We start from the raw sequence: 43,471 nt of genomic DNA on the forward strand, positions 1-43,471 counted from the left end.
TATCACTGCGATGACGATTGGTTACGAGTAGGTTCGCGTCGAATGAGATGGGCATTTTTTGATTTTGATGCATCACGCGTAGTACCTACCGCTCACGAAAATAGACCTGTTAATATTGGTATGACACCAGTTATTTATCTTGGAGTTTAATATGATTAATTATTATTTCGATAACAAAAATGAACTAAGACCATTCACACATGAGCTAGAAGCTAATGATGATACATTATCGCCAGATAATGCGTTACGCATAGCGCCTGAATTCAAAACGGCTATTGTCCATGTGAACAAAACGGAAAATGGGTTTTAGTTGAGGACCACAGAGAGAAAACCGTATATAACATTGAAACGAAAAGTGCGGAAAAAATCGATTACCTCGGTAAAATCAAAAATGGTTATACAGAGCTTGAACCGTTCGAATTTTGTAAGTGGGACGGCAAAAAATGGGTATTAGATGAAGATGCAAAAAATGAACATATCATCAAAAATAATCAAAATTTAAAAAACTCATTAATCAATGAAGCTAACGAAAAAATATCGTTACTTCAAGATATTATTGATTTAGATATGCAAGAAGCTGATGAAGAAGCGCAGTTAAAACAATGGAAAAAGTACCGCATTTTATTAACTCGTGTTGATGCGTCTGATATCAATGCTGTATTTCCCGCAAAACCTGAATAATCAAAACACACTATCAATCTTCAACTTACAATATTCAACAGCGTCATGTAGTGTAACAAAATCGTCGATATCGTATAGTGTTTTCTGCGTTTGATAGAATACATAATTGTGCTCGTCGTCGCTGTTGATAATGTAGCATTCGCCCGATAACTCTATTTCGTAATCTTCTGGCGTCATGCGTATGTAAATTGGTAGTGTGTAGTTTATTGTTATCATGATAAGCGAAAGAGTGAACTTTTGAGTATTTTATATTGATTGTATCTTGATGTGAATTTGTGATGTGGAATCACGATGAAATTTATGTATTATTTTTACTAGAACAATTAAAAATGTGACAAAATATTACAACTGTATATTACAAGCTTATTACAAGAGGGTATTTTATGATAGTATTGAGATTGGCTTGAAGCCTTGTGAAAGATGGCGGAAGCGCAGAGATTCGAACTCTGGGAGGGTCGCCCCTCGCCGGTTTTCAAGACCGGTGCTTTCAACCGCTCAGCCACACTTCCGCAATGGCTGTGAATATTAAAGTAGACTTGCTTATTTGTAAATAGCTATTTTAATTTTTTTTATCGTTTGTTTTAAATTTCATCAAATTTCGAAGAAATTAAACAAACAATAACGTATTCGCCTGCAAAATTAGTGTTGGATTTTGATTAATTGAGTATAATACAACGCAAATAAAATAACGTACTTTGAAAAAATGTTAGAGCAGATAGAAACTGATGAGAAAGGCTATTTAAAAAATTGGCAGGATTGGACTGTTGATTTAGTTCCAGAATTGGCAGCCAAAGAGTCCATTGAATTAACCGATGCCCATTGGGAGGTTATTTTATTTGTTCGTGATTTTTACTTAGAATATAAAACCTCACCAGCTATTCGAGCTTTAGTCAAAGCAATGGAAAAAAAGTTTGGTGCAGAAAAGGGTAATAGTCGTTATTTGTATAAATTATTTCCAGACGGTCCTGCTAAACAAGCAACTAAACTTGCAGGCTTACCAAAACCAGTTAAATGCATATAGATAAAGGATAATACTAAATTCATGAGAAGATGGAAGCTACCTTTATTGTTATTAGCTGTACTGGGTTATCTGCAATATTCTTTATGGTATGGCAAAAATAATGTGTACGATTATCAAGATAATGTAGAAATGTTAGTCAATTTGCGTGCCGATAATGAGAAGTTAAAGACTCGTAACGAACAGATGTTTGCTGAAATTAACGATTTGCAACGTGGCTATGAAGCAATAGAAGAGCGTGCTCGTAGTCATTTGGGTATGGTTAAACCTGATGAATATTTTTATCGAATTATAATTGATTCGGATACTAAAAAACGATAATGCATAACTTGAATAATCTTAATGATATCATTGCTATTGTACCGGCAGCAGGAGTTGGTTGCCGTATGAATAGTCAAATCCCTAAACAATATCTAAAAGTTGGTTCGAAGACCGTTTTAGAACATACTCTAAATAAATTATTAACGCATCCTCAAATCGCTCAAGTTATTGTTGTGATTAGCTCAGAAGATAATATATTTAATACCCTTTCAATTGCTCAGCACGATAAGATTAAAGTTGCTTTAGGTGGCAAAACTCGAGCTGATTCTGTTTTAGCCGGATTAAAATTGCTAAATGATGAACAGTGGGCTTTAGTTCATGATGCGGCAAGACCTTGTGTGACTCATTGTGATATTACTCGGCTGATTGAAACAGTAACAACTAAAAAACAAGGCGGTATATTAGCCACTCGTGTTAGTGATACGATTAAGCGAGCTTGTCAAAATAATGATACCATTATTGATTATTCTGAAGATCGGACTTATTTATGGGGCGCTGCTACTCCTCAACTGTTTAATGCTGGCGAACTAAAATCATGTTTGCAACAAGCATTAAATGATCATGTTGCTATCACTGACGAAGCTTCAGCCATTGAGTATTGTGGTGGGCATCCTTTATTAATTGAGTGTCGTGGGGATAATATAAAAATAACCCGTCCTGAAGATTTAGCATTGGCTACTTTTTATTTAACTAAGCAGATTCCAAATAGGTAAAAGTATGAGAATAGGTCATGGATTTGATGTTCATAAGTTTGGTGGAGAGGGTCCTATAACTCTTGCTGGGGTAAAAATTCCTTATCAATATGGCCTTGTTGCTCACTCTGATGGTGATGTTGTGTTACATGCAATAACCGATGCTTTAATTGGCGCATTGGCATTAGGTGACATCGGTAAGCTATTTCCTGATACAGATCCTAAATATAAAGGTATAGATAGTCGAATATTATTGAAAGAGGTGTATACCCTTGTTCAAGCTAAAGGTTATGAATTAGTTAATTTAGATACTACTATTATTGCCCAAGAACCTAAAATGCGACCGCATGTTGATCAAATGCGAGTTAATATAGCAGAAGATCTGAAAGTTCATTTTGAACAAATTAGTGTAAAAGCAACAACAACTGAACAATTAGGCTTTACTGGGCGTAAAGAAGGCATTGCTTGCCAAGCGGTAGTGTTATTAAGTAAAAAATCCGAAACAGTTTAAATTATACAATAGGCAATAATAGTGTTAGCACAACTTAATTATTTATATGGCAAACCGACCACTAAAGGACAATACAAGCAACAATACGAAGATTTTAATGTGACAGAAGATCTTGGCTTTGAGTTGACTGGTGAAGGCGAACATGTTTTAGTTTTTTTGCAAAAACGTGATTGTAATACCATTTTCGTGGCTGAGCAGTTGGCTAAATATGTGGGAATTTCAACCAAGCTAGTAAGTTATGCTGGTTTGAAAGATCGCCGAGCGGTGACTGAGCAGTGGTTCAGTTTACATATGCCAGGTCAACAAACACCAGACTTTTCTGCATTTAATTTGGCGGGTTGTAAAATATTAAAAGTCACACGGCATAATAAAAAATTAAAAATTGGCGCATTAAAAGGTAATTATTTTAAAATAATTTTAAAATCGTTAAATAGTCAATCTGAAATTGAATCTAAATTAGCATTAATCAAACAGCATGGCGTGCCTAATTATTTTGGTGAGCAGCGTTTTGGTCGTGATGAAAATAATATTACTCAGGCTATAAAATGGGTCAATGGCGAAATTTCGGTTAAGGATCGAAAAAAACGTAGCTTTTATCTTTCTGCGGCGCGAAGTGCGATTTTTAATAATATTGTCAGTCAACGCATTACCCAAAGTTTGCATCAAACCGTGCTCAATGGCGATATATTACAATTAGCGCATCGTGGTAGCTGGTTTATTGCTCAAGCAGGCGAATTAGTTCAGTTACAAATGCGTTTAGAACAAGGCGAGATCAATATTACTGCACCAATGGTGGGGGATTCACCACTAGGTACATTATTTGATGCGCTGGAGTTTGAGCAAAAATGTTTAGAAAGTTGGTCTGAACTTAATGATCTATTTAAAAAAGAGCGAGTAGAAACAGCAAGACGGTCAATATTGTTACGAGCAGAGCAGCTTAATTGGCAATGGTTAGATGAGCATAGTCTCGAACTCAATTTTTATTTGCCATCAGGTTGTTATGCAACAAGTGTGATACGTGAACTAATAATAGAAAATGAGTAGCCCAAATGCAAAATCTAAAAATGCAATCCCTAATTGAATTCTTACGGCAACAAGGAATAAAAGACGAGCGCGTTTTAGATGCTATTGCGTCAATTCCTCGTGAACATTTTGTTGATGAGGCGCTTTCGCATCAAGCTTACGATAATCGTCCATTGCCAATAGGAAGCGGTCAAACTATTTCTCAGCCTTATATCGTAGCAAAGATGACTGAACTATTAAAATTAGAGCCTAATTCAAAAGTACTTGAAATTGGAACAGGGTCGGGATATCAAACGGCTGTTTTAGCAAAGTTAGTCGAAAATGTCTGCTCGGTAGAACGAATAAAAAGTCTACAATGGAATACCAAACGCCGTTTAAAGCAACTTGATATTCATAACATTGCAACACGCCATGGTGATGGTTGGTTAGGTTGGCCTGAACGTGGACCATTTGATGGCATCATTGTTACAGCCGCCGCATCTGAAGTGCCACAAAGCTTACTAGAACAGTTAGCCGATAAAGGACGTTTAGTTATTCCTGTTGGCGAAAATAAACAGGTTTTACAATTAATTGAGCGTGATGGCGATAATTTTGTAGCTAAAAATATGGGCGAGGTTATATTCGTGCCTTTGGTTAAAGGGGATGTTGAATAATTAGACTGCATCTCAAATAAAAAATAGAAAATAAAGCACTTATTTTCTATTTTTATACTTAAACACAGTCTTTCCTGAAACTTTTTAACAAAATTGGAATATTTACTCTGGCTGCTCAGAGCGTTTCCATTCACAAATTCCATAAATGGCATTAAACAGATAGATTAAATATTGTGTTGCGATAATGATATTGTCGGTATAGATATTTAAACCAATTACCAGTACATTTAATATAACCCATAAATACCAGTTAAACGCATATCGCATCATCAATAATAATTGAGCAACAATACCTAGACCAAATATAAAACAGTTAGTTATGAGCTGGTAGGTTGTATTGGTTGCACCAATTTTATCCGTTAAATAAATATTAATAAAAGCGGCAATAATAAGAAATATGATTGTATATAAAAATGTGGTTTCATTGAGTGAGCGAACTTTAACGTTTTTATTATTATCAAGGTTTTTTTTCCAAGTGAATAAACCATAGATGTGTGAACAAAAATAGTAGACAGGCGGTAGTCCTGCACCAATATTGCCGCCAAGAACATTTGCACAACATTCTGCAACTACGGCAAACATACCTAATACATTTCCCATGTTTTTACGTTTTGCTAATAAGATAACGCATAGCAGACCGCAAAAAGCGCCTATGTAAGAAGTAGCGTAGCGTAAATCAAATTCAGTAAATGGGTCAGTGTATAAAAATGCTAGTGTTACACATAATATACAAAAAAATGGATAGAATTTATTACGTCCAATTAAAATGGCAAGATTGCTTAATTTATTCATAATTTATTACTCTTCATCATTAATAAGTTGATTAACTAGTTCAATGCAGCGTAAATAACGTTCTTCGTAATCGGGCGATTCTATTTCTATATATTTGATATTATTTTTTTCTAATAACGTTATTAATAGTTTTTGAAAATCTTTACGTTGTTTTGGACTGCCTAAATGACGTAAACCATCAGCGACCCATGGCGTGTTATTGCCGAGTAAAATTACTAAATCAAAACGATAGTTATTGATCATAGCTTGTAAAAATGGATGTTCTTTACCTTCATATTTTTTACAAAAGGCTTGAGTTGTCACAAAATCGGTATCAATAAACGAAACTTTATTGGCATGTTTTATGGCAAAATCGATATATTGTGCATGCCCTAATGCGATTTTATCGTAGTCAGCATACTGTAATGCGCGTTCGTCCCCGCCAAGTTGAGAAAATACATAATCCCGACCATATTCCCATGCACTGGTTGTGTTAAATACGTTTGCTAGTTTATTAACTAAAGTTGATTTACCACTAGATTCTCCCCCTAAGATGGCAACGGTTCTAACAAAAAAAGGTCTAACTTCGGTTGGAATGTATTGCCAGTTTTTCAGCGGTGCTTGACGGATTTGAGTACCACTTATTTGCATAAATTGTCGTTTTGGATCAATTAAGACAGTTTCTAGATCAAACAAATCTTTATACATAGCGACATCTTGCGGTTCACTTGAATAAACATAATCTGGTTTTATGCCTTTTTCTTGAAATAGTTTCTTTACTCGTTCACTCCATTCATGCCAGCCATTTGGGTAAGCTGGAATACCGTCTTCTTCTAATAATTCAATGTGGATATTTTTTTGATATTTAAAAGTTTGCAGTAGCCAACGAATTCTATCATTAATAGTTGGTTGGCGAGACATAGCACTTTGTTTAAAAAGCGCTTCGTCGCGTTGAGTATCAGAGCAAAGAATAACATATAACTCATCAACCTGACTAATTGCTCGCTGAATAAGATAAATATGCCCAGTATGTAAAGGATAAAATTTACCAAAAATCACACCCACTTTTTTATTTTTGGTTGGTTCTTCAATTTGTAAATATTGATGAAGTGATTGTAATTTTTGTGCGCTCGGATTTTTAATTTTATCATTAATGAGTTGACTAAGATAACCTTTAGTCATTTGGCAAGCATCGGCGACAGTTTGTAAAGATATATTCTTACGTTTGATTGCTTTTTTTAGATAACTGAAGTTACTCATAGAGTCTCCTTATTTTGTTTTTTATTTTAAACAAAATATAAATCATTTTTATTTTTTGTTCAATATATTAAACGAAAAATAATTTATTTTTTTTACAACTATGCTAAAATTAATAGCAATTAAACAGATAGAATAATTACTTTATTACCATTGTTAGAGAGAATCATGTGCCATTTAACTTATAACATAATTATTTTTAAATAGTTATGAATTAGTTTTTATTTCAAAGGAACTATATGAAAATTCAGGAATTAGCTTTTTTAATTGCATTTGCTTCTAGCAGTGTTTTTGCAAACAATAATGTAACACTTAATAAAGTCACGCTTTTTTTGCAAGGTGCAGAATTACAAGGGCAATCAACAGTGTCGTTGACCAAAGGGGAAAATGAAATTTTATTGACTGGAATTGCTGATGGTGTCAAGGCTAATTCAATTAATGTGGGATTTGGTAATGATGCTAATGTGAAAGTATTGTCAACGTCATTAGATGATAGTTATGAAGGTGATAATAAAGAAAGTGAAGATATTAAGCCTTTACTTAATGAGTTAAAACAGTTACAAGAAAAACTTGATACCACTGGAGTGCAATTAAAAGCCGTATCTGAACAAGTTAACCTTTTGCAAGGCAATCGTTTGGATCAATTGGTTAAAAATGCAAATGATAATTTTAGTGAAATGAAAAATACTTTGGATTTTGTTAAGAGCAATTTAGTTTCGACATTAAACGAACAAAACAGACTCCAAAAAGAAGTCAATCAAATAGAAGAGCAAATAGCACAATGCCAAGATAAGATCGATAAACAGAAAGCTTTGATAAAAAACACAACCAATGCAATTATCGTGAAAATTTATTCTGATAAAGATGTTACACTGCCAGTTACCTTGTCCTATGTTACGAATAAAGCTGGTTGGGCGCCGATTTATGATGTACGTGTTACTGATGTCAGTGCTCCGTTACAACTAACATATAAAGCCGATATTTATCAAAATAGTGGTTTAGATTGGCAAAATATTGATTTCAGTTTATCAACTTCTAAGCCAAGTGAAGGCATAACTGCTCCAAATTTAAATCCTTGGTATATTGACATGTATATTGAAAAAGGTGGGTTTTTCTTCTCTAAGAGTGAGAAAGATTATGATGAAATCAGTGCAAGAAAGTCAAGATCAGTTTACGCTAATGATGATAATGCATTAACCAATACATTGGGTATTAATACCCGTTTTGAGGTTAAATTACCTTATACCATTAAATCCAATAGTAAGAATAATATCCTTACATTACAAAATAAAGAAGTTCAAGCAGAATATCATTATATTGCTATTCCTAAATTAGATAACAGTGTGTACTTACAAGCACAAATTATTGATTGGGATAAGCTTAATCTTTTACCAGGAAGGTCGACAGTCTTTTTTAATGGTAATTATGTTGGCGAAAGCTTTATTACCACTAAAGATCTAAAAGAGACACTCGATATATCTTTAGGAAAAGATAAAAATATTTTTATTTCACGTGACCGTAATGTTAATGAAACATCAAAACCTTCGTTATTTGGTAATGATATTTCACAAAAATATGCTTATACCATTGATGTAAAAAATGCCAAAACACTGCCTATTGATATTGTTGTTTATGATCAACTACCAACGATAGTCAATAAATCAGTTTCACTTGATGATGCAAAATATGACGGTGCAAGCTACAATAAAGAAACAGGCGAATTAGCATGGAAATTTAAGTTAAACCCAAGTGAAAATAAAAATCTTAACTTAAGTTTTAAACTGACTTATCCAAAAGATAAAGTTAACGATATAATTGGTTTATAAGTTAATAACAGAAATAGAATATGTTAAACGAGTGGTTAAACCAATTTAAACAAGATAGCCAAAGTAGTTTGCTTGATATTCATTTGGCAACGTTTTTAACACATAAAGCAAAGTTAAATGATGATATTACTATTAAACGATTTAGCTTTTTAGTTATGTCGCTTAGTAAAGAGGTAAGATCTGGTCATGTTTGCCTTGATCTTGCTTATTTAGATGAATCAACGATTGAATCACAGCTTTGGTTACAATTAGATTCGCCAAATGCGCAAGATTGGAAAATTGCTCTTGAACAAGCTTATGATAGTCAGGTTGTGAGTGATGGAACAAATTTGTCTCCGCTTATTTTTATTGAAAATAAACTTTATTTTCAAAGAATGTGGTTAGATGAACAAAATGTAGCTCAATATTTCAATCATACAGCTTTAGATAAAGAACTTAGCTACAATACTGATTTAACCACTGTACTTAATCAACTTTTTATTCAGAATCAAACCGAAATCGATTGGCAAAAAGTAGCAGTTGCTGCTGCGTTAACTCGCAAAGTTGCTATTATTTCTGGTGGACCAGGTACAGGTAAAACAACCACTGTTGCCAAAATTTTAGCCGGAATTTTGTTAACCAATCCGCATGCTCGAATTATTACATCGGCACCTACAGGAAAAGCGGCATCAAGGTTAACCGAATCACTGAGTCGCACAATCGAGCAACTCGATTTTGCATCACTAAATATAAAAGCAGAAGCAATCACTTTACATCGTTTATTAGGTGCAAAAGCAGATAATCGTTCATTTAAGCATGATAAGAATAATCCATTGCATGTCGATGTGTTAGTCATTGATGAAGCATCTATGGTTGATTTAAATATGATGGCAAGAGTAATTGAAGCATTACCTAATTCTGCTCGTTTAATTTTGTTAGGTGATAAAGATCAACTCTCATCAGTTGAAGCCGGAGCCGTGTTTGGTGACCTTTGTACCTTTATTTCGCATGGTTATAGTGAAGCACGGGCAAAAGAGCTAAGTCAATTGACTGGTTATGATGTACCAGCTTGCCAGCAAACAGCAAAAATTACTGATAGCATTTGTTTATTACAAAAAAGTTATCGTTTTAACGAATCATCTGGTATTGGATTGTTGGCTAATGCAGTCAAAGCTGGGTGCTCAACTTCTGTTAAAAAATTATTATTAGATGAATCATTAAGTGATATTCAGTATCATGCTCTTTCTTCACAACAGGCTTATGAAGATGTTTTACACGATAGTATTAATCATTATAAACATTATTTAAATGTGATTAAGCAGAATGGCACTGATGATATAGCGTTGGTTTTATCTAAATTTGCTGAATATCGCTTACTTTGTGCTGTCAGAGAAGGACATTTTGGTGTCGAAGGTTTAAATAAACAAATTGAATTACTTTTAGCCAAAAACAAATTAATTTATTTGAAAAATAAAGAAGCATGGTATGTTGGTCGACCCATCATGATATTACGTAATAGTGCTTCATTAGGGCTATATAATGGTGATATTGGCATTACATTAAAAGCCGAGCATGATAGTTCAAAATTGCGTGTTTATTTCCCTTTTGCTGATGGATCTATTAAAGGATTTTCTCCATTTCGATTACCCGAACATGAAACGGCTTATGCCATGACAATTCATAAATCACAAGGTTCAGAATTCGATGATGTAAATATTATCTTACCAACTGATAATTCGCCGTTACTTAATCGTTCTTTACTTTATACTGCTATTACCCGTGCTAAAAAAACGGTTTCAATTTATGCGACTGAAGCTATCTTGTTACAAGCAATTAAATCACAAACGCAAAGACATAGTGGTTTAGTCAGTTTATTGCAAAATAATAGCTGATTCTGTTTTGATAAGAATATTTGAGTTTATTTTTTGAAAGATGATGTGTAATTCGAGGAAGAAATAATAAAACAGGGCTAAAAGCCCTGTAATAATTAAATTAATGGATAATTTTAGCTAAGAAGTCTTTAGCACGATCTGATTGTGGATTAGTAAAGAACTGCTCTTTTGAGGTATCTTCAATAATTTCACCAGCATCCATAAAGATAACTCGGTGGGCTACCTTACGCGCAAAGCCCATTTCATGAGTAACCACCATCATAGTCATACCTTCATAAGCCAGTTCAACCATAACATCTAGCACCTCGTTTACCATTTCAGGATCTAGTGCTGAGGTTGGTTCATCAAACAACATAACAATAGGATCCATACATAACGCACGAGCGATCGCTACACGTTGTTGTTGACCACCAGAGAGCTGAGCAGGGTATTTATCTGCATGGGCAAGTAAACCAACACGCTCTAAAAGATTAAGCGCTTTTTCTCGAGCTTCTTCGTCTGTTCGACCTAACACTTTAATTTGTGCAAGTGTTAGATTTTTTAAAATAGTTAAATGTGGAAACAGTTCAAAGTGTTGAAATACCATACCTACTTTGGAGCGTAATTTAGCTAAGTTAGTCGCTTTATTTGTAACTTCTGTTCCATCAATAATAATTTTGCCTTTTTGTACAGGCTCTAAACAATTTACAGTTTTTATCAGGGTTGATTTTCCTGAACCTGAAGGACCACAAACAACAACAACTTCGCCTTTACCAACTCGAGTAGTGCAGTTTTTTAATACCTGAAATTGTCCATACCATTTTGAAATATTTTCTAAGGAGATCATCGAGTAATCCTTTTCTTAAAATAATTAACTAGACGTGAAACGGTGAAGCAAATAACAAAATAAACTGCTCCTGTAAATAATACCATTTCAACGATTAAACCATCTCTATTGCCTACAATATTAACCGCACGATAGAAGAAATCCGCTAAATTTAATGTATAAATAAGCGTTGTATCTTGGAATAATATAATCCCCTGCGTTAATAATAATGGAGCCATAATACGAAATGCTTGCGGTAAAATCACCATTCTTAATGCCTGACCTTTAGTCATGCCTAGTGCTAATGATGCACTGATTTGTCCTTTAGATACACTTTGAATACCAGCCCGAATAATTTCTGAATAGTAAGCTGCTTCAAATAATGCAAAAGCGATCAATGCTGACACAAAACGTATATCTGTTGTAGGCGGAAGATTTAAAATTTTTTCTAATAGTTGAGGCACAAGCAAATAAAACCAGAGCAAAACCATCATTAATGGAATTGAACGGAATATATTTACATAGCATAAAGCAAACCAATGTAGCACTTTAATCGAAGAAAGTCGCATAATGGCAAGTAGCGTTCCCCAAATAATACCAAAAATTACAGCGGTAAGTGTTATCTCTAAAGTTAATAACATACCTCTCATGATATAAGGTAAATTAGGTAGGATTTGTCCCCATTCTAAATCCATCATGATTTACCTCCTAATACGCCAGGAAGTCGTACTTTTTTCTCAATATATTGCATAGTAAACATTATAACGACATTGATAAGTACATACCCAAATGTTATAGCTATGAATGATTCATAAGGTTGGCCTGCATGTTCAAGCAGTTGGTTTGCTTGTTTGGTTAATTCGACGTAACCAACAGTTGAAGCAACAGCCGAGTTTTTAACCATATTTAATATTTCAGATGTTAACGGTGGTAGAACACGTCGATAAGCGTTTGGTAATAAAATATATAAATAGGTTTGTTTTAGGGTTAATCCTAATGCAATTCCTGCACTTTTCTGACCTGTAGGGATTGACTGAATAGCAGCTCTCACTTGTTCACAAATACGTGCACCTGTGAATAATCCTAATCCTATGGTGGACATTAATAAAGTAAATATCATAGGGTCAAGACTATATAACCAGTCACGGATAGATTCTGGTACCAACGCTGGTACAACTTCAATCCAAAAGAATAAGTGAATGATTAACGGGATATTCCTAAAAACTTCAACATAACATGTACCTAAGCCAGATAAAAAGCGGTTAGGTAATGTTCTCAGCACACCAAATAGCGAACCAACCAAAAAGGCAACAGTTCCTGATGTAATAACTAGCAATATGGTCATTTGGAAACCTAACCACAACCAGCCTAGATACGTTGTATCCCCAAATGGTGCTGGTTGAAGAAAAATCCCCCAATTCCAACTTGTTGTCATAAATACTCCAACATGTAAAAAAAAATGTAAATAGTACTAAATAAGATGATGGACGCAGTTACCTACGTCCTTATGGGAAAATATCTGCGTATTAATCTAATGCTTTATCATTAGGATGAGCGAAAAGTTCTTTCATCTCAGAAGACATATCAAAGTTCATATTTAACCCTTTTGGTGGAATAGGTTGTTTAAACCAACGGTTATATGACTTTTCGGCGACACCGGATGTTTGTGCTTCTGAAATAGTTTTATCGACTAAAGCTTTAAATTGTGGGTCTTGTTTACGCAACATACAACCATAGGCTTCATAAGATAATGGTGTACCTACAATTTCCCATTGTTCAGGTTTTTTTGCTTTGGAGCGCTCACCTGCTAATAATGCATCATCGATAAGAAATGCTGCTGCTCGTCCACTTTCAAGTGTGCGAAATGCATCACCATGATCTTTGGTTGCAATAATACGAATATTTAACCCTTTTTCAGTATTGATTTTGTTGAGCATAACTTCGGATGTTGTACCAGAAGTTACGACCACATTTTTACCTTTCAGATCGTCAATATCTTTAATATTGCTACTAGTTTTAACTAAAAAACGAGTGCCAACAATAAAGATCGTATTTGAAAAATCAACTTGTTGTTGACGAGAAAGATTATTGGTTGTTGAACCACATTCAAAATCGTAAGAACCATTTTGTAACAGTGGAATACGGTTTTGAGAAGTCAGCGGTAAGTATTTAACTTGCAAGTTAGGCATGTTTAACTCTTTTTTTACCGCATTAATAATAAGATCTGAGTAATCTTGAGAATAACCAACAACTGTTTGGTTATCACCATAATATGAGAATGGGACTGATGATTCTCTATGTCCTACGACAATCACACCATTTTCTTTTACTTTAGCTAGTGTACCAGTTAATTCATCGGCAAATGCGGTACTACTTACTAGACCTAACATTGCAAATGATAACACTAGTTTGGTTAATTTTGTCTTTTTGTTCATACTCATCTCCTACTGTTTATTTTGTATCATATTAAATAATTTTAACATTTTTACAAAGGGCATATATTATAACTTATTTTTTAGCATAAAAGTACTTTTTACTGTTTATTTATCTATTATTGGAGCTAGATGTAACCAGCAATTAACGCAATATTAGATTACTGATTACATCAAGACTTATTAAAACCCAATTATATTTAAGCAATAATTATGCCAGTATAGTGAACTATAAACGTTTTTTTATAAAAAGTGAGATAAACATTAATGACATCAAAACTAAATAAGGCCAATTCCCCCATATAGCATAAGGCGTTAGGCCAGTTGTTGGTGATACAGATGCAGATAATGCGCCTGTTTCAAATTGCGGTAATTTTTTAACAATATTACCATGTGGATCAATAATGGCTGTAATCCCTGTATTAGTACTACGAATTAAAGGTCTACCAAATTCAAGCGCTCTAGCTTGCGCCATTTGTAAATGTTGTTTAGGTCCAATACTATCACCAAACCAAGCATCGTTTGAAACAGTAAGTAAGAAATCTGTATCTGGAGAAAAATTTTGCCATATTAAATTAGATAAAATCACTTCATAACAAATGGCTGGGGTAAATTTAAAGCCTTTTATTTGTAATTGAGGTTGTTTTGTTTCGCCAGATTTCATTGAGGACATAGGAATGTTGAGCAATTCAGCAATTGGTTCAAGTACTGATTCTAACGGTGTAAACTCCCCAAAGGGCACTAGATGGTGTTTTTTATAACGGTTGATAGTTGGATATTGATAATGCTCCTTTTCTCCTAATACTAATAAAGTATTGTAGATATATCCATTAGATTGATACCCATCTTCGCCAAAACGATAATCAATAATACCAACAGCTATTTCAGAATCATGGGCTCGGGCTTCGTTATCTAGATATTGTAAAAAAGATTGTTGATTTATTTCGTAATCGGTGATGCTAGCCTCTGACCAAATGATAATTTTATCTTTACCAAAGTTTTGTTTAGTCAGTTTTGTATAGGTTTGTAGTGTGTTGTTAAGTTGTTCTCTTGTCCAACGAATTGACTGCGAAATATTTCCTTGAATTAAAACAAAATTAGCTGAACGAGTGTCATTAACTTTAGTCCAATTAATATTATTGAATAAAATTGGTGCAAATAAGATCGCAAGTAGTGCAATAAATGCACCAAGCGTGTGCCTTTTTGGCGTTTTGCTATTTATTGTCTTTATGCAATAAACAAATAATCCGCATAAAATTGTTAGCAGTAAATTAACACCATCAATCCCCAATATAGGAAAATAGCCTTTTAACGGACTATCTAGTTGGCTATAACCGAGTTGCAACCAAGCAAATCCGGTTAAAATATACCCTCGTAAGAATTCGGTTAATTGCCAAAGCACAGGAGCAAGAAGTACAAGTTGTTTAAATGAGAATTGTCCAGCAAAACGATTTGCCATCCTTAATAGAAAAGCAAATAGCATAGGATAGAGTGACAAGTATAGGATTAAAAAACCTAAAATGATAATAGCAATGAGAGCGGGTAACTCTCCATATTGCTTAATACTGATATAAACCCAATGGATCCCAGCGGCAAAATAGCCAATGCCCCAACTTAATCCCAGTAACATAGCTTGTTTTTTAGATCTATCAGCAATAAGCCATAAAAGACCGGCAAACGATACAAAAGCTAGAGGCCAAATATGAAATGGAGCATAACTAAAAACTGCTATACCACCAAAAATTAGGCTTAATAATATTTTTTTAAGCATTTTCAGATAACTCTAAATTAGGCACGGTAGCCCCATCAGGAATAGTCACATGCAATTGAATGATTCGTCTTCGATCTGCAATGGTAACTTTAAATTGATAGCCGTCAATGGTAATGGTTTCACCGCGTAAGGGTAAGCGTCCAAAATGTTGCATTACCAGTCCTCCAATGGTATCCATCTCATCATCACTAAAATCAGTTGAAAATATTTCATTAAAATCTTCCACTAGAGTGAGGGCTCGCACAGTATAAACCGATTGCGTTAAGCGACGAATATCGCGATCTTCAACTTCATCATACTCATCTTCAATATCGCCCACGATGAGTTCTAAAATATCTTCAATAGTCACAAGCCCCGAAACACCACCAAATTCATCAATAGCCATTGCCATATGATAGCGCTGCATACGAAACTCTTTTAGCATATGATCAACACGTTTACTTTCAGGTACAACAACGGTTGGTCTAAGGATTTTTTTCAAATCAAAATTATCGACGCCTTGGCGAATAAAAATCAACAGATCTTTTGCCAATAAAATCCCTTCAATGTGATCGCGATCTTCACTAATAACAGGATAACGGGAATGCCCATGTTCAGAAATAATATCTAAACACTCATCAAGTGAATAATTGTCTTTTATGGTAACAATTTGAGAGCGGGGGATCATAATATCGCGAATGCGTTGTTCGGCAATATCCATAACGCCTTCGATCATATCAAGCGTATCGGGATCGATAAGCTCGTTTTCTTCGGCTTCGCGGATCACTTCGATCAGTTCTTCTTTATCTTTGGGTTCTGAATGAAATAACTGACTTAACCATAATGCAAACCCTTTTTTAGGTCTCCGGTGATTATCATCACTCATTTGTGCTTTTCCTTTCTTACTTTATTATTAATTTACTATTTTTGGTTTAGTTTACTTAATTTACTTACTAAAAAAGTTTGCAAAATAGCATATAACTAAACGACCTATCGTACATTTCTATTCATCAATGGGTTGATAAGGATCTTCAAACCCCAACTGTAGCATAATATCAATTTCGATATTTTCCATTTCTTCAGCTTCATCGTCAAGAATATGATCATAACCGAGTAAATGTAAACAACCATGCACAATCATATGTGCCCAGTGCGAAGTTAATGATTTATGTTGTTGCTCAGCTTCAGCTTCAACCACTTGCTTACAAATAATTAGATCACCCAATAAAGGAACATCGATCTCGATTGGAGATTCAAACGGAAAAGATAAAACGTTAGTTGGTTTATCTTTATGACGATAGGTACAATTTAATTGCTGACTTTCTTGTTTATCGACAATACGGATAGTGAGCTCGGCGTTATCCATAAACTGAGGTAAAATAACCTCTAACCATTGCATAATTTGCGCTTCGGTAGGCAAATTTTGGTTATCTTCTGTAGCAATTTGCAAATCTAAAATAATTGCGCTCATCATATTTACCTTACTTTATTATTCACGATGATAAGGATGATTAGTGGTTAAACTCCATGCACGGTAAAGGCTTTCAGCTACAATAACCCGCACTAAAGGATGAGGTAGGGTAAGTGGCGACAGTGACCAACTCTGTTCCGCCGCCGCTTTGCAAGAAGGAGATAATCCCTCAGGTCCACCAATTAATAAACTCACATCACGGCCATCTACTTTCCAACGTTCTAATTGTTCAGCTAAATTATGCGTTGTGTAAGGTTTACCTGGAATATCAAGAGTCACAATGCGATTGCCTTTACTACAGGCACTTAACATTGCTTCGCCTTCTTTATCTAAGATCCGTACAATATCTGCATTTTTGGTACGTTTTCCAGCGGGGATTTCAATAAGCTCTAAAGGCATATCTTTAGGAAATCGTGATTGATAATCATTAAAAGCAGTGGTAACCCAGTTTGCCATTTTATTGCCAACAGCAATAAGCTGTATCTTCACGTGATTAACTCCAAAGCTTCTCAAGTTCGTAAAGCTGACGGCTTTCTTCTTGCATTATATGTACAATGACCGCATCCATATCAACTACGACCCAATCGGCATCACTTTTACCTTCGCTACCTAACACCAAATGGCCTTGTTTTTTTGCTTCATCAAGTAAATGGTTAGCAATAGAGGAAACATGACGGTTTGAAGTGCCAGTACAAATAATCATATAATCGGTAATACTTGATTTGCCACGAACATCAAGGGTAACAATGTCTTTTCCTTTTAGAACATCAATCTTATCAATAATAAAATCTTGTAACGACTGTTGCAAAATAATCTCTCTTTTTATTAAAAATAAAGCGCCATTATAGCATATATTTTAAAAATAACGGTGATGATAACTTACACATATTTTTATTGATTATTGGGATTGCTTTTTTCTTTTCTTTTTTGCTAGTTTATCTTCATGCAATTTTTTTATTTGTTCTTTTCTGTTTTTCTTTATTTGGTCTCTTTTCAATTTTTTTTGATTATTTATAGCTAAACGTTCCTCTTTATTTAGAGTATCTTTTATTGTATCTTTTGCTTTTCGCTTTTTTTCTCTATTTATGTTAAATTCCTCTAGCACCTCTGTTAACGACGATATACCCAACAAGAATAAAAGTCCTAAAAATAAACCTAATAAAGATGGATATATTGGGTTGTAATCGTGACCCACGTGCGGAAGGATTCTAACCGTTGCTGCTTCTACAAAATTGGTACTAAATAAAAAAAGTAAGAAAAATATCGCTTTCATAATATATGCAATTTAATGGAATAATTTTCACGTATTTCATCTTATACAAATATATATAGAAGTTAAAGGAAATTTGAACAATAAAAAAGCAAAGTTTTATATTTGAATGGCACACATTTTCAAACAAAAAATTAGTGTTGCTGATCCAATTTTTGTAAAAAATATTCAGGATTCTATACCGTCTGGAGATTAAAAAACGAAAATAATAATACGAAGATACACCTTATTTGATTATGAAAAGTAAATTAAAAATATCAAAAGACGATCCATTTTCAAGGAGAGAAGAACAGCATCTCATTAAAATTTATGATACCCAAGCAAATCAGTTTGTTGGTCAATTTGAATTTCCTATTGATGAAAAAAGTCATTTTTCAGAATCTATTCCCTATGAATTAAGAAAATGGGACAACGATGATTTTTTATTGCTGATTGATAAACAAAAATTATATCGATTAAATAAGCATAATAAAACTTTTGAATATGTTAATGATCCCATGTTTGCAAAACAACCCGAGTTTTCACAAGGATTGGCAGAAATTAAGTTTGTAAGCAAAGAATGGGGTGATAGTTTGTATGTGTATACCAATAAAGGGAAGCATTTTTATTTTTACTCTAATATGGGATATAAATGTATTTCAATATGTTGATATAACTAAAATTCTTTTAACTATTTTAACTATTGTTGTTAGTAGCATTATATTATGCCTTATTTGGGTATTACTTTTTAATAATGGCGAATACCGCTATGATAAAAAAGAGGGTAATGTAGCCCAATTTTAAAAAAATAATAGGTTGTTGATAAATAACTATTATTCTTGAAAAGATATCAACCAAAGTTTGTAAATATATCAAGCCAAATTATAAACTAATAAAGTTGTCAGTTGTTTGACAATATAGTAAATAAATACTCGGGTCAAATTTAATTAAAACGAAATCATACGATCAAACAGCGGATTATCAGTCAAACGATGCGTAACCATGATTAGTGTTTTGCCTTTACATGTTTGCTTTATCAATTGGATAATTTGTTGTTCTGTTCGTTGATCAAGGCTTTCTGTTGGTTCATCCATTAAAATTAAAGGGGAATTATGCAGTAATGCTCTTGCAATGCCTATACGACGAATTTCACCGCCAGATAAAGTACGCCCACCTTGTCCAATTAGCATATTTAAACCTTGTTCTGTAGTTAGTAATTTGTCCAATTCAACTTGATGTAGAACCTCAATAAGCTGTTGATCAGTTGCATTAGGATTACCAATGAGTAAATTTTGCCGTAAAGTCTCACTAAAAATAGTAATAACTTGCGGAACCATTGCAATGGCTTGTCGCAAAGTTTTTTCATCCAGTTGATTTATTGGGGTATCATTAAAATAAATATTGCCGGAGCTTGCCTCCCAAGTCCGATTTACTAGGCTTAATAAAGTTGATTTACCACAACCTGTTTTACCAATTATTCCAATATGTTCACCTTGTTCAACCGTTAAGGAAAAATCAGTTAATATCGCAAAAGGTTGATTTGGGTAGCTGAAATTAATTTGTTCAAATTTTAATTTTGCTGTAGTTAAATCTATCGCTTTACCTTTAGAAACAAATTGAATGTCGGGCGTTTGATTAAAAATAGCCGTTGTGCGTGTGGCAGAAGTAAGTACTTGCCCTAAAAAAATAAATGCGCCAGGAATTGGCATAAGTATTTCAGCACTTGCAAGACTAACAAATACAAATAGTGCCACTAAAGGGGATAGGGTGTATTGGGTAATTAGCCACAGAACAAGCAACGTTAAAAAACCAGCAATCAGCACAATCAATGCGCTTGATAGTGCCATTAATGTTGATTGACGTTGCTGGTTATAAAGCCAGTTTGATTCAAGCTCATCAAGTTTAGCACGATAGCGTGGTTGTGCATTAAATAGGATAAGTTCAGCTTGTCCTTGTAGATAATTAATTAATAATAAACGATATTCACTTTGTTGTTTAGCTAGTGTTTTGCCGAGTTGTTTTCCTGCTTGATAAAAAATGACCGGAACCACAAGTAAGGTGGCTGTAAGGATAATAGTAATAATTAACGCAATAGGTAAGTTTATATTTGCTAACCCAACAAACAAAACAACAATGGTAACAAGTGCGGTTACAATAGGTGAAAAAAGTTTTAGGTATAAGTGATCAAGTGCGTCAATATCGACAATAAAGCGATTAAGCAAGTCAGCCCGTTGGTAGTGGGCTAATTGATTGGCACTTAAGGGCAAAATCTTACGAAAAGCTAACGTTCTTAAATAAGCTAAGATTTTAAATGTAGTATTATGATCAACTAAACGCTCCATATAGCGAGCGGCGGTTCGAATAATTGCCGCAGCACGAACACCAGCAGCAGGCAACATATAATTGAAAGTATACAAACCTGCAACGCCAACAAAAGCGGTAGAAGCCAAAAACCACCCTGATAATGACAGCAAAAATACGCTGGCAAATAGGGTAAGAATTGACAAAAATAATCCCAATAAAATTTGCCCAAAATAGTGTTTATATAGTGCGATATAAGGGCGTAATATAGCTAGCATAAATACCCCTTGATATCACAGTGTAGCTTACCATTAGCCAATTGCCAGATTTGTTTAAAATCTTCCATGTCATCTGTTTGATGAGTAATTGTAATGCTATTCGGGGCAATGTGCTGCTGATCCAAATTTTGGATGGTTTGTTTATCTAAACTAGCAGTTGGTTCATCAAGAATCAATAATTGACAGGGTTTTAGCATTGCTCTGGCTAAGGCGATCCGCTGTGCTTGTCCAACTGATAAACGTACCGCATCTTCGCCAACTTGGGTTTTAATGCCTTGTGGTAATTTAGCAATAACTTCGGTCAATTGGGTTTTGGCTATCACGTTATCCAGTTCATGGTTGGTTGCATTTTGTTTACCCAATAAAATATTTTCACGGATAGTACCATTAATCAAGTAAGGATTTTGACCAATCCAGCTTACTTGCAGTTGCCAATCATTAATATCTAATTGATTAAATTCAATACCATTAATCTTTAGTGAGCCTTGATAAGGTAAAAAACCGAGTAGTACTTGCATTAACGAAGTTTTACCCTCGCCACTAGTTCCTATTAGAGCTAATTTAAATGGTGCTTGCAAACTAAACGATAATGGACCAACGATAGGTTGTTGTTCGTTAGATAATACAATTAAATTATCTGCTTCAATTGTTTTTAATGGTTCAGTCAATTTTATGTTTGTTATATTATCATTGGCTTGTTTTGGTGCGATTTTTTTACTTAAAAAAGTTTCGATATTATCTGCTGCTGCGATTGCTTCAGCTTTGGCATGATAGTAAGTGCCCAAATCACGTAAAGGTTGAAAGTATTCAGGGGCTAACATTAGCGCAAAAAAACCAGCAAATAAAGTAACAGTTCCATTATATGCACCAAAATCGAATTCGCCTAAATACGAAAATCCAAAATAAACCGCCACAATGGCGATTGAAATAGAAGTAAAAAACTCCAATACGGCTGAAGATAAAAAGGCTATTTTGAGCACTTGCATAGTTTTAATACGAAAATCTTCAGAGGCAATGGCTATTTCGTTAGTTTGTTTTTCGCCTTGGTGGAATAATCGAATGGTATTGAGTCCTTTTAAACGATCTAAAAAATGACCGCTTAAATATGCGAGCGCTTTAAAATGACGACGATTAATATCAGCGGCTCCCATTCCCACTAAAATCATAAAAATAGGAATCAGGGGGGCGGTGCAAAGCAAAATTGTAGCAGCAGCCCAGTTAAATGGGAAGATAGCAATACAGATTAAAATCGGTGCCATGCCTGCCAATCGCATTTGAGGAAGATAACGGGCAAAAAAGTCATGCAATTTATCAACTTGTTCAATAAGCAATGTACTCCATGCGCCGCTCGTGCTTTGATTTAAATAAGCAGGTCCATGCAACTCAAGTTGATCAATTAATTGCTGTCGAATTTGCTGACGAACTTTTTTGCCTATGGCAAAGTTGATCTTTTCGCGTAGATAAATTAAGCCTGCTCGACCAAGTAACACTGCAATTAGTGCGCCAAAAAAAGGCAGAATATCCACAAAATAGTGTTGTTCAATAATAATTTTTTGCAAAATTACAGCGAGTAATGCAGATTGAATAATAACTAATATAGTTAAAACCAATCCGGTTAAAATTGAAGCACGCAAATTAGTTTTATGCATTTTTGCTTGCTGTTTTAACCAGCCAAGTAGATAGGTCTGGCGTTTTTTATCTAATGACATAAAGATCTTTACTGCTTATTTTAAATTATCCAAATAATGTTCTGCATCTAAAGCAGCCATACAGCCTGTACCTGCTGAAGTGATTGCTTGACGATAGACATGATCCATTACATCACCAGCAGCAAAAATACCTTCGACACTGGTTTGAGTAGCGTTGCCTTGCGTGCCTGATTGTACTTTGATATAACCGCCATTTAGTTCAAGTTGACCTTCAAATATAGCGGTGTTTGGTTTGTGGCCAATAGCGATAAACACGCCTAAAACCGATAATTCTTCGGTAATATTAGGATCTTGTGAGCTACGGATTCTAACTCCAGTTACTCCCATGTTATCCCCTAAAATTTCATCAACTACACGATGAGTATGTAAGATAACTTTGCCTTCTTTAATTTTTTGATCTAAACGATCCATTAAGATTTTTTCTGCTCTAAAGGTATCTCTGCGGTGAATTAAATGCACTTCACTCGCGATATTGGCTAAATAAAGCGTTTCTTCAACTGCGGTATTGCCACCACCCACTACGGCAACTTTTTGGTTGCGATAGAAAAATCCATCACAGGTAGCACAAGCCGACACACCTTTACTTTTGAATGCTTCTTCTGACGGTAAACCAAGGTATTGCGCTGATGCGCCAGTTGCAATAATAAGCGCATCACAACTGTATTGCGTTTCGCTACCATAAAGCTTAAATGGCTTTGTGCTAAAATCAACGCGATCAATTTGATCTAAAATAATTTCAGTATTAAATCTTTCTGCATGTTCTTTCATCTTAAGCATTAATTCTGGTCCTGTTAAATCAGGAGCACCGGCTGGCCAGTTTTCAAGATCGGTTGTGGTAGTTAGTTGCCCACCTTCTTGCATTCCTGTAATTAACACGGGGGAAAGGTTAGCTCGTGCGGCATAAACAGCAGCAGTGTAACCGGCAGGACCAGAGCCAAGTATTAATAAACGAGCATGTTTGGTTTTCATTTTAAATCCTTACTTAATTTTAAAATTTTGGGCAAAATTAACGCAATTTATTGCTAATAAGTCTAACATTATCAATCGTTATAATGTAAAAGAATTGTTTATTATAGCAATAGGTAATCATAATAGGCTTTTTTGTATTGCGCCAATTTTTATTAAACTAAAAGTTTATCTTTTTATTTTCAATTATTTTAAATACATTTATTCTTTATTTAAACTACATTAATTTTTGTTTTTGTTTTTACTGTTTAGAATATGCGATTTTCTTATTCTTATATCCGTTATCTCAAATTTTTTATTATTTAATAAGATATTTTTGATTATTGGTTTAGTTAACATCCTAACAGTAGGAGAGAAGATGAGTAATCCTTCAAAAGAAAGTGTCGAAGCTGTACTTACAAAAATTAATTGGGCTCAAGAGATTTTAAATTCAGTACAACAAAATATTACCGATCCTCAGATTGGTAATATTTTATCTGGAATTGCCTTTATTATGGATTCAGCTTCATCTGAAGCCGAAGCGCTTTATCAATCAATTGAATAATTAAGTTATCTATTTTTATCAACACCTTCAATTTCCATTTTGTGATTGAAGGTGCCTATTGTTTAATTCGTTTCGCTGTTATCAGATAGATACGTTGTTAAGTCTGAAAGTGGCCAACGAATATGCGCTGTTGGTTCATTAATTCGATAACCAAAAGCTAAGCAAAGTCCTATCCCGAATGAGTCGCCACCAAATTGTGGAATATATTTTTCTAGAATCTTGATGACTTTATCATGATCGAATCCTCCAATAGCACATGAATCAATATCACGAAATGCTGCTGCAGTCATCATATTGGCACTAGCGATATAGTCTTGCATTTCTGACCAGTGGTTGATGGTTAAACCGTCGGCTAAGCCTTGTTCGCAAAAATTGATAAATCCTTGACAGGCAATATCAATATCGGTTTGATTATTGGGATCAGGTAAGGTGCGTGCAATTGTTTGTCGTAAATAATCGCTCTGTAACGTAAAATTATTGGCTTTGCGGTAAAGTACAATTACAAAATGTGAACAGCTGGTAACTTGTTCTTGGTTATAGCAAACATTACGTAATTCAACTTTTATCTTGTGACTATCTACAACCACAAAATGCCATGGCTCCATGCCAAATGATGAAGGAGATTGACGACCCGCTTCTAAAATGTATTTAATATCATCATCACTGATTTTTTTGGTATTATCAAATTTTTTACATGCATGTCTAAAGTCGAATGCTTGGGTTAGTTTGTCCATATTTTCTCCTAAGATTGGCTATTCCACGGGGCAACTTTTAACAATAATAACATACCAGGAAAAGCAAGAATAAAACATAACCAAAAAAAGTTTGTCCATCCTAAGTGTTCAACCATAAAACCGGTAGATGCATTAATTAGAGTTCTTGGCACTGAAGCAATGCTGGTAAATAAAGCAAATTGTGTAGCGGTATAAAGTGGATTGGTTGTTTTAGCAATAAACGCTACAAAAGCAGCCGAACCAAGGCCGACACCAAGTGATTCAATCCCTATCACTATGGCTAATAACGTTTTTTGAAATATTCCTATTGTAGTAAAAGGTCCTTCTATCGAAAGCCAAATAAATCCTAAAATTGATATAACTTGGACAACACCAAAAGACCATAATGCTCGGTTTATGCCTATTTTGATCATCAAAATGCCACCCATTAATGCTCCAAACACACTTGGCCATAAAGAAGCATTTTTGGCAATCCAACCAATGTCGGGGCGACTATAGCCTATTTGTAAGTAGAAAGGCGTGGCTAAGGATGTAGCCATGCTATCGCCTAATTTATATAAAAAGATAAATGTTAAAATCCATATGGCTGTTTTAAGTCCATTTCGATTAATAAATTCACTAAATGGCTTAATGATGATATCTTCAAAAGTATGATTTTGGGGCGATTGGTTAATTGGTTCTTTTACTAGTAACGTCATAATGATAGCAGGCAGCATAAATAATGCAGTGATGATAAAAACACTATTCCAAGGCAAGGTATTTGATAATATTAGTGATAATGAACCTGGCACTAAACCTGCAATGCGATAAGCATTGGTATGAATACTATTACCAAGTCCTAATTCTTTATCAAGCAATAACTCTCGTCTAAAGGCATCAAGAGCAATATCTTGTGTAGCTGAAAATAGTGCAATAATAAAGCAAATGGTTGCTATTAACCAAATATTCAATGAAGGTGAAAAAAATCCTAATATTGCGATAGAAAATATAAGTATTATTTGGGACCCAAGCATCCAACCACGTCGTCTCCCTAAATTAAAGAGCGAAATGTTATCCATCAATGGTGACCAGATAAATTTAAAAATATAGGGAATTTGCGTTAATGAAAAGGCTCCAATTGTTTTGATATTAATACCATCACTTTCTAACCATGCAGGTAACAGTTGTAATAATAAATAAAAAGGAAGACCAGAAGCAAAACCTGTAAAAATGCAGATTAGCATCTTGGTCGTAAAAATGGTTTTTAAAAGTGAATTCTGCGAGCTATTCATTATTTAACTTTATTGTTAGTTTTTGGCAAAGTGTTATCATAGCACACAACATATAAAAAATAATTCAGCAAGCCAAGATTGACCGTTTTATCCAAAGTCATGTTTTCAATATAAGAAAGTTATGCGCAATGACTTTTTGAAAGTTAGAGATTCATTATTTTAGCTATTTTTTGTTAAAAAGTTTCAGGTAACTATGTGTTTCAGTATAAAATTAATGTCAATAATTAATTAAGAGATTAACAAACTACCATTTAAAAGGGGTGTAGTAATATGAAAAGTTCAATTAAAGTGGCTGTCTTTAGTAGTAAACATTATGATAAAGAACATTTAGAAATCGCTAATAAAAAATATGGCTTTGATATCGAATATTATGAACATAAACTTAGCTGTAAAACAGTGGTTACCGCCCAAGGTTATGACGCAGTTTGTGCATTTGTTAATGACGAAGTAGATAGAAAAGTACTAAAAAAATTAGCAAGTTATGGCATTAAGATTTTAGCGCTTCGTTGCGCTGGGTTTGATAATGTTGATTTAACTGAAGCTGAAAAGTTAGGTATCACGGTAGTTCGTGTGCCAGCTTATTCACCAGAAGCAGTTGCAGAACATGCAGTGGCTTTAATGATGACGTTAAATAGAAGAACGCATAAAGCCTATCAGCGTACTCGTGATGCTAACTTTTCGTTAGATGGATTAACTGGATTTAATATGCACAATCGTACTGCTGGTGTTATTGGTACGGGCAAAATTGGTCAAGCGATTATCCGCATTTTGAAAGGTTTTGGTATGCATATTCTTGCCTATGATCCTTATCCTAATGATGTTGCAGTTGAATTAGGAGCGCAATATGTTGAGTTAGATGAGTTATATGCAAAATCTGATGTGATTACGTTACATTGCCCTATGACACCTGAAAATTATCATTTATTGAATAAAGATTCTTTCCAAAAAATGAAAGACGGCGTGATGATTATCAATACAAGTCGTGGCGCATTACTTGATGCAACCGCAGCTATTGATGCATTAAAGAAAACAAAAATTGGTGCTTTAGGCATGGATGTTTATGAAAACGAACGTGATCTCTTTTTTGAAGACAAATCTAATGATGTTATTTTAGATGATGTGTTCCGTCGTTTATCTTCCTGCCATAATGTTATTTTTACGGGGCACCAAGCATTTTTAACACAAGAAGCATTGTTAAATATTTCTGATACGACGTTAAACAATATTAAACAAGTTTCGGCAGGAGAATCATGCCCAAATATTGTTAAATAACAATAAATATTTTATGATGTTGTCGATTTTTAATTACTTAAAATATGGATTTTTTATGCAGCGTATTGCCATTTTTATTAGTACAATTTTATTGCTTGTAGCTTGTAGTAGTAATAAATCTTCAACATCTCCCATGAAAGAACACCGTGGACATGCAAATGTTAAAGGCGGTGTCTATCTCGAAAAAGAGCACAATCAATCTAAAACCGCTAGTGCGTCACTAGACATAGATAAAGAAAAATTTATTGATAGAATGGTTAGTAAGCATGGTTTTAATCGTCAACAACTCCGTAATGTGCTTGCTCAAGCTAATAAGCTCGATTGGGTAATTAATTTAATGGATAAACAAGCACCAAAAGCAACCTCGCCAACGGCACCAAATGGTGCTTGGATTCGATATAAAAATAAATTTATTACACCAAGTAACCTTCCTCGTGGTGTTGAATTTTGGAATCAATACCAAAAAGAATTACAGCGTGCTTATAATGAATATGGTGTGCCACCCGAAATTATTGTTGGCATTATTGGCGTCGAAACAGGTTGGGGGAGAGTGATGGGTAAAACTAAAATCATTGATGCCTTGTCAACTCTTGCCTTTTACTATCCAAGACGTGCGAAATATTTTTCTGACGAATTAGAAGATTTTTTAGTTATGTGCCGAGATGAGGGGGTTGATCCCTTTGATTTAAGTGGATCATTTGCTGGTGCTATGGGATATGGTCAATTTATGCCATCAGCATTTAGACGTCACGCTGTTGATTTTAATCATGATGGGCATATTGATTTATGGGATCCTGTTGATGCTATTGGTAGTGTGGCAAGCTATTTTAAATCATACGGTTGGCAACGTGGTAAAAAAGTGGCTGTAATGGCTGATGGCCAAGCACTATCACTTGATACTGGTTTTAGTACTAAATACTCCATTGAAACATTAGCAAAAGCAGGGTTAAAACCACAAAGCTCATTAGAAGGACATACGCAGGTAAGTTTATTGCGTCTTGATATGGGCGATCGTTACCAATACTGGTATGGATTACCAAACTTTTATACTATCACCCGTTATAACCACAGCACTCATTATGCAATGGCCGTTTGGCAATTAGGACTTGCAGTTAAAGAAGCAAGATAGTCATTTAATGGTATTGCATCAAAACTGATAAGGTCGCTTTTGCGGCCTTTTTATTTATTAATGATGTTTAAAAAATGATTAATTTCGTTGCAAGCAATAATAAAATATACCAAAGAATTTAATTAATTTTTTAATCGATAATTTTTGTGCAAGTTGTGCACCTACTTTAGCCATCGAGATGCTTGCTAGCATAATAACTAATACGTCACCACCAAAATACTAGCTAATAATCTAGCCAAGGATCCTATCAAAAGGAAGATAATAAACTTAAAAATCATATTCAATCCTTAGAGTAGGGTAACCCAATCTATATAATTATTTGTTAAGCAAAAATTAAAATGAAAACATTGATTTTAATTACATATTGCTAATATTTTATTGCAAATAATACAGTGATTTTACCTGAATAATTTAAAAGATCTTAATGATTCTCTTAGTAAAAAGTTTACTAACATTGTCATATTTGATCAATAAAGTAATAATCAAAATGATGACAGCGTGGTTAAAAACGATTATGTTATTTAATAAATTTGTAACTAATAAGAAGGTTAAAGATAAATTTAAAGGAGATAATTATGAAAGATCGTTTAAAGTGGATTGATGAATTTGGTTTTTTAGGTGAAACTGCAAGTGGGCATTCGCTAGTGATGGATGGCGGTATTGAACATGGCGGGCGTAATCGTGGAGCTCGTCCTATGGAGCTTTTGTTGCATGGTGCAGCTGGTTGTATGGCTTATGATATTATTGCAATTTTAAAAAATAAAAAAAAAGATGTTCGTGATCTTTGGATAGATATTGATAAAACTCAAGCAGAATCCTCCCCTAAAGTGTATACGTCAATTAATTTTCATATTGTCATTACGGGTATTAATATTGATAACGAAGCAGTCGAAACGGCAGTAAAACTTGCATCAGAAAAATATTGCAGTGCCTCTATCATGCTTGGTAAAACAGCGAAAATGTCTTATACCTATGAGGTTAAAGAATATCACTAAAGTATGTTCTTATAACAAATAATTATAACCTAATAACAAGCTGATCTTAGCATGCTGCGCATTAATCATTTAATATTTCATCATTACTGATAATTGCGCTAGAGAATGATTATGCAACAGTTAAATAAAAATATGCGATTCCGGGATTTGGTTATTCTGGGATTGCTTTTTATTGGTCCAGCAGCACCTGTAGGATTATTTGGTGTTTTAGATGCGATAAGTGATGGTGCAGTTGCTTTGGTTTATATCATAGCAACTTTTGTAATGGCATTTACCGCGCTTTCTTATGCCAGAATGGCAAACGCTTTACCGCATGCGGGAGCTGTTTATGCTTATTGTTCTATTGGCATTCATCCTAGTGCTGGGTTTTTAGTAGGCTGGTTGCTGTTACTTGATTATATGTTTATCCCTGCGGTTGCGTACTTATTTAGCGGTATATCGTTCAATGCATTGATTCCCGAAGTACCAATATGGGTATGGACATGTTTAGCTGTTATGTTAACTACTACGCTGAATTTAGTTGGGGTTAGAAAATCGACTAAAATTACGTTAATCATCTTGATATTTGAAATTATTATATTACTTGCTGTGTTATCTGTTGGTATTTGGATAATAGCCACTAATGGTAGTAACAGAGATTGGTTACAACCTTTTATTGGTGGTGATTTATTCAGTTGGAGTAATCTATTTAATGCAGTGTCTATTGCTGTACTATCTTATTTGGGATTTGACGCTATTGCTACTTTTTCAGAAGAAAATGGCGGACCTCATAATTTAGTTAGTAAAGCGATTATATGTTGTTTAATTTTAGCTGGGTGTTTATTTGTGCTACAAATTTATGTCGGTAGCTTACTTAACCCTTATAACCCTGAATATTTGCGTAGTCATCCAGAACTACAAGGTAAAGTTTACTATCATATTGTTAATCAAGAAATTAATCTGTGGTTAGGGTGGGCACTAGGTTTAATGAAAGCTATTGGTGCATCATTTGCAGCAATGGTTGGACAAGCCGCAGCAAGTCGTCTTTTATTCAGTATGGGGCGTGACAAACGTTTACCTTCATTTTTTGCAAAAGTAGGAAAAAAAAGTGGTGTACCGACAATGGCTATTATATTTGCAGCGCTATTTAATTTATGTTTAGTTGTTATTGCTGCTAATAATGCTAAAGGGTTGCCAACTTTAGTTTCATTTGTTGATATTGGAGCATTAACTGCATTTATCATGTTACATTTATCTGTAATTGGCTATTTTAAGTTTAAAAAAGGCTCAAAAGGATGGTTTTCGTGGTTTCTAGACGTCTTTATGCCTATTATAGGTATTGTAGTGCTATTACCTGTATTATTACATATTGATAACGATGCAAAAATGGTCGGTATTATTTGGTTAGCTATTGGAATGATCATTCTCTATTTAAACAAAAATAAAACCAAACTATTGTGGTTAGAGAAAAATAACAAATAACAAATTCAATACGTTTGTTATAAACTTATAGCATTTAGATTATATAATAAATTTTCTTATCTTTATTCTGGTGTTATAACTAAATGCTATTGGAAATATTACGTGGTGCTTTCATTTCGGCTAGTTTAATTATTGCTATTGGTGCTCAAAATTTATTTGTACTCAAGCAAGGATTATTAAAAAATCATATCTTTTATGTGTCGGCAATTTGTTTTATTTGTGATTTTGCTTTAATGTCAATAGGGATTTTTGGGGTAGGTACTTTTATTCGTAGCAATTCTTTAATTACTAATATTTTAGCAATATCTGGGGCGATTTTTTTAATTTGGTATGGTTTTTGTGCGTTTAAAAGTGCAATTAAAGGCACAAGTAGCATACAAATAGAATCTCAATCTCTTAACAATAACAACTCATTAAAAGTTGTATTGGCAACTTTGGCTGTTACTTTACTTAATCCTCATGTCTATTTGGATACTGTTGTTATTGTGGGTGGAATTGCTGGCACGTTAACTAATGAACAAAAATTTGCATTTTTGGTTGGTGCCGTCAGTGTTTCATTCATATGGTTTTTTAGTCTTGGTTACGGAGCAAAATTACTCATACCGCTATTTAGAAAGAAAAGAATGTGGGTAATATTGGACTGTATAGTTGGTGCTGTAATGTTCTATATTGCCTATTGTTTAGTTATGTATGTATTTGATATGCATTAAGCACATACATAACCAAAACGTTGAACTAATAATTATTATTTGGGAATTGTGTTAGGTTATTCTTGACAAGCTTGATATATATTATTTTTACAATATTGTTTAAAAGTAATGCTTAGCAGTTTGAATACCTTTTATAGTGCCATTTAGTTATTTCCCATTGCCAATATTATATTTTTATTAAAGAAGTTTCTTGACATGTTTACATGCTTCTTGATGGTTGTTTTGGCAAGCTTGTTGAAAGTAATATTTTGCAGTATAGGTATTTATTGCCACTCCCAATCCTTGTTGATAGATAATACCTAAATTGTATTGTGCATCGGCATGATTTTGTTCAGCGGCAAACTGAAACCATCTTCTAGCTTCTGTATAATTTTTTTCAAACCATGAGCCATTATAATATAACCAACCTAAGCTATATTGTGCTTCAGGATTTCCTCTTTGTGCAGATTGAGTGTCTAATTCTACACCTTTGGCAAAATCTTTTTTTAATCCACCTAATCCATTGTAATACATATTTGCTAAATTATGCAGAGCATATATATTGCCTTGCTTAGCTGCTTGTTCATATAGTTCTCTAGCTTTGGTATAGTTTTTTTTGACAACAATTCCAATATAATAAAATCTACCCAGATTGTTTTGAGCCTCTTTGTTGCCTAGTTGTACAGCTTTTTCGTAAAAATATTTTGCCTTAACATAGTCTTGGCTAATAGTATTATTATCTGAATTTTGTTCAATTCCTTTTAGATAATGTTTTTTTTCTGCAAATTCGTAAAGTGCCCCTAGATTAAATAGACCTAAAGCATAACCGCTTGAGGCTGCTTTTGCATAAAACTGCTTTGCTTTAAGCAAATTTTTCTTCACGCCGAGACCATAATTGTACATGTAGCCTAAACTTACTTGTGCATCGGCGTAATTTTGATTAGCCGATTTTTGGTACCATTCAATAGCTTTAGCATAATCTTGTTTAACGTTAAGACCGTACTGGTACATATAACCTAACCGGTTTTGTGCTTCGGCACTATTTTGTTCTGTTGCTTTTTTATATTCAACATCAAAGTTATATTCTATATTTTGTGTTGCAAAAATAGGCGTATTTACAAATAAGTATATTATTAATAGTATTTTTTTCATTTAACTGCCTCTTTATTTTGGGCCCAAATTTCTTATTAAAGAATGTTTTTAACTTGTTTGCAAAACTATTTGTGCTTATTTTGATAAGTCTATTGAAAGCAATGATTTAATGTATAGATATCTTTTGATATTTTTCCATTTTGGTGTAACAGATTAATTATTAACAACCGCAATCGTTATTACTAGCTTGCTTTTTCTTGGCCTGTTGTTTGGCTACAATGGCATTAACCTTTTTTGTTACAACATTTAAGTGATCTTTAGCATCGGAATAGTTTTGTTCAGCGGCCTTAGCAAACCAGTGTTTAGCTTTAAAATAGTTCTTTTTAACCCCTGTACCATTGTAATAGAGTGTTGCTAATGTATATTGAGCAACGGCATCTCCTTTTTTAGCTGCTTTTGTATCCCACTCAATTCCCTTAGAATAGTTTTGTTTTGTTCCTTGTCCATTATAATACAATAAGGCTAAACTGTGTTGAGCTGCGATATGACCTTGATTGGCAGCCTTTTCAAACCACTCTTTTGCTTTAATATAATCAGGTTGTGCTTTTAATTGCTCATCAAAACCATATTCGAAACCTTTAAATTGCCGTTTTTTAGTATATGAGCCATCAGCGTACATAAGACCTACATGGTATTGCGCCTCTGCATCTTTTTGTTCTGTTGCTTTTTGATATTCTTCATTAAAATCAAATAATGTTTGTTGATCAGCATTAACAGCAATACTAAAACATAAAACTAATGATAGTTTTGCAAAAAACTTTAGCATACAACTTCCTTATAAATTAAATAACTTAATTATTCTATCGTATTTATCTGTTTAGTATAGCGTAATTAAATAAGTTGTTTATTAATTAAATATTGATGTCATGAAATGGTGGGTCGTGAGCGATTATTCGGCACATCGTGTGCCTCACCCCTTCGGGGCCAACACTGCGTGTTGTTCAAATTTGTTCTAGACAAATTTGTCGAACGCTATCGTTCTCATCGCTTTTTTTTACTTGATTAGATTGATTGGATTTAGGAATTATTCAATAAAATGGTGGGTCGTGAGCGATTCGAACGCTCGACCAACGGATTAAAAGTCCGCTGCTCTACCGACTGAGCTAACGACCCATCTTAAAGATGGTGGGTGATACCGGGTTCGAACCAGTGACCCCCTCCTTGTAAGGGAGGTGCTCTCCCAACTGAGCTAATCACCCCAAGTGTTTCATTACTGAAACATCACGGTAAAGATTGGTGGGTGATACCGGGTTCGAACCAGTGACCCCCTCCTTGTAAGGGAGGTGCTCTCCCAACTGAGCTAATCACCCTTACCGTGTGGATGTGCATTATAAGGCACGACTTATTTCAGTCAACCTTTTTTTTTTAAATTCTCTAAAATCTACTCCGTTCGATTTAATTTTAAACATTTTTTGGGTGATAGTTCGCAAAAATCGCTTTTGTCAGTTTTTATTTAGGAAAAGATGATTATGATTAAGTGATGCTATTATCAGAAACAAGAAGATAATCCATCATGATTTTTAATAAAAGTAGCGTCATTATTTATGTCGAACCTACAATTTTGCGCTATAGGATTGAAAATTCAGTTAAGCGAAATGCTACAACAGCCACTAGCGAAGATCTGATTGTATTTAATTATCAAAATGAAAATGATATAGATATTTTTATTGATGAGTTACGAAAAAAAATTTCTGAGCGTGCGGTATTTGAACTTAATTTGGATATCAATTTAATTCAAATACAACAATTAACCTTACCTGATGTAAAGCTAAATTTAAATGAATTGAGTTTATACGTTGAAGCTAACATCTATAAATTATTCCAAGTGTCGGCTAAAAGTGTATTTTTTGATTTTGTTTATTCAACTGAACATACAAAACAAATTACAGTGATGATAGTTGAACGTCATTATATTGAAAATTGGATCAATCTTTTTAAAAAGCATCAACGACTATTAACTTTTGTAGGTTGTCGATTTGAAAATAATAAAGTTAATTTTTTACCTTGGCGGCAAGAGAAACAAACAAAACATCAACGACAATTGACAGGCGTGGTTGTTGGATTTATGGGCATAATAAGTTGTTTGCTCTGTTATTTGTGGGTACACGCTAAAAATGATTTACAAACTTATGATGAAAAATTACTACACCAGCAAAAGATAGTACAAAAATTAACTGAAGAATTAGTTAATTATTTGCCTAATCCATCATTAAGCCAAAAACAAATTCAGCAATCCTTATTATTGCTTTCAGCGCAGTTACCTTCAGTAATTTGGCTTGATTCTTTCTATTATGAACCTAAAAAAGTAGCAATAGAAGGGCAAAGCTTTAGTTATGTCGAACTTACTCATTTTAACCAAAATTTGTTAATGCTAAAAAATATCGCTAAAAGTCAAATAAAGACCGTATCGACCAATAAGAATAATTTATTTTTTGAAATGGAAATGGAACTTAATGAACAGTGATTTTTTCTATCGCCCAGTTTGGCAACAGTACGCATTGTGTATTTTATGTTGTTTAGCATTTTTTGTTATTGTTTATCAACTTTTTATTAAAGAAGGCCAGCAACAAGCTGAGCTAAAGGCCGAGTTATATCAGCAAAAGATTACTGAAATTGAATTGTTACAGGCAAAAGTAAGGCGTTATCAGGCAAGTAAAAATAGTTTATATAGTTTGATATCTGAAAAAGAATTAGCGTTGGCTATTGAACAAAATCATCTAACACTAAGTTCCTTTAAACATTATCAAACTGACAATACGGTTAATTGGGATATTGAATTAGAAGGGCAATTTTTTGATTTTATGGCTTTAATTTCATCATTAACGGATGATTTTTATTATCTTGATTTTCAGAATCTAAAAATCAGCAAGCAAGAACAGCAGTTACAGATCATGTTTACGCTCTTATTTAAAAAGTCATAAAGTGAAACGTTATATCTATCAATTTATTAGTTTATTAATTGTTATCTGTTTTGAACTAAAGGCCGATGTGTCTTTAGAACGAGATCCTTTTCAACAAAATTACTCAGTTTCTTGTAGTGAGCAAACGACGTTACTGCTTGAACAAATTCAAGTTTGGCATTTTAGGGGAAGCATGAATCAAATTGCTCAGAATTATCAGCAAATTTGGTTAACATCTGAAAATCAATGGTTAGCAATAACTGATGATGTGGTGCCTAACGTTTTGTTTCCTTGGCGTTTGCAATCTTTATTAAACGATAAAATAACGTGGCAGGCCGATTTGCCTGATTATTGCCATAGTACTGTATCATGGACAATGTCGCTAAATGAATAATAACAATAGTAAGAATCAAAAGCATCAATGGCTAGAACAATGTATTTGCAGATTGATTAAAGCAATAATAAGTTTGTTAGCTGTAATAATTTTTATATTTGTAACAATGATCATAAATACAACTTACGCAAATATGAAGCAATCAGTAAATGTCGATTCGCAACAAAATATCTCAATGACATTCTACCAAACCGACATTGCAATTATCTTACAAGCTTTAGCCGATAATCAGCAGATGAATTTAGTCATGACCGAAGATATACCAATTAAGCAAACCATTAAACTCAACAACGTTGATTGGCACAAAGCGCTAAAGATCATATTAGATTCGGCAAATTTACAAGCCGAAATTGACGATAATATTTTGTTCGTATCTAAAGCGATAGAACCAGAAGTTTTATTGAAAAAACAGCAATCTGAACAAAGAGAAAAAGAATTAAACCAACCACTTAATTCTTTGCCTATAGCTGTTAATCATGCAGACCCAGCCACCTTAATTGAAACAATTCAACAACAAGGATTATTATCAGAACGGGGCAAGATTACGCTCGATAAGCGGACAAATTCGCTTATCATTACCGATTTAGCTAAACAATTTGCTAATATCCAAAAATTAGTTAAAACACTGGATAAACCAATGCCTCAAGTTCATATTTCAGCGCATATTGTTACTATGAATGAGGAGAGCATGTCAGAGCTGGGTATAAAATGGGGATATTCAGGAAAATCATCGCAATTATTAGATAAGTTCGATGTGGGGCTTGGAGCTAGTTATCCCACCACAACTGTAGGTTTTAATTTGGCTAAAATATCTGGTCATTTACTTAATTTAGAGTTATCAGCGCTCGAATCTGAAAATCAACTTGAAATTATAGCCAGCCCAAATTTGTTAACAGCCAATCAAAATATGGCGTCGATAAAACAAGGTACTGAAATTCCTTACGAGGTTTCTAGTGGTAGTAATGGTGCAACATCTATTGAATTTAAGCCTGCGGTGTTAGGGCTAGAGGTCACACCGAAAGTACTAACAGATGATAGGATGATTTTAGACTTATACATTACGCAAAATACGGCTGGTCGCTCAATAAAACGTAGTGATGGTGGTGAGGCGATAGCTATTGATACACAAGAGATCAAAACACAAGTTCAAATAAAGAATGGCGAAACAGTAGTTTTAGGTGGTATTTTTCAACAGCTTAACACCAATGGGCAACAAAAAGTACCTGGTGCGGGCGATGTGCCCATTATTGGAAATATATTTAAATATAATAGAAAAAAACAGCAAAAACGAGAGTTGGTTATTTTTATTACACCGCAATTGGTTGAGTAAATGTTAACGGAGTTGTATCATACTTTAACTTGTTTTAGCAGTTGCTTTGATAAGTAAATATTGTTTTAAAGTATATTATTATTACCATTAATTATAAAAGTAGAGAATATTATGCATGTTGTTGCTTCTGATTTAGACGGTACTTTATTAACTCCTGAACATAGCTTATCACCTTATACCAAGCAAGTCCTTCAAGCGTTACGTAAAAAAGGCATTCACTTTGTTTTTGCAACTGGCAGACACCACATTGATGTCGCTCAAATGCGTGAAAACATGGAAATTGACGCCTTTATGATAACAGCAAATGGTGCTAGGGTGCATGATAGCGAAGGTAATCTAGTTTTTAGCCAAAGTATTTCCCCATCGCTTGCTAGTGAAATAGCTAAAATGAGTATGGATGATCCTTTAATTTATACTCATGTATATCGTGGTGATCATTGGTTAATTAATAAGGAAGATACATATTCATTAGAATTCTTTCGAGACACAGATTTTACTTATCAATTATTTAATCCACTTAATTTTGACACTAGCGATATTGCTAAAATTTATTTTACGACAACGGATAATGCACTTTACCCGCATTTAGTCCAATTAAAGAATCGACTTGATGCAAAATTTGGTGACAAACTTAGCATTGCTTTTTCAACCTTAAATTGCCTTGAAGTGATGGCCGAAAATGTGTCTAAGGGTAGTGCACTAAAAAAAGTGGTAGAAAAATTAGGTTACAGTTTAAAAGATAGTATCGCTTTTGGTGATGGCATGAATGACTACGAAATGTTAAAAGCCGCAGGTAAAGGTTGTATAATGCAAAACGGAAGCTCGGAATTAAAATCATTATTGCCTGAGTTAGAGGTTATTGGCTCTAACGCTCAAGATGCTGTACCACATTATCTAAGTAAACTGTTTTTATAATTATTAAATATGAATATAACTATTGACAAAGAACTCAACACGCTTGGATTGCGTTGTCCTGAACCTATTATGTTAATTAGAAAAGCGATCCGAGAACTATCTATAGGACAAGTTCTTTATGTGATCGCTGATGATTTTGCAACTACTCGTGATGTACCTAGCTTTTGCCGCCATATGGATCATCAATTACTGTCATTGCAAATAGAATCTCAACCTTATCAGTATTGGATCAAAAAATCCCATTAGTGTAACGATTTTTATGGCAAAAAGTTTCAGGAAAGTAGGTGTTTGTGTCAATTTAATTCGATTTGCTTTAAGTAAAAACGTAATGTACGCCAATCATTAGGTTGAAGATTATCAACCATTAATAATAGCGTACAGCGTTTGCCATTATGTCGTGATTTTAAGTTTAAAATAATGATATAACGAAATATCAACGGTCTATGCATTAAGTACCAACGTTGTTTGTGCCAGTATATTTGATTGATACAGTGAAATAGCGCAAATTCGTCTTTAATAGTTTTGAAATAACGTAGACTGTGCCACCATTCTATTATTAATAATAGAATAATAACAAAGGTATAACAATTTAAGTATGTGTTAGCAAACATAACTAAACAAAGTGCGATTAACACTGAGTAAAAAAGAGTTGAAATCAGTAATTGTATCTTTGATATGCTAAGTTTTATGCTCCACATAATTCATTCTTTACTTTAGTTAAATTAGGATTATTTCATTCTTTTGCAAAAAATTACTTAAAATAAAGACAAATATGGGAGATAATGCGCATAATTTTTGTGTGTTTTAATAAACGAGCGATCAACCATAGACTTTTTCTTTTAATGTCAATGTGAAGATCCAGAACTGAAGATAGTGTTACTAAATTTGGCGCAGAGAGAACTCTCGTGCCATTATTTTTGCCTTAAAATTTAGAATAGGAAAGATTTGTGATATTAATTAGAGTGTTAAAAATTATTCTAAAATTATTCATTGGCTTATTTCTTTGTGGCTTAATTATTGGTATTGCAGGTTATGCTCATTATTCAAAGGATCTTCCTGATGTCACTACATTAAAAGATGTTCGACTTCAAACACCAATGCAAGTATTAAGCAAAGATGGTGAATTAATTGCCATTTTTGGTGAACGGCGTAGAACCCCTCTGAAATATGATGAAATTCCTCCAATAGTTATTAATGCGGTCATTGCAACTGAAGATGCTCGTTTTTATGAACATTTTGGCATCGATCCAGTTGGTATTGCTCGAGCGATGTATATTGGTTTAAAGCAGAAAGGATTTTCTCAAGGTGGCAGTACAATTACGCAACAAGTCGCTAAGAACTTTTTCTTAACACCTGAAAAAAGTATAGCGCGTAAAGTCAAAGAAATGATTTTGGCTATCCGTATGGAAAAAGAGTTATCAAAAGAAGAAATCATGGCACTATACCTTAACATGATTAACTTCGGATCGAGGGCATATGGTGTTGCTGCTGCATCTTATACTTTTTTTGGTAAAACACCTGAACAGTTAACTGTTGATGAAGCGGCTTTATTAGCTGGTTTACCAAATGCACCATCAGCTTACAACCCAATTTCACATCCAGAACGAGCATTGACTAGACGCAATTGGGTACTAGGACGAATGCTAGATCAATCCTATATTACTCAAGCAGAATATGACGAAGCGATTAAAAAACCGTTAGGCGCTAGCTACCACTCACCACAAATTGAGTTTTCGGCGCCTTATGTTGCCGAAATGGCACGTCAATTTATGTACGACAAATTTGGCGAAAATGCCTACACAGATGGCTATAAAGTCTATACAACTATCTCAAAAACCGATCAAATAGCTGCAACAGAAACAGTGCAAAAGCATATTATTGAGTATGATACCAGACATGGTTATCGTGGTGCTGAAAAAGTATTATGGCAACCAGACGAAGCACCATGGAATTCTGAACAAATCCAGCAAACTCTTAATAAATACATGTGCTATGGCGGAATATGTCCAGCGGTGGTCATGACATCTTCAGATAAAGAAGCAACAGCGGTATTATCTGATAAAAGTAATATTACTATTGCATATCAAAACATGAAATGGGCGCGTCCATTTATTAGCGATACAAGACAAGGCGCTTACCCAAGAAAAGTCTCTGACACCATCAAGGCAGGACAGTTAATTTGGGTCAAAAAAACTGATGATAATTGGGAATTATCACAAATTCCTGCTGTTAACGCTGCGCTAGTATCACTTGATTCAGACAATGGTGCAATCAAAGCGATTGTTGGTGGTTATGATTTTAATTTGAGTAAATTTAATCGAGCAACACAAGCACTAAGGCAATTAGGATCGAATATTAAACCATTTATTTATACCTCAACATTAGAGCAAGGTTTAACAATGGCTACGCTTCTTAATGATGCACCAATTGTTCGTTCTGCGGGTAGTGCTACATGGCGTCCTAAAAACTCACCACCTACCTATGCAGGACCTTTACGTTTAAGAATTGGCCTAGGAATGTCTAAAAATGTAATGATGGTAAGAGCATTGCGTGCAGTTGGTATAGATTATGCTGCGACTTATTTAGAGCGTTTTGGATTTCCTAAAGAAAATATTTCTTATAATGAATCGTTAGCTTTAGGTTCGGCATCATTTACGCCATTGCAAGTGGCAAGAGCTTATTCGGTGATCACTAATGGCGGTTATTTAATATCACCATATTTAATTGAAAAAATTGAGGAAAATGATGGTAAAGGTCTAATTTATCAGCATCAACCTTTAATTGCTTGTCACAATTGTACTGACGATGACGTCATTGTAGGGGCCACACCAGTATCACTTGATAATGTTGAAAATGAATCAACCGAATTAGGTAATGAAGAGCCAGAGCAAGAAAATCTAAAAGCAGATGATAATATAATTTTACCTGATATTGATACTGAAAATAAAGTCACTGATGTAACACCAAAATACGCACCGCATACGGTAAATAGTGGTATTGCATTTATTATGAAAGATGGTCTTCGATCCATCGTATTTGGTGGTTCAGATTGGCAAGGTACTGCATGGCGTGTGAAAGCATTGGGTAGAAAAGATGTCGGTGGTAAAACTGGGACAACTAACTCATCTAAAGACGTTTGGTTTTCTGGATTTGGTGGCAATATTGTAACTACTGTTTGGATGGGATTTGATGATCATCGCCGTGACTTGGGGCGAACAGTCCGGGCTGAAGCAGGGGCAGTAACCGCAAATCCAATATGGGTTGATTATATGAAAGTTGCCCTAAAAGATGTACCAGTAATAGAAGATGTAAAACCTGCAAATGTTATTTCTGTTACTATTGATCAAAAAACAGGTCTATTACCTCAATCTGGATCTAAAACAATGTCAGAGTACTTTATAAAAGGTACCGAACCAACGACTTATGCGACCCAAGAGGTGGGCACGAAAGTAACAGATTCAGAAGGTAATACTTCAGAACTATTCTAATAAAGGATTTAGCATGAATGGTTCAATAAGAATTATTGGCGGAAAATGGCGTGGGCGTAAATTGTCGGTACTAGACAAACAAGGATTACGCCCAACCACCGATCGAATCAAAGAAACTCTATATAACTGGTTAATGCCAGTTATACATGATAGTGATTGTTTGGACTGCTTTTCGGGTAGTGGCTCATTAGGTTTTGAAGCGGTATCAAGAGGAGCCCAAAGTGTTACTTTGCTCGAAAAAGATAAACAAGTAGCACAGCTACTTAGCAAAAATAAACAGATTATTGCTAGCAACGCAATCGACATTTATCATACTGATACTTTACAATGGCTAAACAGGCCAGCAGTAAAACAGTTTGATATTGTATTTATCGATCCGCCATTTCATCAATCATTAGTCGCAAAAACGGTTAACGAACTTGAAAATAACAACTGGCTAAAACCGTTGGCTTATATTTATATTGAAACAGAAATACAGCATGATCTAACAACTTATATTCCAACTAATTGGCGCTTACATCGTGAAAAAATTGCAGGGCAAGTTCACAGCTATCTATTTATACGAGAAGATAATTAATGTTCATCTTTATTGGTAAAACTTTATACTCATTAATGTGGTTATTTTTATTATTTAACTTAATCCATCCATATCCAAAACCGGCAAATGTTGTGGCCAATATTGGCTTAATCGCCTTTACTGTTACTCATGGTTTACAAGCATGGATGTTAAACTCAACCATGACCAAACAAGAAAAACAACAAGACAAATTTAAAGTGTTACGGCTATTTTTATTTGGTGTTTTTGAATCACTTAGTTGGAAAGATAGTTTGAAAGACAAAAAATAATAATAAAAAGAGGTTGCGAGATACAAAAATTTTTGTATAATGCTCACCACTTCTTACGAAGCACCTCAATAAGCGGGAATAGCTCAGTTGGTAGAGCACGACCTTGCCAAGGTCGGGGTCGCGAGTTCGAACCTCGTTTCCCGCTCCAATAAAACATCTATTTAGTATAAAAGTAAATTTATATCCCATACGGTGTTAACTAACGAAAGTGATTAGTTGTGTGCAAGGCACAAAAAACACAGCAAAAACATTGTAATAAAAACAGAAATTAGCTAATAATTACTTAAATTAAGTAAAATAAAAAACTTTAATAAAATCAATAGTCCACCTGAGCTATTTTAGAGAAAACACACAACACGGCAAGGTTAATCTACCTATCTTTTAACTGTGTCGGAGTGCTTTGCTGATAGACTGAGGGCAGCACGCCAAATAGGACTGTTTGGTGAGTTTGTGCTTTGTTAGGGATGCCAATTTATCAGGAACAACTTGGCACTTTTTAGCAAAGCAAATAGGCTTAAAAAAGGCGAATATCATAATGATTCGAGTAAATCATACCGATGGTTAAGAGCGAGAGCGTTGGGTACCGTAGTTCATATTTTGTATCTCATGTGAGTTGTAAGATGTTACGCTCAAAATTCTTAAATTAAACGTTACCACCAATATCAGTTATTCCGACAAAATTCAAAAGCTATAAAGCTAACACCCTATTTTAATTATAAAATTAACCTATCTATAAAGTCGAATTGTTTTCATCTTTACATTTCTT

General features: G+C 34.1%; 47 protein-coding genes and 5 tRNA genes. 27 read left to right on the forward strand and 25 right to left on the reverse strand.

Features of this window, described 5'->3' with window-relative positions; genetic code table 11:
* Positions 1-151: 151 nt before the first annotated feature.
* Complete coding sequence (locus B9N71_RS12985; protein ID WP_167370061.1) at positions 152-310, forward strand: hypothetical protein; 159 nt, start codon at positions 152-154, stop codon at positions 308-310.
* Positions 262-681 (forward strand): tail fiber assembly protein, encoded by a 420-nt coding sequence (locus tag B9N71_RS05325; protein ID WP_085164639.1) that lies wholly within the window; start codon positions 262-264, stop codon positions 679-681. The genes B9N71_RS12985 and B9N71_RS05325 overlap by 49 nt, the downstream gene beginning before the upstream one ends.
* Here the strand turns inward: B9N71_RS05325 and B9N71_RS12775 are convergent, their stop codons facing one another.
* On the reverse strand, positions 682-897 hold the full coding sequence (locus B9N71_RS12775; protein ID WP_143422045.1) for a hypothetical protein: 216 nt from the start codon (positions 895-897) through the stop codon (positions 682-684).
* A gap of 205 nt (positions 898-1,102) precedes the next feature.
* A tRNA-Ser gene (locus B9N71_RS05330) sits at positions 1,103-1,190 on the reverse strand.
* A 194-nt stretch (positions 1,191-1,384) separates the two neighbouring features.
* Between B9N71_RS05330 and B9N71_RS05335 the strand changes: the two genes are divergently transcribed.
* The 6 genes from B9N71_RS05335 to B9N71_RS05360 are packed head-to-tail and all read left to right on the forward strand — an operon-like array spanning position 1,385 to position 4,899.
* Positions 1,385-1,702, forward strand: coding sequence for a TusE/DsrC/DsvC family sulfur relay protein (locus B9N71_RS05335; RefSeq protein ID WP_065560941.1), 318 nt, complete (start codon positions 1,385-1,387; stop codon positions 1,700-1,702).
* A gap of 21 nt (positions 1,703-1,723) precedes the next feature.
* Positions 1,724-2,020, forward strand: a complete 297-nt coding sequence (gene ftsB, locus B9N71_RS05340) for a cell division protein FtsB (RefSeq protein WP_065590839.1) — start codon at positions 1,724-1,726, stop codon at positions 2,018-2,020.
* On the forward strand, positions 2,020-2,733 hold the full coding sequence (gene ispD / locus B9N71_RS05345; RefSeq protein ID WP_065590840.1) for a 2-C-methyl-D-erythritol 4-phosphate cytidylyltransferase: 714 nt from the start codon (positions 2,020-2,022) through the stop codon (positions 2,731-2,733). The genes ftsB and ispD overlap by 1 nt, the downstream gene beginning before the upstream one ends.
* Before the next feature lie 4 nt (positions 2,734-2,737).
* The gene (ispF, locus tag B9N71_RS05350; protein ID WP_034910022.1) at positions 2,738-3,223 is read left to right on the forward strand and encodes a 2-C-methyl-D-erythritol 2,4-cyclodiphosphate synthase; all 486 of its coding nucleotides are present in this window, start codon (positions 2,738-2,740) and stop codon (positions 3,221-3,223) included.
* Positions 3,224-3,241: 18 nt separating this feature from the next.
* Positions 3,242-4,267 (forward strand): tRNA pseudouridine(13) synthase TruD, encoded by a 1,026-nt coding sequence (gene truD, locus B9N71_RS05355; protein WP_085164641.1) that lies wholly within the window; start codon positions 3,242-3,244, stop codon positions 4,265-4,267.
* A gap of 5 nt (positions 4,268-4,272) precedes the next feature.
* Positions 4,273-4,899 (forward strand): protein-L-isoaspartate(D-aspartate) O-methyltransferase, encoded by a 627-nt coding sequence (locus tag B9N71_RS05360; protein ID WP_065590842.1) that lies wholly within the window; start codon positions 4,273-4,275, stop codon positions 4,897-4,899.
* A 102-nt stretch (positions 4,900-5,001) separates the two neighbouring features.
* Here B9N71_RS05360 and pnuC read toward each other — a convergent pair whose 3' ends face one another.
* Both pnuC and nadR read right to left on the reverse strand, forming a co-directional pair.
* Positions 5,002-5,691, reverse strand: coding sequence for a nicotinamide riboside transporter PnuC (gene pnuC / locus B9N71_RS05365; protein WP_085164643.1), 690 nt, complete (start codon positions 5,689-5,691; stop codon positions 5,002-5,004).
* Between the two features lie 6 nt (positions 5,692-5,697).
* Entirely contained in the window at positions 5,698-6,930 is a 1,233-nt protein-coding gene (gene nadR / locus B9N71_RS05370) for a multifunctional transcriptional regulator/nicotinamide-nucleotide adenylyltransferase/ribosylnicotinamide kinase NadR (RefSeq protein ID WP_065560946.1), read from the reverse strand.
* Between the two features lie 236 nt (positions 6,931-7,166).
* Between nadR and B9N71_RS05375 the strand changes: the two genes are divergently transcribed.
* A complete protein-coding gene (locus B9N71_RS05375; protein ID WP_065590844.1) occupies positions 7,167-8,753 on the forward strand; it encodes a DUF4139 domain-containing protein in 1,587 nt (528 codons plus the stop codon).
* A gap of 20 nt (positions 8,754-8,773) precedes the next feature.
* Positions 8,774-10,624: an exodeoxyribonuclease V subunit alpha gene (recD, locus tag B9N71_RS05380; protein WP_085164644.1), complete on the forward strand. Its 1,851-nt coding sequence runs from the start codon at positions 8,774-8,776 to the stop codon at positions 10,622-10,624.
* Positions 10,625-10,724: 100 nt separating this feature from the next.
* On the opposite strand, the gene B9N71_RS05385 is transcribed toward recD, so the two are convergent.
* The 10 genes from B9N71_RS05385 to B9N71_RS05430 all read right to left on the reverse strand — a co-directional run bounded on the left by B9N71_RS05385 (position 10,725) and on the right by B9N71_RS05430 (position 18,355).
* Positions 10,725-11,450: an amino acid ABC transporter ATP-binding protein gene (locus B9N71_RS05385; protein WP_034910011.1), complete on the reverse strand. Its 726-nt coding sequence runs from the start codon at positions 11,448-11,450 to the stop codon at positions 10,725-10,727.
* Positions 11,447-12,127: a glutamate/aspartate ABC transporter permease GltK gene (gltK, locus tag B9N71_RS05390; RefSeq protein WP_065590846.1), complete on the reverse strand. Its 681-nt coding sequence runs from the start codon at positions 12,125-12,127 to the stop codon at positions 11,447-11,449. The genes B9N71_RS05385 and gltK overlap by 4 nt, the downstream gene beginning before the upstream one ends.
* Positions 12,124-12,864 (reverse strand): amino acid ABC transporter permease, encoded by a 741-nt coding sequence (locus tag B9N71_RS05395; protein WP_065590847.1) that lies wholly within the window; start codon positions 12,862-12,864, stop codon positions 12,124-12,126. The genes gltK and B9N71_RS05395 overlap by 4 nt, the downstream gene beginning before the upstream one ends.
* 91 nt (positions 12,865-12,955) lie before the next feature.
* Positions 12,956-13,864, reverse strand: a complete 909-nt coding sequence (locus B9N71_RS05400; RefSeq protein ID WP_085164646.1) for a glutamate/aspartate ABC transporter substrate-binding protein — start codon at positions 13,862-13,864, stop codon at positions 12,956-12,958.
* Between the two features lie 226 nt (positions 13,865-14,090).
* Entirely contained in the window at positions 14,091-15,632 is a 1,542-nt protein-coding gene (lnt, locus tag B9N71_RS05405) for an apolipoprotein N-acyltransferase (protein ID WP_085164647.1), read from the reverse strand.
* A complete protein-coding gene (gene corC, locus B9N71_RS05410; protein WP_085164649.1) occupies positions 15,625-16,497 on the reverse strand; it encodes a CNNM family magnesium/cobalt transport protein CorC in 873 nt (290 codons plus the stop codon). Before corC ends, lnt begins: the two co-directional genes overlap by 8 nt.
* 117 nt (positions 16,498-16,614) lie before the next feature.
* Positions 16,615-17,082, reverse strand: a complete 468-nt coding sequence (gene ybeY / locus B9N71_RS05415) for an rRNA maturation RNase YbeY (RefSeq protein WP_085164651.1) — start codon at positions 17,080-17,082, stop codon at positions 16,615-16,617.
* Positions 17,083-17,100: 18 nt separating this feature from the next.
* Entirely contained in the window at positions 17,101-17,571 is a 471-nt protein-coding gene (gene rlmH, locus B9N71_RS05420) for a 23S rRNA (pseudouridine(1915)-N(3))-methyltransferase RlmH (protein ID WP_065590852.1), read from the reverse strand.
* A gap of 4 nt (positions 17,572-17,575) precedes the next feature.
* A complete protein-coding gene (rsfS, locus tag B9N71_RS05425) occupies positions 17,576-17,893 on the reverse strand; it encodes a ribosome silencing factor (RefSeq protein ID WP_143422047.1) in 318 nt (105 codons plus the stop codon).
* 87 nt (positions 17,894-17,980) lie between these two features.
* Entirely contained in the window at positions 17,981-18,355 is a 375-nt protein-coding gene (locus B9N71_RS05430; RefSeq protein WP_085164655.1) for a hypothetical protein, read from the reverse strand.
* Between the two features lie 233 nt (positions 18,356-18,588).
* Here B9N71_RS05430 and B9N71_RS05435 point away from each other — a divergent pair, with 233 nt between their 5' ends.
* Positions 18,589-19,002 carry a hypothetical protein gene (locus tag B9N71_RS05435; RefSeq protein ID WP_085164657.1) on the forward strand — a complete coding sequence of 138 codons (414 nt, stop codon included), beginning with the start codon at positions 18,589-18,591 and terminating at the stop codon, positions 19,000-19,002.
* A gap of 276 nt (positions 19,003-19,278) precedes the next feature.
* Here B9N71_RS05435 and cydC read toward each other — a convergent pair whose 3' ends face one another.
* The 3 genes from cydC to trxB are packed head-to-tail and all read right to left on the reverse strand — an operon-like array spanning position 19,279 to position 23,588.
* Positions 19,279-20,910: a heme ABC transporter ATP-binding protein/permease CydC gene (gene cydC, locus B9N71_RS05440; protein WP_085164659.1), complete on the reverse strand. Its 1,632-nt coding sequence runs from the start codon at positions 20,908-20,910 to the stop codon at positions 19,279-19,281.
* The gene (cydD, locus tag B9N71_RS05445) at positions 20,904-22,619 is read right to left on the reverse strand and encodes a heme ABC transporter permease/ATP-binding protein CydD (RefSeq protein ID WP_085164661.1); all 1,716 of its coding nucleotides are present in this window, start codon (positions 22,617-22,619) and stop codon (positions 20,904-20,906) included. Before cydD ends, cydC begins: the two co-directional genes overlap by 7 nt.
* A 15-nt stretch (positions 22,620-22,634) precedes the next feature.
* Positions 22,635-23,588 (reverse strand): thioredoxin-disulfide reductase, encoded by a 954-nt coding sequence (gene trxB / locus B9N71_RS05450; RefSeq protein WP_085164663.1) that lies wholly within the window; start codon positions 23,586-23,588, stop codon positions 22,635-22,637.
* 355 nt (positions 23,589-23,943) lie between these two features.
* Between trxB and B9N71_RS05455 the strand changes: the two genes are divergently transcribed.
* A complete protein-coding gene (locus B9N71_RS05455) occupies positions 23,944-24,129 on the forward strand; it encodes a hypothetical protein (RefSeq protein WP_034909658.1) in 186 nt (61 codons plus the stop codon).
* Between the two features lie 62 nt (positions 24,130-24,191).
* Here the strand turns inward: B9N71_RS05455 and B9N71_RS05460 are convergent, their stop codons facing one another.
* Both B9N71_RS05460 and B9N71_RS05465 read right to left on the reverse strand, forming a co-directional pair.
* Entirely contained in the window at positions 24,192-24,863 is a 672-nt protein-coding gene (locus B9N71_RS05460; protein ID WP_085164665.1) for an NAD(P)H-dependent oxidoreductase, read from the reverse strand.
* Positions 24,864-24,871: 8 nt separating this feature from the next.
* Positions 24,872-26,134, reverse strand: a complete 1,263-nt coding sequence (locus B9N71_RS05465) for an AmpG family muropeptide MFS transporter (RefSeq protein ID WP_085164667.1) — start codon at positions 26,132-26,134, stop codon at positions 24,872-24,874.
* Positions 26,135-26,416: 282 nt separating this feature from the next.
* On the opposite strand from B9N71_RS05465, the gene B9N71_RS05470 reads away from it, so the two are divergent.
* From B9N71_RS05470 to B9N71_RS05490, 5 genes are all read left to right on the forward strand, one after another.
* Entirely contained in the window at positions 26,417-27,406 is a 990-nt protein-coding gene (locus B9N71_RS05470) for a 2-hydroxyacid dehydrogenase (RefSeq protein ID WP_065589583.1), read from the forward strand.
* Between the two features lie 55 nt (positions 27,407-27,461).
* Entirely contained in the window at positions 27,462-28,535 is a 1,074-nt protein-coding gene (gene mltB / locus B9N71_RS05475; RefSeq protein WP_065589563.1) for a lytic murein transglycosylase B, read from the forward strand.
* A gap of 575 nt (positions 28,536-29,110) precedes the next feature.
* Positions 29,111-29,530, forward strand: a complete 420-nt coding sequence (locus B9N71_RS05480) for an OsmC family protein (RefSeq protein ID WP_065589564.1) — start codon at positions 29,111-29,113, stop codon at positions 29,528-29,530.
* Positions 29,531-29,641: 111 nt separating this feature from the next.
* Positions 29,642-30,991 carry an APC family permease gene (locus B9N71_RS05485; protein WP_244178524.1) on the forward strand — a complete coding sequence of 450 codons (1,350 nt, stop codon included), beginning with the start codon at positions 29,642-29,644 and terminating at the stop codon, positions 30,989-30,991.
* Between the two features lie 83 nt (positions 30,992-31,074).
* The gene (locus B9N71_RS05490; protein WP_085164671.1) at positions 31,075-31,701 is read left to right on the forward strand and encodes a LysE/ArgO family amino acid transporter; all 627 of its coding nucleotides are present in this window, start codon (positions 31,075-31,077) and stop codon (positions 31,699-31,701) included.
* A gap of 177 nt (positions 31,702-31,878) precedes the next feature.
* Here B9N71_RS05490 and B9N71_RS05495 read toward each other — a convergent pair whose 3' ends face one another.
* The 5 genes from B9N71_RS05495 to B9N71_RS05515 all read right to left on the reverse strand — a co-directional run bounded on the left by B9N71_RS05495 (position 31,879) and on the right by B9N71_RS05515 (position 34,142).
* Positions 31,879-32,832 carry a tetratricopeptide repeat protein gene (locus B9N71_RS05495; protein ID WP_085164673.1) on the reverse strand — a complete coding sequence of 318 codons (954 nt, stop codon included), beginning with the start codon at positions 32,830-32,832 and terminating at the stop codon, positions 31,879-31,881.
* A gap of 160 nt (positions 32,833-32,992) precedes the next feature.
* On the reverse strand, positions 32,993-33,598 hold the full coding sequence (locus B9N71_RS05500; RefSeq protein WP_085164675.1) for a tetratricopeptide repeat protein: 606 nt from the start codon (positions 33,596-33,598) through the stop codon (positions 32,993-32,995).
* A 271-nt stretch (positions 33,599-33,869) separates the two neighbouring features.
* Positions 33,870-33,945: transfer RNA gene (locus tag B9N71_RS05505), tRNA-Lys, on the reverse strand.
* A gap of 10 nt (positions 33,946-33,955) precedes the next feature.
* Positions 33,956-34,031: transfer RNA gene (locus B9N71_RS05510), tRNA-Val, on the reverse strand.
* Positions 34,032-34,066: 35 nt separating this feature from the next.
* Positions 34,067-34,142, reverse strand: a tRNA-Val gene (locus B9N71_RS05515).
* A gap of 203 nt (positions 34,143-34,345) precedes the next feature.
* On the opposite strand from B9N71_RS05515, the gene B9N71_RS05520 reads away from it, so the two are divergent.
* The 6 genes from B9N71_RS05520 (at position 34,346) to tusA (ending at position 38,617) form a co-directional block, all read left to right on the forward strand.
* Positions 34,346-35,296: a PilN domain-containing protein gene (locus B9N71_RS05520; RefSeq protein WP_085164677.1), complete on the forward strand. Its 951-nt coding sequence runs from the start codon at positions 34,346-34,348 to the stop codon at positions 35,294-35,296.
* On the forward strand, positions 35,286-35,753 hold the full coding sequence (locus B9N71_RS05525; protein ID WP_085164679.1) for a hypothetical protein: 468 nt from the start codon (positions 35,286-35,288) through the stop codon (positions 35,751-35,753). Before B9N71_RS05520 ends, B9N71_RS05525 begins: the two co-directional genes overlap by 11 nt.
* Before the next feature lies 1 nt (position 35,754).
* Complete coding sequence (locus B9N71_RS05530) at positions 35,755-36,126, forward strand: hypothetical protein (RefSeq protein WP_085164681.1); 372 nt, start codon at positions 35,755-35,757, stop codon at positions 36,124-36,126.
* A 133-nt stretch (positions 36,127-36,259) separates the two neighbouring features.
* The gene (locus B9N71_RS05535; RefSeq protein ID WP_081296831.1) at positions 36,260-37,456 is read left to right on the forward strand and encodes a secretin GspD/PilQ domain-containing protein; all 1,197 of its coding nucleotides are present in this window, start codon (positions 36,260-36,262) and stop codon (positions 37,454-37,456) included.
* Between the two features lie 108 nt (positions 37,457-37,564).
* Positions 37,565-38,371 carry a Cof-type HAD-IIB family hydrolase gene (locus tag B9N71_RS05540; protein WP_085164683.1) on the forward strand — a complete coding sequence of 269 codons (807 nt, stop codon included), beginning with the start codon at positions 37,565-37,567 and terminating at the stop codon, positions 38,369-38,371.
* 9 nt (positions 38,372-38,380) lie between these two features.
* Positions 38,381-38,617 carry a sulfurtransferase TusA gene (gene tusA / locus B9N71_RS05545; RefSeq protein WP_065589573.1) on the forward strand — a complete coding sequence of 79 codons (237 nt, stop codon included), beginning with the start codon at positions 38,381-38,383 and terminating at the stop codon, positions 38,615-38,617.
* Between the two features lie 47 nt (positions 38,618-38,664).
* On the opposite strand, the gene B9N71_RS13495 is transcribed toward tusA, so the two are convergent.
* Positions 38,665-39,069 carry a protein YgfX gene (locus B9N71_RS13495; RefSeq protein WP_085164685.1) on the reverse strand — a complete coding sequence of 135 codons (405 nt, stop codon included), beginning with the start codon at positions 39,067-39,069 and terminating at the stop codon, positions 38,665-38,667.
* Between the two features lie 258 nt (positions 39,070-39,327).
* Here B9N71_RS13495 and B9N71_RS05555 point away from each other — a divergent pair, with 258 nt between their 5' ends.
* From B9N71_RS05555 to B9N71_RS05570, 4 genes are all read left to right on the forward strand, one after another.
* Entirely contained in the window at positions 39,328-41,859 is a 2,532-nt protein-coding gene (locus B9N71_RS05555; RefSeq protein WP_370738302.1) for a penicillin-binding protein 1A, read from the forward strand.
* 13 nt (positions 41,860-41,872) lie between these two features.
* Complete coding sequence (rsmD, locus tag B9N71_RS05560) at positions 41,873-42,436, forward strand: 16S rRNA (guanine(966)-N(2))-methyltransferase RsmD (protein WP_085164687.1); 564 nt, start codon at positions 41,873-41,875, stop codon at positions 42,434-42,436.
* Positions 42,436-42,705, forward strand: a complete 270-nt coding sequence (locus tag B9N71_RS05565) for a DUF1145 domain-containing protein (RefSeq protein WP_085164689.1) — start codon at positions 42,436-42,438, stop codon at positions 42,703-42,705. The genes rsmD and B9N71_RS05565 overlap by 1 nt, the downstream gene beginning before the upstream one ends.
* Before the next feature lie 72 nt (positions 42,706-42,777).
* Positions 42,778-42,853 (forward strand) — tRNA-Gly (locus B9N71_RS05570).
* Positions 42,854-43,471: the final 618 nt, after the last annotated feature.

This window comes from Gilliamella bombi (assembly GCF_900103255.1).
Classification (GTDB): domain Bacteria; phylum Pseudomonadota; class Gammaproteobacteria; order Enterobacterales; family Orbaceae; genus Gilliamella; species Gilliamella bombi.

Excerpts from the sequence above, each read along its gene's own strand:
- ftsB (WP_065590839.1), top strand. The coding sequence starts at position 1,724 with ATGAGAAGATGGAAGCTACCTTTATTGTTATTAGCTGTACTGGGTTAT.
- B9N71_RS05535 (WP_081296831.1), top strand. The coding sequence starts at position 36,260 with ATGAAGCAATCAGTAAATGTCGATTCGCAACAAAATATCTCAATGACA.
- B9N71_RS12775 (WP_143422045.1), bottom strand. The coding sequence starts at position 897 with ATGATAACAATAAACTACACACTACCAATTTACATACGCATGACGCCA.
- ispF (WP_034910022.1), top strand. The coding sequence starts at position 2,738 with ATGAGAATAGGTCATGGATTTGATGTTCATAAGTTTGGTGGAGAGGGT.
- B9N71_RS05465 (WP_085164667.1), bottom strand. The coding sequence starts at position 26,134 with ATGAATAGCTCGCAGAATTCACTTTTAAAAACCATTTTTACGACCAAG.
- gltK (WP_065590846.1), bottom strand. The coding sequence starts at position 12,127 with ATGATGGATTTAGAATGGGGACAAATCCTACCTAATTTACCTTATATC.
- cydC (WP_085164659.1), bottom strand. The coding sequence starts at position 20,910 with ATGCTAGCTATATTACGCCCTTATATCGCACTATATAAACACTATTTT.
- B9N71_RS05565 (WP_085164689.1), top strand. The coding sequence starts at position 42,436 with ATGTTCATCTTTATTGGTAAAACTTTATACTCATTAATGTGGTTATTT.
- B9N71_RS05375 (WP_065590844.1), top strand. The coding sequence starts at position 7,167 with ATGAAAATTCAGGAATTAGCTTTTTTAATTGCATTTGCTTCTAGCAGT.
- mltB (WP_065589563.1), top strand. The coding sequence starts at position 27,462 with ATGCAGCGTATTGCCATTTTTATTAGTACAATTTTATTGCTTGTAGCT.
- B9N71_RS05500 (WP_085164675.1), bottom strand. The coding sequence starts at position 33,598 with ATGCTAAAGTTTTTTGCAAAACTATCATTAGTTTTATGTTTTAGTATT.
- B9N71_RS05395 (WP_065590847.1), bottom strand. The coding sequence starts at position 12,864 with ATGACAACAAGTTGGAATTGGGGGATTTTTCTTCAACCAGCACCATTT.
- B9N71_RS12985 (WP_167370061.1), top strand. The coding sequence starts at position 152 with ATGATTAATTATTATTTCGATAACAAAAATGAACTAAGACCATTCACA.
- B9N71_RS05385 (WP_034910011.1), bottom strand. The coding sequence starts at position 11,450 with ATGATCTCCTTAGAAAATATTTCAAAATGGTATGGACAATTTCAGGTA.
- ispD (WP_065590840.1), top strand. The coding sequence starts at position 2,020 with ATGCATAACTTGAATAATCTTAATGATATCATTGCTATTGTACCGGCA.
- B9N71_RS05360 (WP_065590842.1), top strand. The coding sequence starts at position 4,273 with ATGCAAAATCTAAAAATGCAATCCCTAATTGAATTCTTACGGCAACAA.
- tusA (WP_065589573.1), top strand. The coding sequence starts at position 38,381 with ATGAATATAACTATTGACAAAGAACTCAACACGCTTGGATTGCGTTGT.
- B9N71_RS05460 (WP_085164665.1), bottom strand. The coding sequence starts at position 24,863 with ATGGACAAACTAACCCAAGCATTCGACTTTAGACATGCATGTAAAAAA.
- B9N71_RS13495 (WP_085164685.1), bottom strand. The coding sequence starts at position 39,069 with ATGTGGAGCATAAAACTTAGCATATCAAAGATACAATTACTGATTTCA.
- B9N71_RS05455 (WP_034909658.1), top strand. The coding sequence starts at position 23,944 with ATGAGTAATCCTTCAAAAGAAAGTGTCGAAGCTGTACTTACAAAAATT.
- B9N71_RS05495 (WP_085164673.1), bottom strand. The coding sequence starts at position 32,832 with ATGAAAAAAATACTATTAATAATATACTTATTTGTAAATACGCCTATT.
- pnuC (WP_085164643.1), bottom strand. The coding sequence starts at position 5,691 with ATGAATAAATTAAGCAATCTTGCCATTTTAATTGGACGTAATAAATTC.
- B9N71_RS05520 (WP_085164677.1), top strand. The coding sequence starts at position 34,346 with ATGATTTTTAATAAAAGTAGCGTCATTATTTATGTCGAACCTACAATT.
- recD (WP_085164644.1), top strand. The coding sequence starts at position 8,774 with ATGTTAAACGAGTGGTTAAACCAATTTAAACAAGATAGCCAAAGTAGT.
- corC (WP_085164649.1), bottom strand. The coding sequence starts at position 16,497 with ATGAGTGATGATAATCACCGGAGACCTAAAAAAGGGTTTGCATTATGG.
- B9N71_RS05490 (WP_085164671.1), top strand. The coding sequence starts at position 31,075 with ATGCTATTGGAAATATTACGTGGTGCTTTCATTTCGGCTAGTTTAATT.
- trxB (WP_085164663.1), bottom strand. The coding sequence starts at position 23,588 with ATGAAAACCAAACATGCTCGTTTATTAATACTTGGCTCTGGTCCTGCC.
- B9N71_RS05400 (WP_085164646.1), bottom strand. The coding sequence starts at position 13,864 with ATGAACAAAAAGACAAAATTAACCAAACTAGTGTTATCATTTGCAATG.
- B9N71_RS05435 (WP_085164657.1), top strand. The coding sequence starts at position 18,589 with ATGAAAAGTAAATTAAAAATATCAAAAGACGATCCATTTTCAAGGAGA.
- B9N71_RS05525 (WP_085164679.1), top strand. The coding sequence starts at position 35,286 with ATGAACAGTGATTTTTTCTATCGCCCAGTTTGGCAACAGTACGCATTG.
- rsmD (WP_085164687.1), top strand. The coding sequence starts at position 41,873 with ATGAATGGTTCAATAAGAATTATTGGCGGAAAATGGCGTGGGCGTAAA.
- nadR (WP_065560946.1), bottom strand. The coding sequence starts at position 6,930 with ATGAGTAACTTCAGTTATCTAAAAAAAGCAATCAAACGTAAGAATATA.
- B9N71_RS05335 (WP_065560941.1), top strand. The coding sequence starts at position 1,385 with ATGTTAGAGCAGATAGAAACTGATGAGAAAGGCTATTTAAAAAATTGG.
- cydD (WP_085164661.1), bottom strand. The coding sequence starts at position 22,619 with ATGTCATTAGATAAAAAACGCCAGACCTATCTACTTGGCTGGTTAAAA.
- B9N71_RS05485 (WP_244178524.1), top strand. The coding sequence starts at position 29,642 with ATGCAACAGTTAAATAAAAATATGCGATTCCGGGATTTGGTTATTCTG.
- ybeY (WP_085164651.1), bottom strand. The coding sequence starts at position 17,082 with ATGAGCGCAATTATTTTAGATTTGCAAATTGCTACAGAAGATAACCAA.
- B9N71_RS05430 (WP_085164655.1), bottom strand. The coding sequence starts at position 18,355 with ATGAAAGCGATATTTTTCTTACTTTTTTTATTTAGTACCAATTTTGTA.
- lnt (WP_085164647.1), bottom strand. The coding sequence starts at position 15,632 with ATGCTTAAAAAAATATTATTAAGCCTAATTTTTGGTGGTATAGCAGTT.
- B9N71_RS05480 (WP_065589564.1), top strand. The coding sequence starts at position 29,111 with ATGAAAGATCGTTTAAAGTGGATTGATGAATTTGGTTTTTTAGGTGAA.